The organism is Flavobacterium sp. (genome assembly GCF_034111225.1).
GTDB lineage: Bacteria > Bacteroidota > Bacteroidia > Flavobacteriales > Flavobacteriaceae > Flavobacterium.
In genome coordinates this window covers 57,672-114,223 of sequence record NZ_JAWUXR010000008.1, presented here as the reverse complement: position 1 = coordinate 114,223, position 56,552 = coordinate 57,672, and the positions used below count along the sequence as shown (strand labels likewise).

Annotated in this window: 66 protein-coding genes (2 of these 66 cut by a window edge); 32 read left to right on the top strand and 34 right to left on the bottom strand. The window is 29.6% G+C overall.

Annotated features, from left to right (window positions below; translation table 11 throughout):
* Both hisF and hisIE read left to right on the top strand, forming a co-directional pair.
* Positions 1–9, top strand: partial view of an imidazole glycerol phosphate synthase subunit HisF gene (hisF, locus tag UXY25_RS04425; protein WP_320814795.1) — the final stretch only. It extends 747 nt beyond the left edge of the window; only the last 9 of its 756 coding nucleotides appear in the window; its start codon lies off the left edge, out of view; its stop codon occupies positions 7–9.
* Between the two features lie 27 nt (positions 10–36).
* Positions 37–636: a bifunctional phosphoribosyl-AMP cyclohydrolase/phosphoribosyl-ATP diphosphatase HisIE gene (gene hisIE / locus UXY25_RS04420; RefSeq protein WP_320814794.1), complete on the top strand. Its 600-nt coding sequence runs from the start codon at positions 37–39 to the stop codon at positions 634–636.
* Between the two features lie 24 nt (positions 637–660).
* On the opposite strand, the gene UXY25_RS04415 is transcribed toward hisIE, so the two are convergent.
* The gene (locus UXY25_RS04415) at positions 661–1,686 is read right to left on the bottom strand and encodes a T9SS type A sorting domain-containing protein (RefSeq protein ID WP_320814793.1); all 1,026 of its coding nucleotides are present in this window, start codon (positions 1,684–1,686) and stop codon (positions 661–663) included.
* A gap of 301 nt (positions 1,687–1,987) precedes the next feature.
* Between UXY25_RS04415 and UXY25_RS04410 the strand changes: the two genes are divergently transcribed.
* Both UXY25_RS04410 and UXY25_RS04405 read left to right on the top strand, forming a co-directional pair.
* Complete coding sequence (locus UXY25_RS04410) at positions 1,988–2,377, top strand: acyl-CoA thioesterase (protein WP_320814792.1); 390 nt, start codon at positions 1,988–1,990, stop codon at positions 2,375–2,377.
* Position 2,378: 1 nt separating this feature from the next.
* A complete protein-coding gene (locus UXY25_RS04405; protein WP_320814791.1) occupies positions 2,379–3,044 on the top strand; it encodes a DUF2461 domain-containing protein in 666 nt (221 codons plus the stop codon).
* Here the strand turns inward: UXY25_RS04405 and UXY25_RS04400 are convergent.
* The 5 genes from UXY25_RS04400 to UXY25_RS04380 all read right to left on the bottom strand — a co-directional run bounded on the left by UXY25_RS04400 (position 3,041) and on the right by UXY25_RS04380 (position 6,133).
* Positions 3,041–3,433, bottom strand: coding sequence for a glyoxalase (locus tag UXY25_RS04400; RefSeq protein WP_320814790.1), 393 nt, complete (start codon positions 3,431–3,433; stop codon positions 3,041–3,043). The two genes, UXY25_RS04405 and UXY25_RS04400, sit on opposite strands and share 4 nt — an antisense overlap.
* 88 nt (positions 3,434–3,521) lie before the next feature.
* Positions 3,522–4,763 (bottom strand): mechanosensitive ion channel family protein, encoded by a 1,242-nt coding sequence (locus tag UXY25_RS04395; protein ID WP_320814789.1) that lies wholly within the window; start codon positions 4,761–4,763, stop codon positions 3,522–3,524.
* A 3-nt stretch (positions 4,764–4,766) separates the two neighbouring features.
* A complete protein-coding gene (locus tag UXY25_RS04390) occupies positions 4,767–5,051 on the bottom strand; it encodes a DUF3817 domain-containing protein (RefSeq protein WP_320814788.1) in 285 nt (94 codons plus the stop codon).
* Complete coding sequence (locus UXY25_RS04385) at positions 5,048–5,656, bottom strand: YqaA family protein (protein ID WP_320814787.1); 609 nt, start codon at positions 5,654–5,656, stop codon at positions 5,048–5,050. The genes UXY25_RS04390 and UXY25_RS04385 overlap by 4 nt, the downstream gene beginning before the upstream one ends.
* Before the next feature lie 111 nt (positions 5,657–5,767).
* Positions 5,768–6,133, bottom strand: a complete 366-nt coding sequence (locus UXY25_RS04380) for a hypothetical protein (protein WP_320814786.1) — start codon at positions 6,131–6,133, stop codon at positions 5,768–5,770.
* Positions 6,134–6,304: 171 nt separating this feature from the next.
* On the opposite strand from UXY25_RS04380, the gene UXY25_RS04375 reads away from it, so the two are divergent.
* On the top strand, positions 6,305–8,224 hold the full coding sequence (locus UXY25_RS04375; protein WP_320814785.1) for a DUF294 nucleotidyltransferase-like domain-containing protein: 1,920 nt from the start codon (positions 6,305–6,307) through the stop codon (positions 8,222–8,224).
* A gap of 1 nt (position 8,225) precedes the next feature.
* Positions 8,226–8,834, top strand: a complete 609-nt coding sequence (locus tag UXY25_RS04370; RefSeq protein ID WP_320814784.1) for a 3'-5' exonuclease — start codon at positions 8,226–8,228, stop codon at positions 8,832–8,834.
* Between the two features lie 6 nt (positions 8,835–8,840).
* Here the strand turns inward: UXY25_RS04370 and UXY25_RS04365 are convergent, their stop codons facing one another.
* Genes UXY25_RS04365 through UXY25_RS04335 form a run of 7 tightly spaced genes read right to left on the bottom strand, consistent with a single transcriptional unit; the run spans position 8,841 to position 14,210 of the window.
* Complete coding sequence (locus tag UXY25_RS04365) at positions 8,841–9,320, bottom strand: 4'-phosphopantetheinyl transferase superfamily protein (RefSeq protein ID WP_320814783.1); 480 nt, start codon at positions 9,318–9,320, stop codon at positions 8,841–8,843.
* A complete protein-coding gene (locus UXY25_RS04360) occupies positions 9,317–9,571 on the bottom strand; it encodes an acyl carrier protein (protein WP_320814782.1) in 255 nt (84 codons plus the stop codon). Before UXY25_RS04360 ends, UXY25_RS04365 begins: the two co-directional genes overlap by 4 nt.
* Before the next feature lie 16 nt (positions 9,572–9,587).
* A complete protein-coding gene (locus UXY25_RS04355; RefSeq protein ID WP_320814781.1) occupies positions 9,588–10,856 on the bottom strand; it encodes a beta-ketoacyl-[acyl-carrier-protein] synthase family protein in 1,269 nt (422 codons plus the stop codon).
* A 52-nt stretch (positions 10,857–10,908) separates the two neighbouring features.
* A complete protein-coding gene (locus UXY25_RS04350) occupies positions 10,909–11,331 on the bottom strand; it encodes a hydroxymyristoyl-ACP dehydratase (RefSeq protein ID WP_320814780.1) in 423 nt (140 codons plus the stop codon).
* Between the two features lies 1 nt (position 11,332).
* Positions 11,333–12,385, bottom strand: a complete 1,053-nt coding sequence (locus UXY25_RS04345; protein WP_320814779.1) for a type III polyketide synthase — start codon at positions 12,383–12,385, stop codon at positions 11,333–11,335.
* A 5-nt stretch (positions 12,386–12,390) separates the two neighbouring features.
* Positions 12,391–13,092 carry a methyltransferase domain-containing protein gene (locus UXY25_RS04340; protein ID WP_320814778.1) on the bottom strand — a complete coding sequence of 234 codons (702 nt, stop codon included), beginning with the start codon at positions 13,090–13,092 and terminating at the stop codon, positions 12,391–12,393.
* Positions 13,092–14,210 (bottom strand): NAD(P)/FAD-dependent oxidoreductase, encoded by a 1,119-nt coding sequence (locus tag UXY25_RS04335; RefSeq protein WP_320814777.1) that lies wholly within the window; start codon positions 14,208–14,210, stop codon positions 13,092–13,094. The genes UXY25_RS04340 and UXY25_RS04335 overlap by 1 nt, the downstream gene beginning before the upstream one ends.
* A gap of 262 nt (positions 14,211–14,472) precedes the next feature.
* Here UXY25_RS04335 and UXY25_RS04330 point away from each other — a divergent pair, with 262 nt between their 5' ends.
* Positions 14,473–15,186 (top strand): hypothetical protein, encoded by a 714-nt coding sequence (locus UXY25_RS04330; protein WP_320814776.1) that lies wholly within the window; start codon positions 14,473–14,475, stop codon positions 15,184–15,186.
* Between the two features lie 269 nt (positions 15,187–15,455).
* On the opposite strand, the gene UXY25_RS04325 is transcribed toward UXY25_RS04330, so the two are convergent.
* Positions 15,456–17,942, bottom strand: coding sequence for a zinc-dependent metalloprotease (locus UXY25_RS04325; RefSeq protein ID WP_320814775.1), 2,487 nt, complete (start codon positions 17,940–17,942; stop codon positions 15,456–15,458).
* Between the two features lie 113 nt (positions 17,943–18,055).
* Positions 18,056–19,963, bottom strand: a complete 1,908-nt coding sequence (gene acs / locus UXY25_RS04320; protein WP_320814774.1) for an acetate--CoA ligase — start codon at positions 19,961–19,963, stop codon at positions 18,056–18,058.
* 125 nt (positions 19,964–20,088) lie between these two features.
* Here acs and UXY25_RS04315 point away from each other — a divergent pair, with 125 nt between their 5' ends.
* From UXY25_RS04315 to UXY25_RS04265, 11 genes are all read left to right on the top strand, one after another.
* Positions 20,089–20,694 (top strand): flavin reductase family protein, encoded by a 606-nt coding sequence (locus UXY25_RS04315; RefSeq protein WP_320814773.1) that lies wholly within the window; start codon positions 20,089–20,091, stop codon positions 20,692–20,694.
* Position 20,695: 1 nt separating this feature from the next.
* Complete coding sequence (locus tag UXY25_RS04310) at positions 20,696–21,166, top strand: SRPBCC domain-containing protein (RefSeq protein WP_320814772.1); 471 nt, start codon at positions 20,696–20,698, stop codon at positions 21,164–21,166.
* Between the two features lie 10 nt (positions 21,167–21,176).
* On the top strand, positions 21,177–23,468 hold the full coding sequence (locus UXY25_RS04305) for an FAD-dependent monooxygenase (protein WP_320814771.1): 2,292 nt from the start codon (positions 21,177–21,179) through the stop codon (positions 23,466–23,468).
* A gap of 2 nt (positions 23,469–23,470) precedes the next feature.
* A complete protein-coding gene (locus tag UXY25_RS04300) occupies positions 23,471–25,060 on the top strand; it encodes an AMP-binding protein (protein ID WP_320814770.1) in 1,590 nt (529 codons plus the stop codon).
* Positions 25,053–25,478, top strand: coding sequence for a thioesterase family protein (locus UXY25_RS04295; RefSeq protein ID WP_320814769.1), 426 nt, complete (start codon positions 25,053–25,055; stop codon positions 25,476–25,478). Before UXY25_RS04300 ends, UXY25_RS04295 begins: the two co-directional genes overlap by 8 nt.
* Before the next feature lie 2 nt (positions 25,479–25,480).
* Positions 25,481–26,461: a carbon-nitrogen hydrolase family protein gene (locus UXY25_RS04290; protein ID WP_320814768.1), complete on the top strand. Its 981-nt coding sequence runs from the start codon at positions 25,481–25,483 to the stop codon at positions 26,459–26,461.
* A 2-nt stretch (positions 26,462–26,463) separates the two neighbouring features.
* The gene (locus tag UXY25_RS04285; RefSeq protein ID WP_320814767.1) at positions 26,464–27,573 is read left to right on the top strand and encodes a cupin domain-containing protein; all 1,110 of its coding nucleotides are present in this window, start codon (positions 26,464–26,466) and stop codon (positions 27,571–27,573) included.
* Between the two features lie 49 nt (positions 27,574–27,622).
* Entirely contained in the window at positions 27,623–28,531 is a 909-nt protein-coding gene (locus UXY25_RS04280) for a fumarylacetoacetate hydrolase family protein (RefSeq protein ID WP_320814766.1), read from the top strand.
* A gap of 1 nt (position 28,532) precedes the next feature.
* A complete protein-coding gene (locus tag UXY25_RS04275; RefSeq protein ID WP_320814765.1) occupies positions 28,533–29,282 on the top strand; it encodes an Asp/Glu racemase in 750 nt (249 codons plus the stop codon).
* Between the two features lie 147 nt (positions 29,283–29,429).
* Positions 29,430–30,332, top strand: a complete 903-nt coding sequence (locus UXY25_RS04270) for a J domain-containing protein (RefSeq protein WP_320814764.1) — start codon at positions 29,430–29,432, stop codon at positions 30,330–30,332.
* A gap of 5 nt (positions 30,333–30,337) precedes the next feature.
* Positions 30,338–30,631, top strand: coding sequence for a chaperone modulator CbpM (locus UXY25_RS04265; protein WP_320814763.1), 294 nt, complete (start codon positions 30,338–30,340; stop codon positions 30,629–30,631).
* A 123-nt stretch (positions 30,632–30,754) separates the two neighbouring features.
* Here the strand turns inward: UXY25_RS04265 and UXY25_RS04260 are convergent, their stop codons facing one another.
* On the bottom strand, positions 30,755–31,261 hold the full coding sequence (locus UXY25_RS04260) for a VOC family protein (protein ID WP_320814762.1): 507 nt from the start codon (positions 31,259–31,261) through the stop codon (positions 30,755–30,757).
* Between the two features lie 130 nt (positions 31,262–31,391).
* On the opposite strand from UXY25_RS04260, the gene UXY25_RS04255 reads away from it, so the two are divergent.
* The gene (locus UXY25_RS04255) at positions 31,392–31,718 is read left to right on the top strand and encodes a helix-turn-helix domain-containing protein (protein WP_320814761.1); all 327 of its coding nucleotides are present in this window, start codon (positions 31,392–31,394) and stop codon (positions 31,716–31,718) included.
* Positions 31,719–31,833: 115 nt separating this feature from the next.
* Here the strand turns inward: UXY25_RS04255 and UXY25_RS04250 are convergent, their stop codons facing one another.
* The 11 genes from UXY25_RS04250 to UXY25_RS04200 all read right to left on the bottom strand — a co-directional run bounded on the left by UXY25_RS04250 (position 31,834) and on the right by UXY25_RS04200 (position 39,849).
* A complete protein-coding gene (locus UXY25_RS04250; RefSeq protein WP_320814760.1) occupies positions 31,834–32,469 on the bottom strand; it encodes an NAD(P)H-dependent oxidoreductase in 636 nt (211 codons plus the stop codon).
* Between the two features lie 21 nt (positions 32,470–32,490).
* Complete coding sequence (locus UXY25_RS04245; RefSeq protein WP_320814759.1) at positions 32,491–32,913, bottom strand: organic hydroperoxide resistance protein; 423 nt, start codon at positions 32,911–32,913, stop codon at positions 32,491–32,493.
* A 2-nt stretch (positions 32,914–32,915) separates the two neighbouring features.
* A complete protein-coding gene (locus UXY25_RS04240) occupies positions 32,916–33,335 on the bottom strand; it encodes a MarR family transcriptional regulator (RefSeq protein ID WP_320814758.1) in 420 nt (139 codons plus the stop codon).
* 392 nt (positions 33,336–33,727) lie between these two features.
* The gene (locus tag UXY25_RS04235) at positions 33,728–34,387 is read right to left on the bottom strand and encodes a hypothetical protein (protein WP_320814757.1); all 660 of its coding nucleotides are present in this window, start codon (positions 34,385–34,387) and stop codon (positions 33,728–33,730) included.
* 3 nt (positions 34,388–34,390) lie between these two features.
* Complete coding sequence (locus UXY25_RS04230; RefSeq protein WP_320814756.1) at positions 34,391–34,582, bottom strand: hypothetical protein; 192 nt, start codon at positions 34,580–34,582, stop codon at positions 34,391–34,393.
* A 387-nt stretch (positions 34,583–34,969) separates the two neighbouring features.
* Positions 34,970–35,347 (bottom strand): hypothetical protein, encoded by a 378-nt coding sequence (locus UXY25_RS04225; protein ID WP_320814755.1) that lies wholly within the window; start codon positions 35,345–35,347, stop codon positions 34,970–34,972.
* 14 nt (positions 35,348–35,361) lie between these two features.
* Entirely contained in the window at positions 35,362–35,826 is a 465-nt protein-coding gene (locus UXY25_RS04220) for an OsmC family protein (protein WP_320814754.1), read from the bottom strand.
* A gap of 110 nt (positions 35,827–35,936) precedes the next feature.
* A complete protein-coding gene (locus tag UXY25_RS04215) occupies positions 35,937–36,155 on the bottom strand; it encodes an SHOCT domain-containing protein (RefSeq protein WP_320814753.1) in 219 nt (72 codons plus the stop codon).
* Positions 36,156–36,187: 32 nt separating this feature from the next.
* On the bottom strand, positions 36,188–36,706 hold the full coding sequence (locus tag UXY25_RS04210) for a hypothetical protein (protein WP_320814752.1): 519 nt from the start codon (positions 36,704–36,706) through the stop codon (positions 36,188–36,190).
* A 483-nt stretch (positions 36,707–37,189) separates the two neighbouring features.
* Complete coding sequence (locus tag UXY25_RS04205) at positions 37,190–37,807, bottom strand: matrixin family metalloprotease (protein ID WP_320814751.1); 618 nt, start codon at positions 37,805–37,807, stop codon at positions 37,190–37,192.
* A gap of 65 nt (positions 37,808–37,872) precedes the next feature.
* The gene (locus UXY25_RS04200) at positions 37,873–39,849 is read right to left on the bottom strand and encodes a dehydrogenase E1 component subunit alpha/beta (protein WP_320814750.1); all 1,977 of its coding nucleotides are present in this window, start codon (positions 39,847–39,849) and stop codon (positions 37,873–37,875) included.
* Positions 39,850–40,059: 210 nt separating this feature from the next.
* Here UXY25_RS04200 and UXY25_RS04195 point away from each other — a divergent pair, with 210 nt between their 5' ends.
* The 9 genes from UXY25_RS04195 to UXY25_RS04155 all read left to right on the top strand — a co-directional run bounded on the left by UXY25_RS04195 (position 40,060) and on the right by UXY25_RS04155 (position 46,489).
* Positions 40,060–41,013, top strand: a complete 954-nt coding sequence (locus tag UXY25_RS04195) for an isopenicillin N synthase family dioxygenase (RefSeq protein WP_320814749.1) — start codon at positions 40,060–40,062, stop codon at positions 41,011–41,013.
* Positions 41,014–41,175: 162 nt separating this feature from the next.
* Positions 41,176–41,571 (top strand): GxxExxY protein, encoded by a 396-nt coding sequence (locus tag UXY25_RS04190; protein WP_320814748.1) that lies wholly within the window; start codon positions 41,176–41,178, stop codon positions 41,569–41,571.
* Positions 41,572–41,616: 45 nt separating this feature from the next.
* Entirely contained in the window at positions 41,617–41,949 is a 333-nt protein-coding gene (locus tag UXY25_RS04185) for a translation initiation factor (protein ID WP_320814747.1), read from the top strand.
* A gap of 21 nt (positions 41,950–41,970) precedes the next feature.
* A complete protein-coding gene (locus UXY25_RS04180; protein ID WP_320814746.1) occupies positions 41,971–42,837 on the top strand; it encodes a nucleoside phosphorylase in 867 nt (288 codons plus the stop codon).
* 24 nt (positions 42,838–42,861) lie between these two features.
* Positions 42,862–43,401, top strand: a complete 540-nt coding sequence (locus tag UXY25_RS04175) for a DUF1003 domain-containing protein (protein WP_320814745.1) — start codon at positions 42,862–42,864, stop codon at positions 43,399–43,401.
* Positions 43,402–43,935 (top strand): GNAT family N-acetyltransferase, encoded by a 534-nt coding sequence (locus UXY25_RS04170; protein WP_320814744.1) that lies wholly within the window; start codon positions 43,402–43,404, stop codon positions 43,933–43,935.
* 159 nt (positions 43,936–44,094) lie between these two features.
* Positions 44,095–44,631: a GNAT family N-acetyltransferase gene (locus tag UXY25_RS04165; RefSeq protein ID WP_320814743.1), complete on the top strand. Its 537-nt coding sequence runs from the start codon at positions 44,095–44,097 to the stop codon at positions 44,629–44,631.
* Between the two features lie 52 nt (positions 44,632–44,683).
* Positions 44,684–45,529, top strand: a complete 846-nt coding sequence (locus tag UXY25_RS04160; RefSeq protein ID WP_320814742.1) for a substrate-binding domain-containing protein — start codon at positions 44,684–44,686, stop codon at positions 45,527–45,529.
* 27 nt (positions 45,530–45,556) lie between these two features.
* On the top strand, positions 45,557–46,489 hold the full coding sequence (locus UXY25_RS04155) for a transglutaminase (protein ID WP_320814741.1): 933 nt from the start codon (positions 45,557–45,559) through the stop codon (positions 46,487–46,489).
* A gap of 6 nt (positions 46,490–46,495) precedes the next feature.
* Here UXY25_RS04155 and UXY25_RS04150 read toward each other — a convergent pair whose 3' ends face one another.
* Positions 46,496–47,164 carry a uracil-DNA glycosylase gene (locus UXY25_RS04150; protein WP_320814740.1) on the bottom strand — a complete coding sequence of 223 codons (669 nt, stop codon included), beginning with the start codon at positions 47,162–47,164 and terminating at the stop codon, positions 46,496–46,498.
* A gap of 83 nt (positions 47,165–47,247) precedes the next feature.
* Between UXY25_RS04150 and UXY25_RS04145 the strand changes: the two genes are divergently transcribed.
* On the top strand, positions 47,248–49,416 hold the full coding sequence (locus UXY25_RS04145; RefSeq protein WP_320814739.1) for an endonuclease MutS2: 2,169 nt from the start codon (positions 47,248–47,250) through the stop codon (positions 49,414–49,416).
* Between the two features lie 13 nt (positions 49,417–49,429).
* A complete protein-coding gene (locus UXY25_RS04140; RefSeq protein WP_320814738.1) occupies positions 49,430–49,852 on the top strand; it encodes a thiol-disulfide oxidoreductase DCC family protein in 423 nt (140 codons plus the stop codon).
* A gap of 48 nt (positions 49,853–49,900) precedes the next feature.
* Here UXY25_RS04140 and UXY25_RS04135 read toward each other — a convergent pair whose 3' ends face one another.
* Entirely contained in the window at positions 49,901–51,580 is a 1,680-nt protein-coding gene (locus UXY25_RS04135) for a T9SS type A sorting domain-containing protein (RefSeq protein ID WP_320814737.1), read from the bottom strand.
* A 205-nt stretch (positions 51,581–51,785) separates the two neighbouring features.
* Positions 51,786–52,841: a chorismate synthase gene (aroC, locus tag UXY25_RS04130; protein WP_320814736.1), complete on the bottom strand. Its 1,056-nt coding sequence runs from the start codon at positions 52,839–52,841 to the stop codon at positions 51,786–51,788.
* 118 nt (positions 52,842–52,959) lie between these two features.
* On the opposite strand from aroC, the gene UXY25_RS04125 reads away from it, so the two are divergent.
* Positions 52,960–53,742 carry a hypothetical protein gene (locus UXY25_RS04125; RefSeq protein WP_320814735.1) on the top strand — a complete coding sequence of 261 codons (783 nt, stop codon included), beginning with the start codon at positions 52,960–52,962 and terminating at the stop codon, positions 53,740–53,742.
* A gap of 50 nt (positions 53,743–53,792) precedes the next feature.
* Complete coding sequence (locus UXY25_RS04120; RefSeq protein ID WP_320814734.1) at positions 53,793–54,290, top strand: hypothetical protein; 498 nt, start codon at positions 53,793–53,795, stop codon at positions 54,288–54,290.
* 47 nt (positions 54,291–54,337) lie between these two features.
* Here UXY25_RS04120 and UXY25_RS04115 read toward each other — a convergent pair whose 3' ends face one another.
* The 4 genes from UXY25_RS04115 to UXY25_RS04100 all read right to left on the bottom strand — a co-directional run.
* Complete coding sequence (locus UXY25_RS04115) at positions 54,338–54,766, bottom strand: protease complex subunit PrcB family protein (RefSeq protein WP_320814733.1); 429 nt, start codon at positions 54,764–54,766, stop codon at positions 54,338–54,340.
* Positions 54,766–55,899 (bottom strand): N-acetyl-alpha-D-glucosaminyl L-malate synthase BshA, encoded by a 1,134-nt coding sequence (gene bshA / locus UXY25_RS04110; protein ID WP_320814732.1) that lies wholly within the window; start codon positions 55,897–55,899, stop codon positions 54,766–54,768. Before bshA ends, UXY25_RS04115 begins: the two co-directional genes overlap by 1 nt.
* A gap of 65 nt (positions 55,900–55,964) precedes the next feature.
* Positions 55,965–56,420 carry a DUF1801 domain-containing protein gene (locus UXY25_RS04105; protein WP_320814731.1) on the bottom strand — a complete coding sequence of 152 codons (456 nt, stop codon included), beginning with the start codon at positions 56,418–56,420 and terminating at the stop codon, positions 55,965–55,967.
* A gap of 26 nt (positions 56,421–56,446) precedes the next feature.
* A protein-coding gene (locus tag UXY25_RS04100) for a glycoside hydrolase family 3 N-terminal domain-containing protein (RefSeq protein WP_320814730.1) crosses the window boundary here: on the bottom strand, positions 56,447–56,552 show its final stretch. It continues 2,777 nt past the right edge of the window; the window shows 106 of its 2,883 coding nt (coding positions 2,778–2,883); the start codon falls outside the window, past its right edge — the gene reads right to left on this strand; its stop codon occupies positions 56,447–56,449.

Here is a 56,552-nt window from a genome sequence, read left to right as displayed (position 1 = left end):
AGAGTTTAAGCTCTTCAAAATATTAAACAAAAAAAGATGAAAATAGATTTTACAAAAAATACAGATAACTTAATCCCAGCAATTATCCAAGACAACGAAACGAAAAACGTTTTAATGTTGGGTTATATGAATCAGGAAGCAGTTGATAAAACATTAGAAACAAATAAAGTAACTTTTTTCAGTCGTTCAAAAAATAGATTATGGACAAAAGGCGAGGAGAGTGGTAACTTTTTAGAATTGGTTTCTATAAAAAATGATTGTGATAACGATACACTTTTAATTCAAGTAAAGCCTTTTGGTCCAACTTGTCATACAGGTTTAGATACATGTTGGCAAGAGGCTAACAATCAATCATTTGGTTTTGTTTCAAAATTAGAAAACACTATTACAGATCGTAAAGAAAATGCAGACTCTGAAAAAAGCTATGTAGCAGATTTATTCAAAAAAGGAATGAATAAAATTGCTCAAAAAGTAGGAGAAGAGGCTGTAGAAGTAGTAATTGAAGCAAAAGATAACAATGATGATTTATTCTTGTCTGAAAGTGCCGACTTATTGTTTCACTACTTAATTTTATTACAAGCAAAAGGGTTTAAATTGAATGATGTAGTGAGTGTTTTAAAAAGTAGAGAGAAATAAAACACTCACAAATATTAATTCACATTATTCTTTAATAAAAGTTTTAGAATGATTGTCTAAAAACAAAGTATAAACTCCCGTTGAAAGGCTTGATATATTAATCTCATTATTGGAAATACCAGAATTTTGCACAATAATTCCTTTATTATTAAATATCGTATAGTTTGTATGATTATGATTTGATTTTATATTAATTAGATCTGTTGCTGGATTTGGGTAAATTACAATTGATTGATTTGCAGTGTTATTATAAGAATTATTGTTTAAACTTGAATTTAAAGGGATTTTTGAAATTTTACCGGCACTTGTTTGTATAAAGTATAAATTGTCGTTTACAATTATGTTCCCATTAGGCCATGAATTTGGAGCTAATTGTACAAGGTTACCTAATTGATATTCAGGTTGTGTATAAAATGAAATAGAATTACTCATACTTTCACATATATAAAGCAGATTATCCTTAAAAACTATTCCAGACACATAATTTAAATTAGAAAGTATTACTTCTGCAGTATTATTATTAGAATCAAATTTATACAGTTGATTAGTATAATTTGAAGTGAAATAAATTTCATTGTTATTCAAGGTGAAAAAATTGGGTTTTATACCCAATAAAACATCTGTTATAGTATTTGAGCCTAAATTTAATTTTGAAATTTTCCCCGCTACATATTGGCCTATAAATAAATCATTACCTATTTGTGCCATAGGACCCGCAATATTAGCTATTTGAAGAGGTAGTGAGGAGTTGCTTAATAAATCAATTTTATATGTTTTATATGGACTTTCAACTCCAACATATAGAATGTTATCATTTACATACATGAAATTAGGATTTTCATTGAATGTATAAACCAATTCAACGATAGGACTTAAATGAGTATGATTAAATCGATAGACTTTCTTTTCAACAAATGAGTTAAAATAAACATACTCACCATTTGAAGTAAGATTAGAAACACCAGCAGCACTTAAATTAGTAATAACATCAGCTACTTGAGCAGATATAATGTTACTCATAAACAGTAAAAAAAATAATTTTGACTTCATAAAACATCTATTTAAATTATTATAAAAATGTTTTGGTAATAGCTTCAAGTCAAACCTAATCTTTTTTCGAAGTCACACATTACTGATATTCTGTATATTTTGATAAAATTTTAAAAATAATTAATTTTAAATGTTAAAATTTGAAAAAATAAACTAAAAAAAACACACTTAAAGCTATTTTTTAGTTAATAGAAAAATTTCTTGAGATATATTGTCAAACGCTTCATATTCCATGTCTTTAAAGTCATAATTTAATCAAATACATCCAACTTTTCTTAAACTTTTGTATCTTTAAATAAAAATGAAATTTCACACAAGGAAATGGGTTAAACCCGAAGATTTGAATCCGAATGGCTCTTTATTTGGAGGAAAATTATTAGCCTGGATAGATGAAGAAGCTGCTTTATATTCTATTGTACAATTAGAAAGTCCTAAAGTTGTAACTAAATTTATGAGTGAAATAAATTTCATGAGTGCTGCTAAACAAGGGGATATTATAGAAATTGGAATAGAAGTTATAAGTTTTGGAAAATCTTCTTTAAACTTAAAATGTGAAGTGAGAAATATGATGACACGCGAAACTATTGTTACTATTGAAAACATTACAATGGTGAATTTAGGTGATGATAATAAACCAAAAGTACACCGAAAAACTAAAATTGAATTTATTGATAATCGATTAAATAAATAATATGTTGCCAAAAACTACATTAGATTTTCTTCAAAAATTACAAGAAAACAACAATAGAGAATGGTTTGCAGAAAACAAAAAAACTTTTGATGACGAACAAAAAAAAGTAAAAGTATTTTTTAATAAAGTTGGAGAATCACTTGGGAAAAGTGACGGAATTGAACGTATCCAAATTTTTAGAATTTATAGAGATGTACGTTTTTCTAAAAATAAAACACCTTACAAAAATCATTTTAGCGCTGGGTTTACAAGAACAAAACCAATGCTTCGTGGTGGATATTATTTACATATTGAACCTGGTGCAAGTTTTGTAGGTGGCGGTTTTTGGGAGCCAAATAAAGATGATTTATTACGTATAAGGAAAGAAATTGCACTAGATGCAACTGAATTACGTACTATTATTAATCAACCTACTTTTAAAAAATATTTTGAAACACTTGAAGGCGAAGAATTAAAGACCGCCCCAAGAGATTTTGAAAAAACGCATCCAAATATTGATTTAATCCGTAAAAAACAATTTTTAGTTGTTAGGAAATTTACAGATAAAGAAGTTTTAGATTCTAACTTCGAAGAAGAAATACTAAACTCTTTTAAAGCAATGCGGCCATTTTTTAATTATATGAGTGATGTTTTAACAACTAACCTAAATGGTGAGAGTATTTACTAATCTTCAAATAATTGAATTTGACTTTTTAATCGTTCTATCAATAAATTCATCATTCTTTTATTAATGTTTGAAGAATTTTGAATGTAATCTTTGTATTCAGTAATCGTAAAAAGTCCCACAACAATGCCTTTTAAAGAGTTTCTGAACTTAATATCTCTTTGAATAGCATTCTCAATATAATTCATTTTTTTCTCTGGAGAGAGTGTGAAAAAAACTCCTTTTTGTTTAGTTGCATAATTTCTAAATACTTCAATAAACAAATCATTTTGAAATTTTAGAATAGGGCGTAAGGTTTGATTTTGAAATTTTTCTTCAGAACTGGAGTTTTCTGTAATTGTACCGATAGATTCTCCTCTGATTTGTAAAATAGATTCGTCTTTAGTTTTCATCGTTACAGTTTTAAGTTACTTAAAGGTAAAAAAAATAACCTCCAATTTGTTGAAGGTTAGCTATAAGTTATTAAGAATGAAGTGTTAATTACTTCTCATCCAACGTAGAATTTGCCAATTCAAACACTTCTAAATCAAAATATTTAACTGATGCAAGCACATGATCAAAAATGTCAGCCATTATATGCTCATAATTTTCCCATTCTTTATCTTTAGAAAAACAATAAATTTCTAAAGGGACACCTTTTTCTGTAGGTTGTAAGTGACGAACCATAAGTAACATCTCATTATTAATTCCTGTGTGAAATTGGATATATTGAGTAATATACTTTCTAAATAAACCTAAATTGGTTAAGTTTCTTCCGTTTAGTATATTTGATTTATCAAATTCATTAACTTCATTAAAATGATCTATTTCAGATTTTCTATGGTCTATATAAGAGGTTAAAAATTGAATATTTTTATAATTTAATAACTCATCATCTTGAATAAAACGAACCGAACTTGCTTTAAGTAAAATATGCCTTTTAATCCTTCTCCCGTCAGAAATTTGCATTCCTTGCCAGTTTTTAAAAGAATCAGAAATCAAACTGTATGTTGGAATTGTTGTAGTTGTATTGTCAAAATTTCTAACCTTTACAGTTGCTAAATTTATTTCAATTACATCACCATCAGCACCAAATTTATCCATGGTTATCCAATCCCCAATACGAACCATGTCATTAACAGATACTGATATACTTGCTACAAATCCAAGAATAGTGTCTCTAAAAATCAATATAATAATCGCTGATATAGAACCAAAAGTAGCTAAAAATGCCGTTTTACTAATATCAAATAAAATAGTAATAAAGGATACAACACCAAGTATCCATAAAATTATCATAATTACTTGAATGTAACTATCGATTGGTTTATCGCTGAATCTAGGTTTGTGTTTTAAATAATCTCTTAAGGCATTAAAAACACTACGTATTACCCAAAGTGTTAATAATATAATATAAATTTTAATTCCTTTTTCAAAAAAGCCTTCCCAATACGTAAATTGTTTTAAAATTACTGGAACTGTTTTATAAACAAACAAAAGAGGTATTAAGTGGGCTACATATTTTGCTGTTTTATTAGATACTAAAAAATCATCAAACGATGTTTTTGTTCTAGCGGCAACAATTGCAAGAATAACAATCAATATTTTTTTACAAATAATATCTAAAGCATAAGCCAATAGAACTAATAGGACAATATTTATAGATAAATTTATATAGGATGATGTATCATCACTAAAATTTAAATCTTTTAAAATAGAATATGCCCAATTAAATATTTTCATTTATTATAATTTATTTAAATATTTTTTTTCGATATAAAAAGTTCCAAAAGGAATAAAAGAAGCTAAACTGATTATAAAAAAGGTTTTAAAACTGTACTTATTTTCAAATTTAAATAAAACAGCTAAAGCAATATAAGCTATGAATAATATTCCGTGAGACATTCCTATTGGAAACAATAATGATTTGTAAAGATCAAAATTAGATGGCTTTATAAACAACATATTAGAAAATAAAGCTAAAAGCGACACACCTTCTAATAAGGCAATAATTTTAAAAAATTTTATCATGATAAAGCTGAATAAATTGCAAACCCATATATCACAAAACGAAATATACGAAGCGATGCAAATAAGAAAAAGTGTTTTTTAGAAAAGTTAATCATTCCTGCGGCTAAACAAGCCATTGCAAAAGGTAATGGAAGTAAAGCTCCTACAGCTATTAAAAATCCTCCCCATTTTTGCATATTTTTAATATGCTTAGACATTTTACCTTCAAAATACTCATTAATTAAAGGAATCAATAATAAACTTCTTCCCATAAAATAAGCAATTACACCACCTAAATATGACAAAATAGCAAGAATTGATAAATAGAGTAGAGGTGTGGTTGTACTTTTAGTCCAAGCTATAAAAATATCAGGTGGTAATAAACCTAGAAAGCTTTCTGAAATAAAAAAGACTGAAAAAATAGAAATATCACTAAAGTTTTGAGTAATGTAAACCATCATTTCATTGATACTTATTACTTTATAATTTACGTAAAGTAAAACAGCTATCACAATTACCAAAGGTAAAATTGCTTTCTTAGTATTAGACCAAATAAAACGATAGAAACCTGTGTATTTATAATACTGGTGTAAAAGTTTAAATCTTGATTTTTTAGGTTTTTCCATTTGGGTTAATTTGCAGTACAAAATTAATAGGTAAATTTTATAAATACGTTAAAGTATATATAAAAAAATCGGTACATGGTACCGATTTATATTATGTAAAATAGAATATTATTAAAATGCTAAGAAAGCATTATTATATTCTTTTAAATCTAATAAATTATTCTTCTTTGTTAAGTCTGTTAATAAAGATAAGAAGTATTCAAAACTTTCTAAATCATTTTCCTTAGAGATAACTGTAATTGTTTCAGTTTCTTCATCTAATGGTTCATCATCAGGAATTCCAATAAAAAAAGCATTATTGTTCTCTAAATGTTGATATGCTAAACGAAGAGCTTTAGTAACAACAGGATTTTGTTCTTCTAAAGAATATTCTCTAACTTTCTTTAAATCAATAACAATTGATTCTACTTCAAATTTATTCTTGATTAAATCTTTTTGAATCTTTTCAATCAATTTTAATGCATATCTATTTTCCATAAGGCTTTATTTATAAGGATTACAAAATTAGAGCTAAATACTTTTTTACACAACCTTTTTTTAACCTATTTTCAATATCTTCTTTTTGAACCATAATATATATTATGTAAAATAGAATATATTTAGTTATCTAAAAAAGAAATCGTAATTTCGTACTATATTTATTTACCTATGAAAAACCCTATTGCTGAACGAATAACCGATTTTTTAAAACAGTTTCATCCTTTTTCAAGTATTGAATATGTTGATTTATTAAATATTGCCAAAAATGCTAGAGTTATATATTTAGAAAAAAAGGAAGTTCTGTTTAAAATAAACGATTCAACTCATGATTGTTTTTATGTAGTTGCTAATGGTGCTGTTGGTTTATCATTAACATCTGATTCAGATGAAATTTTAATTGATAAATGTGATGAAGGAGATATTTTAGGTTTACGCCCATTTTTTGCTAAGGATAATTACTTAATGACTGCAAAAGCTCGAGAAGAATCAATTTTGTATGCAATTCCAATTGAAATTTTTAAACCTATTGTAGCGAGTAATGTATCTGTATTGAATTTTGTTTTACAAAGTTTTGCTTCAAATACTAGAAATCCTTATGATAAAAGTCATAAAGGTAAATTACTTTCTGAAAACATTATTCATGATGAAAGTACAACAGAAATTCAGCATTTTCAACCAATAAAATATACTTTAAACCCTATTACAGCTTCACCAAATGATATTGTTAAATTTGTAGCTCAAACAATGTCTAGTAGAAAAATTGGTAGTATTATTATTCAAGAAAATCGCTTACCAATAGGTATTGTTACCGATAAAGACTTACGTTCTAAAATTGCTACGGGGCTTCATTCTATTGATGTTTCAATCGATAAAATCATGTCATCGCCTGTAATTACAGTTTCGGAGAATTTATCAATTGCAGAAGCTCAAATAATGATGCTAAAGTATAATGTAGGTCATTTATGTGTAACTAAAGATGGAACTGTTCATTCTGAAATTACTGGAATTATATCTGAGCATGATATTGTTGTAGCACAAGCAAATAACCCAGGAGTTTTATTGAAAGAAGCAAAAAGGGCTAAAAAAGTATATGAACTGAAGGTTATAAGGGAGAAAGTAATTGATTTAATTCAGAACTCTATTGATAAAAATATCCCAATAAATCATATTAGCTCTATCGTTGCAGAAATTAATATTGCAATTACTCGAAAAGCAATCGAACTTTCTATTGAAAAAATGGAAACTCCTCCTCCAGCCCGTTTTGCTTGGATAAATATTGGTAGTCAAGGACGAAAAGAACAGTTATTACTGACTGATCAAGACAATGCTTTAGTTTTTGAAGATGTTTCTGATGATAAATATGATGATGTAAAAAAATATTTTCTTGAAATTGGTGAAAAAGTTACTAAAAAACTTAATAAAATAGGATATAGTTATTGTGAAGCCCAAATGATGGCTAATAACTCTATGTGGTGTAAATCATTAACCGACTGGAAAAGTCAATTCAAAGGTTGGATTAATACACCTGGTGATAAAGGGATACTTATAAATACTATCTTTTTTGATTATGACTTTGTTTATGGAGACGTAAAGTTAATTGATGCACTAACTGAAACAATTTTTAAAGAATCTAGTGATAATCAAATTTTCTTTGCCTTTTTAGGTACAGACGCTTTAAAAAACCCTCCACCTTTAGGCTTTTTTAGACAATTTTTAGTAGAAAGTGATGGTGAACACAAAGATACGTTCGATATTAAAAGTAGAGCAATACTATCTCTCGTTGACGCTGCTCGTTTACTTACTATAAGTTATAATGTAAGAAATATTAATAATACAGCCAACCGATTTTTAAAACTTGCTGAACTAGATTCAAAAAATGCAATTATTTATGAAGCTTGTGCAGAAGCATTTTTAATTTTATTAAAATTTAGAACAGAAGAAGGTCTTAAAAACAGTAGCGACGGAAGGTATTTAGATTTAAATGAACTTTCAAAATTAGATAAATTAAAACTAAAAAATACTTTTGCCCCTATTAATGAAGTTCAGGATATTATAAAGAATAAATTTCAATTAACTTACTTTACATAATATGAATTGGGATTGGTTTAAAACTTTTTCGAAAGAAAATCCGAAATTTTGGGAAAATTATATTTCATCATTTGAAACTCCATTAAATGATGAAACAAAATATATTGTTTTCGATTGTGAAACAACTGGCTTAAATTTAGAAACGGATAGAATATTATCAATTGGAGCTGTAGCAATTGAGAACAATCAAGTTATCGTAAATAATTTTATAGAAATTTTTCTTCAACAAGACATTTTTAAATCAGATTCTGTAGAATTCCATGGGATTTTAAAAGAAGGAAATGAAGAAAAATTTGTTGAAGCTGAAGCTATTATACGTTTTTTAAAATTTGTTGAAAATGCAATTCTTGTTGGTCATAATATTAATTTCGATATTGAAATGATTAATGAATCTTTGAATAGACTAAACCTTGGAACAATCAAAAATCAATATATGGATATTGGTTTAATGCATCAAAAATTTATTGATGAAATTTCTGATGAAACTATAAGTTTAGACGAACTATGCAAACTTTACAAAATTAAAAAAAATGGCCGCCATACAGCATCTGGTGATGCTTTCATAATTGCACTACTCTTTTTAAAATTGAAGAAGAAGTTAAAGATTTAAAATAAATTAAAAGAATCCAACTATTTCTCTAATTCTTCCATGATGACTTATAGAAATTGGTTTTTTTGAATGTAACTCTATTGGTAGACCTTTTTCGTTTTTTATATAATTTGAAGTATTTAAATATTGAATCTGATTAAAATCTGATTTATTTAATACTACAATTGTCTTTATAAAATCCTTGTCAATAGTAGTTTTTCCGTAAAATACACTGTCAAATAACTTAATAATGGATTCATTTTTGGAATTTATTTGTATTACTTCTATTTTGATGGGATAAAAACCTTCATTATAATAAATTCTCTGATAAGCCTTGTAAACACTTTCCTTGATACTCCAAAGCATCCAAACCATTTCGTCTTGATTTGTAGCATTAAAAATTAATTCTTGTTCAAATGATGTAAATAGTTTATTTAGAAACCCTTTTCGTTTCCAATTGCTTTCTTTTTTGGCTAAAACTAAATCTACAACATCGTTTCCAATCATTTTGCAGCTAATTTGGTTTGAATTATAGAAATAGTGTTTTCTAAATCCAACATTTTTTCCATGGATTCATTATCTATTTCTATAGCAAATGCTTCTTCAACATCTAGAACAATATCTACTAAATTAGCTGAATTAATATTCAAATCTGTTATAAAATGTGTTTTTTCGTTTATGGAATTAAAAGCAACTTCATCATTAACAAATGGTTTCACAATTGGTTTTAGTTTTTCAATAATTTCTTCTTTATTCATGTTTCTTTTCTTGATTTTAATACTTTTTAAAAATAATACATCCATTCACATCACCAAAACCAAAACTAGCTTTTGCAACGATATTTAGTTTTTTATTTATTAGTTGTTGTGGAATTTTTTCTTCCGAAATTATATCTTTTATTACCTCATTTAAATCTTCACAATTTATGTTTGGGAAAATGAAATTATTATATATTTGAAGTACCGTTGCAACTGATTCAACACTTCCTGCACCAGATAAACAATGCCCAACCATTGATTTTAATGAATTTATATAAGGAAAATCAGTTCCTTTTCGACCTAAAGCTTCGCTCCAATTTTTAATTTCTAAAGCATCTTTTGATGTTGCAGTTAAATGTCCGTTTATAGCATCAATTTCGTTTGAATTTACATTTGCATCTATCAAAGCATCGGTAATACATTTTTGAACAGCAACCGAATTTGGAGCGGTCATTGTTCCTTCACCTCTTTGTCCTCCAGAATTTATATTTCCACCTAAAATTTCAGCATAAATTCGAGCTCCTCTAGCTAAAGCTGATTCTAAATCTTCAATAACTAAAGCTCCTGCTCCACTGCTTGGTACAAATCCTGAAGCACTTGTACTCATTGGTCTTGAACCTTTTTCTGGTGAATCATTGTGTTTGAAGGTACAAACTTTCATTGCATCAAATCCGCCCCAAATGTAGGGTCCAGAATCGCTTGTGCTTCCCACTAACATTCTTTTGGCTTTTCCTTGTTGGATTCGTTCAAAACCCATTAAAATGCTTTCGGTTCCTGTTGTACAAGCTGATGAATTGGTTGTAACTTGATTTCCTAAACCTAATTTTCCTCCTAAATATGCAGAAATTCCACTGTTCATGGTTTGAGCAACTGCTGTGCTTCCTAATCTTCTGGTTTGAAAATCATCAATTTTATAAATAGATTCTCTAAATTTATCAATTCCGGATGTTCCTGTGCCAAAAATTGTTCCACTTTCCCAATCAGGATTTTCGTTATTATCGATTGATAATCCAGCATCTTTCCAAGCATCTAAACCAGCAATAACACCATATAAAATACCGGTTGAATTAAAATTTCTTAATTCTAAATCTGTAAAGTGCTGACTTTTTAGTTCGTCTGAAATAATAGGTGTTCCTGAAATTTGACAAGAGAATTTTAATCGTTCTAATTCAGCATCAAACTTAATTCCTGAAACTCCTTTTTTTATGGCATTTGTAAACGCTTCAAGTCCTACTCCATTTGGAGCAACAATTCCTAACCCTGTTATGACGACTCTTTTTTTCAAAATTCAATTAAATATTTACAATACTTTTTAAACCTATAAATCTTTTATTCTTTTAAAGAATCATTCCTGCTAAAGTTCCTCTACAAACTTCTTCATTCTTATCATTTAGCATTTTGACTTTACATTTAAGTTTTCCAAATCGGTAATATATTTTTTCTGAAATAACTGTTACTTTTTCATTTGGATATACAGGTTTCAGAAACTCAACCTCAGAAGAAGTAAATCCTATATTTTTAACCTCTTTTCCTTCATTCAAATAAATTCCTAAACTAACTAAACCTATTTGAGCCATTGTTTCAGTTAAAATAACACCTGGTGTAATTGGGTTGTCTTTAAAATGACCTTTGTAAAAATCTAATTTTTCATTAAAAGTAAATATACCTTCTACTCTATTTTCATCGATTGACAAAATTTCATCTACAAATAGAAAAGGTTTAGAATATGGCAATTTTAATATGATTTCTTGTTTTGTCATTTTACCATTCTAATAAAACACGTTGTGCTGTAAAACCTGGACCAAAACTCAACATTACTCCTTTATCACCAGCTTTTGGCTTATTGTTCATAATTCGTTCTAAAACAAATAAAACAGTTGCGCTAGACATATTACCATATAAACGTAGTACTTCTTTTGTGTCATCTATATTTTTTCCTAAATCAGAAAATAAACTTTCAACTAAGTTAACAATTTTTTTTCCACCTGGATGAAAAATCAAATGATCTATATCTTTTATTTCCAATTGATTTCTTTCTAAAAAAGGGTGAATTATCGCCGGGAAATGTTCTTCAATGGTGTCAGGAACTTCAATATCTAGAATCATTTTTAATCCTTTATTCGTCAATTCAAAACCCATCATATTTTCTTTGTCGTAGAAATGATACATCGATTCATCTACTATTGTTGGCCCAACTTCATTATCATGAGAAGATAATAAAACACAAGCAGCACCATCACCAAAAATAGCAGCACTAACAATGTTTGCCATCGAATAATCATCTAATTGAAACGTTGCAGTTGGACTTTCCACGGTAATTACAACAGCTCTTTTGTTTGGATTTGCTTTTAGAAAGTTTTTGGCATAAATTATTCCGGAAACTCCACCAACACAACCCATTTCGGTTACTGGCAAACGAACCACATCTTGACGAAGATTTAATTTATTAATTAAATAAGCATCTAAAGACGGAATCATAATTCCTGTACAACTAACAGTGATGATAAAATCAATAGTTTCTGGTTGCCAATTGGCTTTATCTAATGCTTTTCTAAGTACTTTTTCGCCTAAAACAATCATTTCACGTGCATAAACAGCATTTCGTTCTTCAAAAGAATGTAAAGAAAATACTTCTTCTGGATCCATTATAGAATAACGTTTATCTACGTTTGCTCCTTCAAAAATTTTCTTGACTTTTCGTTTAAAACGATCGTCTTGGTTGGCTAACCAAATGTCTAGAAAAGGTAGAATATCCACAGTTTCTCTAGAGAATTCAGGTAATTGAGTAGCAACATTAATTATTTTAACTGCCATTTATTTTATTTTTTAATTATCCATTGGTAACGAAATGCCCATTTCCATTGAATAAAATAATTTTTTAATTTATTTCTTTCTGAAAATTCAATTAATTCTTGTTTTTTAAAACCTCTTAAAATAGAAACTAAACCATCTTCTCTTGACATTCTATTCAATCTAAAAACAAAGCAAATAACTTGAAAAGCTCTGTAAGCAATTATATTTCGATGCAAATCATTTATTACTATTCCAATTTTTGATTGCTTATTAAAGAGTTGGATTAAATAATCAATTTGGTTATTTTTAAAATGATGTAACGTTAAGGTACACAAAACAATATCATATTCTAATTGACTAAAAACTTCACTAAAAATATCTTCACATTTATAACTAATATTTGGATATTCTTTTGAAAGTTTAATAGCATAATTAATAGTAAAAGTATTGGCGTCAATTCCAATTAAATTGAATTTAAAATTGTTTTTTATTCCAAAATCAGCTAAAGCTCTTAACATATCACCATTTCCACAACCTACGTCTACGATTGTTATTTCATTCTTTGATTTGATTAACTTTTTTACTCCTTGTAAAGTTAATTTGTTCCCTCCTAAAAACTGATTTATAGAAGCAATCTTGTCAAGAGCTTCTCTAAGTTCTTCACCTCCTAATGTGAAATCATCCATGATTTCTTCCTCTTCTGTTCTATATTTGGTATTGATTGCCATTACAAAGGTTTTCCGTGCGTTTTTTTAATAATAATTGGTAACAAAAAAGGGAACAATAACAAAAACTTCATTGTTATTTTAGAAAGATACGAATTCAATAAGAGTTTAGATAAGAATTTTCCGAATTGAAGTCTTTTTTTAAAATTTTTGTTCCAAATAGAAATATAACACGACTCCATAGTTGCTCTTGAAATCTTATTTTGAAGGAAATCAGCAACCAAAATACTTGAAATTTTGGCACTATGAATAGCCATTGCCATTCCGTTTCCGCACAAAGGATGGATTAAACCCGCTGCATCACCAAGCATTAAGATATGGTTTTCAATTTTAGGTTTGTCTTCAAACGAAATTTGACTTATAGTTAATGGCTTTTCAAAAAGCATTTTACTGTCTTTAAAAATTAATTCAAGATTTTTGTTTTTATACATCACATTTTCTTGAAAATCATTTATGTTTTTATACTCTTTAAAAGATTCAAATTGAACTAAATAACAAATATTAATAATATCATTTTCAATTTTTGAAACACCACAATAACCACCTTTAAAATTATGTAAACCGACTAGATCATTTGGGAAATTTCCATAATAATGTGCTTTAACGGCTAACCAAGGTGATTTTTGTTTAATGAATTTGCGTTTTAACTCAATGTCTAGATTAGATCGTTTTCCAAAAGCTGCTAAAACAATTTTAGAAGTAAATACTTCATTTGATTGCGTTGAAATAGTGAAAATATTATCTGAAAAATTAATTGAAGTAACTGTGTTTTTCACAACCTTTCCTCCTAACGCTATTACTTTTTCATATAAGTAATTATCTAAAATATAGCGACTTAAACCAAAGCCACCTAAAGGTAATTCTGCGTTAATAGTTTTTCCTGAATGAGTTGACAATTGGGTTTTATAGATATGAGTTGGCTGAAGAAACTCAATGTTTAATCCTAATTCTTTTAAATAAGGCAAAACTTCGTTAGAAATGAATTCACCACAAACTTTGTGTTTTGGGTATTCATTTTTTTCAAAAACTATAACATCAAAATTTCTATTTAATAAATCAATAGCAGCTACTAATCCAGATAAACCACCACCAATAATAGAAACTTCATTAGTTAAATTCATTTTACTAATGTATGAATTATTTTACTAAAATTATTTACTAAAAACTAATTATAATACTTGTTTAATAAAAAACCTATTTAGAATCTAAAATTGAATTAATTGTACTCTTACTAATGCTCAAATATCTAATTATGAAATGACTCCCATAATTACTAAAAGATCAAGCTTATAAAAACACTCTACTCACCTTTTATGAATAATTTAAAAACAAAAAGAATTTTATTAAAATATATTAATATATTAGCCATTACATTAGTAGAAAATGAATTATAAAAAAATAATATTATTTGTACCGATCGCTATTTTGATAGTATATTTTGGTGCAGATATGTTTTATAATCCAAAATATTTAATTTATATAAAACCTTTCATAATTCCAACTTTTATGGTTTATGCGATGGTTTCTAATTTTAAAAAGCTTTCTATAAATTATTATTTATTTGTGTTCTTCTTTTTTGTGAGTGAGTTTCTCTTGCTTTTTTATATTGAAAATATAATTTTTTACAGACTATCCTTATTATTTTCTTTTTTTAGTTATTTAGCTTTAATAAATTTAGCAATAAGGTATGTTAAAAAAAGCGACAGCTATGTTCCATTAGGTTTCACATTACTTGTGTTAATTTTAAATATTTTTCTTATTTCTATAATCTTATATATATTAATAACAGCAATAGATGATTTGTTTTTGAATATAATTATATTTTTCAACGCGTCATCTTCTATCCTTTTGGTGATTACGGCTGTAACTTATTTAAGTAAAAGTGATAAAAAGAAGGCTTATTTGTATTTTTTTGGAGTTATTTCAATTTTTCTTTCAGACATTTTGATTGCAGTTGTGGAATATTATTTAGACAATTTTTTATTAAACCAAATTTCTAGAGTTTTACATTTTGCTGGGTTTGTGCTGATTTATTTATTTGCAATTCAAGCGACAACTAAAAGTGACTCTGAAAAAAAATCCGAATATCTTACTTAGAAATTACAGTTTTCCTACTTTAATTTCTTCAACTCACTCAGGATTTAATAATGTAGATATATCACCAAAATTTCTATTTAATAAATCAATAGCAGCTACTAATCCAGATAAACCACCACCAACAATAGAAACTTCATTAGTTAAATTCATTTACTAATGTATGAATTATTTTACTAAAATTATTTACTAAAAACTAATTATAACACTTGTTTAATAAAAAAACTGCTTCATTACTGAAACAGTTTTTTTATTAAAATTGAATATTAAACCTATTTTGGGTCTAAAACAGCATTAATCCTATACAAACAGTCATCATAATGATATTTAGAAACAGTTGAACTGGAGTTAGCTTTAGCAGAATTTAAGGTGTTTTTTAAAGCCGTTAATTCACCTCTAACTACAGCTCTAACGTCAGATTGAGAAACATTATATGCAAATCCAGAAGAATTGTTTTTAAATTCTTCTTTCATTAAATACTCCATTCTTTCAATATATGCTCGTTGTAAGTTTCTTCTAAAAACAGTTACTTTTTCATTTGTATTTGTTTCTTTCCAAATTCCATTGCGTAGATCGGATAAAAAAGCTAATAGTGTATAATTATTTGAATTTAGTAATTCACCATCTAATAAACGTCCAATTCTGTCTAAACTTAATAATGAATTTAAATGACGAACTTGTTGGCTACTGAATTTTTCAATATATCCTGTATGATTTATATTTTGAAGGATTTTTTTATCGACTATCCATGTTGGAGTATTAAAAGCATTTTCATGTAACCAAATTAAAGCAGCTTTTTGTTTTTCTTTAGCAACAACAGAATATACTACTCCGTCTTGGTTTGGATTTTTATAGTCTTCATAAACTCCTCCAACATTAGTTACAACATGACCAATATAACGACTCCATGTACTTAATAACTCACCATACAACTCTTCTAAATCGTCATAATTATTTGTTTTGTCACTTGTCCAAATAGGCAAATTTTGAGCTACAATTTTTAAATTTTTTAATGCATAACTACTTGCTAATAGTGAATTATTACCTATATCTTCAGTTTGCGAACGAGGATCAAATCGACTTCCTTGATTACCAAATCGGTATAAAGGATCGTTTGCTTTTTCAATAATTAATTTATCTAAAATTACTTTTTCACTTTCAGGAGTTGTAGCTTGTGGTATAACACGATATCCCCAATTAACAGCATAATAATCATATGGACCCATTTGTCTAATATAACGAACACCCTTATCTCCAGGTTGTGCAATATAATTGTAACGAGCATAATCCATTATACTAGAAGATATTCCAAATTGTTTCGTGAAGGGTGCTTTTCTATAATTTTCTACATCATAAGCACAACTTGCACCCATATTATGTGGAAAACCGAGAGCGTGTCCTACTTCGTGAGCAATAACCATTTGCATCATTTCTCCCATAGCTTCATCACTTGTCTCTAAAGTACGAGCATCAGGATTTGCAGCACCTGTTTCTAAAAGATAACGATTACGATAAGAACGTAAATGATTATGATACCAAATTATGTCACTTTCAATAATTTCTCCAGTTCTTGGATCAGAAACACTTGGTCCAACAGCATTTCTTGTTGTACTTGCAACATAACGAATTACAGAGTAACGAATATCTTCTGGACTAAAATCAGGATCCTCTTCTTTGGTTGGAGCATCTTTACAAATGATAGCATTTTTAAAACCTGCAGCTTCAAATGGTTTTTGCCATTCTTCTACTCCAGCTTTTATATATTTTCTTAATTTTTCAGGAGTAGCTGGATCTAAATAATAAACAATTTGCTTAACAGGTTCAACTAGTTCTCCTTTATCATAAGCTTCAGGGTCTTTAGGCTCTAAACGCCAACGACGTATGTACGTCTTTTCATCTGATTTTAAGGCATCACTACTATAATCAACTTGATTTACAGTAAACCAACCCACTCTTCTATCAAAATAACGAGGTTTCATAGGTGTTTCAGGAAGAAGAATCATAGATTGATTCATTTGAATACTAATACTTTCTGAATCTTCTAATGTACTGGGTTTTGAAGCAACGTAAGTGAAATCTTGAATTACTTCTATATTCTTGGGAAATGATTTTACAGAAGTAATAAAACTTCTTGATGCGTCTAAATTTTTAACTTTATAAGTTTCTCGCATTGGTGAAGATAATCCACTTAATGCTTTAATATCTGAATTATAAAATTTTGTAACATCAATAACAACTGCAGATGAATCTTTTGAAAAGGCTGCAATATCAAATGCAAATAAAGTAGGCTCATAATTATTTGATTTTACAGAAATACTTATAGGTAAAGTATCATTGGCAACTGCATTATAAGACTTTACTTTTATTAATATTTTGTCTTGAAAACGTTGCCAAACAATGAGTTGTTCGTTTGCAGAAGAACCCGCATTAACATAACCTCCACCAAGTCCTGCGGGTATTTTTGAAATTCTACTAACTAATAACATTTCTTTATTTAGAAGTTGAGAAGGAATTTCAAAATAATAATTATCATCGACTTTATGAGTACTAAAAAGCCCAACACTAGAAATTGCTTTATTCGTAATTACTTTATCATAAGGTTTAATCTTAGAGTCAGACTTTTTATCTGCCGAATCTTTTAATGCTTTTGCTTTAGAAGCTGCAGCTTCAATCTCTTTTTTCTTTTTTCTTGATTGTGCTTCAATATTTGGCGAATACATGCATAAGAATGCTGAAAAGAGTAAAATATATTTTTTCATTTATGGGGTTTTGATCTTTCTCAAAAATAAACTAATACCTTAATATTGAAAATAATTTAAGTTCAATTTAACGAACGATTAACAAAAATAAACTACTAGTTGGTCATTTAATATTATAATTTATCTTCTTTAATTTTATCGACTATTTCTGGGTTCAATAATGTAGAAATATCTCCGAAATTGCTAAAATCACCTTCAGCTATTTTTCGTAAAATTCTTCGCATAATTTTACCCGAACGCGTTTTTGGTAATCCTTCTACAAATTGAATTTTATCTAATTTTGCAATTGGTCCAATTTGATTTGAAATCATTTCGTTAATTTCTTTTGCTAAATTTTCTCTGTCTCTACTTTCCCCCGATTCTTTTAAAATCACATAGCCATATAATGCATTTCCTTTCACATCGTGTGGAAAACCTACAATAGCGCTTTCTGCAACTGCTGGATGTTCATTTATAGCATCTTCAATGGGCGCAGTTCCTAAATTATGACCTGAAACAATAACTACATCATCTACTCTACCTGTAATTCTATAATACCCTACTTCATCACGTAAAGCACCGTCTCCAGTGAAATATTTACCAGGAAAAGTAGTAAAATAAGTTTCTTTATATCGTTGGTGATCTCCCCAAATAGTTCTTGCCATACTTGGCCAAGGAAATTTAATACACAAACTTCCTGTAGTTTGATTTCCTTCTATTTCATTACGTAATTCATCCATTAAAGCAGGCTGAATTCCTGGTAATGGCAAAGATGCATAAGTAGGTTTTGTAGGAGTAATAAATGGAATTGGAGAAATCATAATTCCACCGGTTTCTGTTTGCCACCAAGTATCAACAAGTGGACAACGCTTACCTCCTACATGATCATTATACCAATGCCAAGCTTCTTCGTTTATTGGTTCACCTACAGAGCCTATAACTTTTAAGGAGTCTAATTTGTACTTTTGAACAAAGTCTAATTTTTCTTTAGCCAATGCTCTAATTGCTGTTGGTGCTGTATAAAATTGATTTATTTTATGTTTTTGAATCACTTGCCAAAATCTACTAAAATCTGGGTAAGATGGAATTCCCTCAAACATTACTGTTGTAGCTCCATTTAAAAGGGGGCCATATAAAATATAAGAATGTCCGGTTATCCAACCAATATCAGCAGTACACCAATAAACATCATTTTCTTCGTAATTGAATACATTTTTAAACGTATAAGCAGTATAAACCATGTAACCAGCAGTTGTATGTACCATTCCTTTAGGTTTACCTGTAGATCCAGATGTATACAATATAAATAAAGGGTCTTCTGCATCCATTATTTCTGCAACATGATTACTAAGTGCATTATCTAATAAAGGTTGAAGATAAATATCTCTACCTTCTACCATAGTTATTATTTCATTAGTACGTTTAACAACTAAAACACTTTCAACACAAGTACAATTTTGTAGAGCTTCGTCTACTATTCCCTTTAAGTTTATTGTTTTATTACCTCTAAAACCACCATCAGAAGTAATAACCATTTTACATTCACTATCATTTATTCTAGATGTTAATGCCGAAGCTGAAAAACCTGCGAAAACTACTGAATGTATTGCCCCAATTCTCGCACAAGCTAAAACAGCAACTGCAAGTTCTGGAATCATTGGCAAATAAATACAAACTCTATCTCCTTTTTTAATTCCTTGTTCTTGCAAAACATTAGCCATTTTAGCAACTTTTACATATAGATCATTATAGGTAATATGTTGTGCATCTTCATCAGGATTATTAGGTTCAAATATAATAGCGGTTTTTTCTCCTCTTTTGGCTAAATGTCTGTCAATACAATTTTTAGTAATATTAACTTTAGCATTAATAAACCATTTAAATTGAGCTTCCTCCATATCAAAATCAAAAACTTTATCCCATTTTTGATACCAAGAAAAATTTTCAAATGCTATTTTATCCCAAAACTTTTTTGGTTCACGAACCGATTTTTTATAATGCTTAAAGTATTGTTCTAAACTTGGAATTTTATAGTAACTCATTTAAAAGTGGTTTTTTATTATGAATTGTAAATTTAGTATTTGTATTGGTAATCTTCTAAATTTTTCGAATTTTTTAAAAACTAAATGGTATTTTTTTTGTTAATTTATAGGATTAAAACTTAAAAATGCAATTTGATAGCCTAACAACTGAAGGGTCCGTTTTATATAAACTTCTTACAGGAACGATAATTCCAAGACCAATTGGCTGGGTATCAACTGTTGATGAAAACGGAATTAATAACCTTGCTCCTTTTTCATTTTTTAATGCTGTTGGAGAAGATCCTCCTCACCTAATGTTCTCAACTGTTCGAACAGGAAATAGAAACAAAGACACTTTAAATAATATACTCGCAAATAAGCAGTTTGTTGTTAATTTGGTAACAGAAGAAACTGTTGAACAGATGAACATGACTTCGCAAAGTGTAGATTCTGAAATTGATGAATTTGAATTGGCTAATCTTACACCTATTGATTCTGTTTTTATCAAACCAAAAAGAGTAAAAGAAAGCTTCGTGCATTTTGAATGCCAAATGGTGCATCATTATTTCTTAGAAGACCATAAAAATGGTGGTGCTTGTATTGTAATTGGTAAAATTATTACTATGCATATCAACGATGAAATTTTAATGGAAGGAAATCGAATTAATTTAGATAAATACAAGCCTGTCGCACGTTTAGCAGGATCAAATTATAGTAAAATAGGAGAAATATTCTCTATAAAAAGAAATTAAGATGGTGACAGATAGATTAGAAATAAATGTTGCTTTACAAATTTCAAAACCTATTGAAGTTGTATTTGAAGCAATTGTAAATCCTGAGAAAATGACCAATTACTTTATTTCAAAAAGTTCTGGGTTAATGGAAGAAGGAAAGGAATTAATTTGGAATTTTCCTGAATTTAATATGGATTATCCAATTCGTGTTGGTAAAATTGAAAACAATAAGTACATTTCTTATTATTGGAAAGTAAACGAAGAAGAATTATTCGTCGAAATCTCATTAGAATCACAAAAAAATAGCACTACTCTAGTTTCAATTTCTGAGAAAAGCATGCTTAATAATGAAGAAGGTTTAAAATGGCTATCTGGAAATTCTTTTGGATGGTCTAACTTCTTAGCATGTTTAAAAGCTTATTTAGAATATAATATTAATTTACGTAAAGGAGCATTTGATTTCATGCGAACTGAAAATCAATGTTCTTAAAATATATAAAATGAAGATAACAGTAATTGGTGGTGGTCCAGGAGGTTTATACTTTTCAATATTGACAAAAAAAGCAATGCCACATTGTGAAATAAACGTTTACGAACAAAACAAACCAGATGATAGTTTTGGCTTTGGTGTCGTTTTTTCTGATGAAACTTTAGGGGAATTCCTAACTCGTGATACTCAATCTTATGAACTTATACGCAGTAAATTTGCTTATTGGGATGATATTGTTGTAGCTCGTGATGGAGAATCTGTTAGTGTTGCTGGAAACGGTTTTTGTGGATGTTCTCGTAAAACACTTTTACAATTGCTTCACCAACGTTGTAAGGAAGAAGGTGTAAACTTGCATTTTGAAGCAAATGTTGACGATTTAAGCCAATTTAAAGATAGCGATCTAATTGTTGCTTGCGATGGAATTGGAAGCGGTATAAGAACACAGTTTGAGACAGATTTTGAAACAAAAGTGGAATTGAAGAAAAATAAATTCGTTTGGATGGGTTCTACAAAACCATTAGATGCATTTACTTACTTCTTTAGATCTACTCCAAAAGGTTCATTCGTAGCACATACCTATCAATACGAGGAAGGAATGAGTACTTGGATTTTTGAATGTAGCCCACAAACATGGGAAAACTTTGGTTTTGAAACCTATGATGAAGAAGATACAACTCAAAAATTAAAAGAAATATTCAAGGAAGAATTAGACGGACATGGTTTAATTACTAATAAATCACATTGGCGTCAATTTCCGCATGTTACAAACGGTAAATGGCACAAAGACAATATTGTTTTATTAGGAGATGCTAAAGCAACTGCCCACTACTCTATTGGTTCTGGAACTAAATTGGCAATGGAATGTGCAATTGCGCTTTCAGATGCTATTGTAGAAAATCCAAATAATATTCCTGTAGCTTTTGAAAACTATGAAAAAGCGAGAAGAAATCGTGTTGAAATGATTCAATATGCTGCAAATGTATCATTAGATTGGTTTGAAAACATGGACAGGCACATGCAGCATCCATTTTACCAACTATCATTTGGTTGCATGACGCGTTCTAAAAAAGTTACTTTTGAAAACTTAAGTATTCGGGATAAATCATATCCAGCTAAAGTCTTGAAAGAATTCAACGAGTTAAACAATGAAAAAGAAAATACACCCGCTGCTTTTTCAAAATTTAAACTGCGTGATTTAGAATTATCCAATAGAATTGTCATGAGTGCCATGGGACAATATTCTGCAGAAAACGGACTAGTGAATGATTGGCATTTAATGCATTATGGAAATAGAGCGATTGGTGGTGTAGGTTTAATAATTACCGAAATGACTGCTGTTTCAGAAACTGGAAGAATAACTTTAGGATGTACAGGTATATATTCTAATAATCAAGTGCTTGAGTGGAAAAGAATAACTGATTTTATTCATCAAAATTCATCTTCAAAAATAGGAATACAAGTAGGTCATTCAGGACGAAAAGGTGCTACTAAAAAGCCATGGGAAACTGAAGATTTAAAAGATAAATGGAATTTACTTTCTGCATCTCCAATTCCTTTTAATGAAAATACTCCAATTCCAAAAGAAATGACTTTGGAAGACATGAATACCATTACAGAACAATTCGTTCAAGCAACCATAAATGCAAATGAAGCTGGTTTTGATATGATTGAATTACAAGCACATCATGGTTTCTTATTAGCTTCTTTCTTATCTCCATTGACCAATATTCGTACAGATGAATTTGGTGGAAATATTGAAAACCGTTTAAAATTCCCTATGCGAGTTTTTAAAGCGATGCGAAATACATTTCCAAAAGAAAAACCAATGTCCGTTAGAATATCCGCTACAGATTGGGCTGAAAACGGAATTTCAGAGGAAGATGTATTTAAAATTGCAGAAGCTTTTAAAGAAGCTGGAGCAGACATTATCAATGTTTCAACAGGAAATACGGTTTCTCATCAAAAACCACAAGTGGGAAGAATGTGGCAAACACCATTTTCTGATGCCGTTCGAAACACTGTTCATATTCCAACGATTACAACAGGGTACATTCAAGATATTGATCAAATAAATACTATTATCCTTAACGGAAGAGCTGATTTAGTAGCTTTAGGTCGACCTTTATTACTAGATTCTAATTTTGTAAGAAATGCTCAAGCATACGAAGATTATAGAACACAAGATATTCCTAAACAATACATTACAGGAACTTCCCATTTATATCCTTTAAAAGGAAGTGAAAGGAAAATGATAGAAGGAATGAAAAAGGCGTTAAAGCCTGAAAGTCATGAAATTAAATAATTATGTATAAAGATAATTTTACATATAAACATTTACCAAATAAGGAGCTACAACCTGAATATTTACTAGAGTTGCCTCAATTTCAGCATCCAGAAATGCTTAATTGTGTAGAACGTTTGTTAGACTCTCATATTGAAAACGGTAATGGTGATGCAGTTTGTCTTAGAACTTTCGAAGCAACATGGACTTATAATGATTTGTATGAAAAAGCCAATCAAATTGCACATGTATTAGTGGATGATTTAGGTTTAGTAAGTGGAAACCGTGTATTATTACGTTCTGCAAATAACCCAATGATGGTTGCGTGTTGGTTTGCTATAATTAAAGCTGGAGGAATAGTCGTGGCAACTATGCCGCTACTTCGTACCAAAGAATTGACTACTATTATAGATTGTGCTAAAATTTCAATTGCTTTATGCGATAGTGACTTAGCAGAAGAAATGAATCTAGTAGAATCAGATTATTTAAAACACAAAAGTTTCTACAGAAATAGTGATTTAGAAGATAAAATGGCCTCAAAACCAACTTCTTTTACTAATTATAACTCAAAATCGGATGATGTTGCATTAATTGGATTTACTTCTGGCACAACCGGAATTCCGAAGATGACAGCACATTTTCATAGCGATATTTTAAACATTTGCGAAGCATTTCCAAATTATTCTTTACAACCAACACCTAAAGACATATTCATTGGAAGTCCACCATTAGCTTTCACCTTTGGTTTAGGAGGTTTAGTATTATTTCCCATGTATTATGGTGCTTCTTCATTTTTATTAGAAAAACCAAGTCCCGATTTATTATTAAAAGCTATTCAAGATTATAAAATAACTATTTGTCTAACTGCTCCTACAGCTTGGCGTGTTTTAACTAGCAAATTAAATGAATACAATGTTTCTAGTTTAAGAAAATGTGTTTCTGCCGGAGAAACACTACCATTAGTTGTTTGGGAAGATTGGTATAATGCAACTGGCTTAAAAATCATAGACGGAATTGGAGCAACCGAATTATTACACATTTTTATTTCTTCAAACGAAGAAAATATGAAGCCTGGAGCAACTGGTTTACCAATAACCGGCTATGAAGCAAAAATAGTAGATGATAAAGGCAAAGAATTATTGAGAAATACTCCTGGAAAACTTGCTGTTAAAGGAATTACAGGATGTAAATACTTAAATCGAGAAGAAAAACAAAAAGAATACGTACAAAAAGGATGGAATATTACTGGTGATATTTTTAAACAAGACGATGATGGCTATTTTTGGTTTGTAGCTCGTGGAGATGACATGATTATTTCTTCAGGCTATAATATTGCAGCAATTGAAGTTGAATCTGTACTTTTGACACATGAAGATATTTTAGAATGTGCTGTAGTTGGTCTTCCAGATGAAAACAGAGGAATGTTAGTATGTGCAAATATTGTTTTAAAAGATAAATCTAAAGCTGCTGATGAGTTAAAACTTGAAATTCAAAATTGGTTTAAAGAAACTGCTGCTCCTTATAAATATCCTAGAATAATTAACTTTTTAGAATCTTTGCCAAAAACAGAAACTGGTAAAATTCAACGATTTAAATTAAAAGAAAATGAGTAATTACTTTATAAAACAAGAAAAAATACGATTCCAACATGTAGATTATGCTGGAATTGTTTTCTATCCACGATTTTTAGAAATGCTAAATTGTTTAGTCGAAGATTGGTTTGAAGAAGCCTTAGATAGACCCTTCTCTAAAATGCATGAAACTAATGGTATTCCAACGGTAGATTTAAAAGTACAATTTAAAAAAGCAGCTCGTTTAGGTGATATACTTACTAAAAAACTTTGGGTTAAGAATCTTGGAGGTACTTCTATACTTTGCGGTTTTCAATTTGAAGATGAAAATGGAAAAACTTGTTTAGAAGGAGAAGTTACTTTGGTCAACGTTGCTTTCGTTGAAGATAGAAACAACATTAAAGCGGAACCTTTTAATCAAGAAATGAAACAAAAAATAGAAAAATTCATAATTAAATAAATATGGAATTTAAAAAATTTAAAGCAGCAACCGTACAAACTTCACCTGTTTTCTTAAATGTTGAAAAAACAATCGATAAGGCTATTACTTTTGTAAAAGAAGCAGCAAATAATGGAGCAAAACTTATTGCTTTTCCAGAAGTGTTTGTAGCCGGTTACCCTTATTGGAATTGGATTATGACACCAGTTCAAGGAAGTAAATGGTATGAAGAATTGTATAAGGCTTCAGTTGATATTACTGGTCCAGATATTAAAAGGCTTTGCTTGGCTGCAAAAGACAATGATATTCAAATTGTAATTGGAATTAACGAACGTGGTAAAAGTTACGGTGAAATTTACAATACCAATTTAATTATTGACAATAAAGGTATTATCATTGGGAAACATAGAAAATTAGTACCCACTTGGGCTGAAAAACTAACTTGGTCTTCTGGAGATGGTTCTTCTTTAAAAGTGTACGATACAGAAGTTGGTCCAATTGGAACATTAGCTTGTGGAGAAAACACAAATACTTTAGCACGTTATACTTTATTAACGCAAGGTGAATTGATTCATATTGCCAATTATATTTCACTTCCTGTTGCTCCGGCTGATTATAATATGGCGGAAGCTATTAAAATTCGAGCTGCTGCGCATTCTTTTGAAGGAAAATTGTTTACCATAGTTTCTTGTTCTACCATTTCTCAAGAAATTATGGATGCATTAAAACCAGATGTTTCCAATGTAGAAGAATTACTAACACGAAAAAACTCTGCTTTTTCTGGGTTTATTGGTCCAAATGGTGCTGTAATTGGCGAACCGTTAATTGATGAAGAAGGAATGATTTATGCAGATATTGATTTAGCTAAATGCATACAACCAAAGCAAATGCACGATATTTTAGGACATTATAATCGTTTTGACATTTTCGATTTACGTGTAAATATTGCTCCTACAAAAAATATTACCTTTGTTAATAGTCACGAAGAATTCAATAAAAGATAATCATGAACGAAAATCAATCTGACGATCAATACGGAAGAGCTCGAGTAAAAACCACACCTGAACTAGAAGCGTATTATAAAGAATTAGAAAATTTAGGTGCTGGTGCACTTTGGACAGTTGCCAATGATATTGAACCTTGGGAACCAAAACCTTCTTCTATTCCAATGCTTTGGAAATATGATGATTTACGACCTTTAGTTTTAAAATCTTCTGAATTAGTTACTCCAGAACAAGCTGGTAGACGTGTTGTGTATTTGGTAAACGATAAACGTAAAGACGTTTCAGCTGCTGTAGGTTGGTTATATACTGGAATTCAAGTTACACGTCCAGGCGAATTTACTTCTGCTCACAGACACAAAGCTTCTGCCCTACGTTTCATAATGGAAGGTTCTGGCGGATATACCGTTGTAGACGGAAATAAAATAATGCTTGAAGTCAATGATTTCGTAATTACACCCAATTCTACTTGGCACGAACATGGCGTTGAAGAAAGTGGAAAAACATGTATTTGGCAAGATGGATTAGATATTCCATTAATAAACGCATTAGAAGCGAATGATTATGCTGTTTTTAATGGCACACAACCATTGGTTAAACCAATAAATTATTCTCCTTTATCTTATGGAGGTGCTGGTGTTGTTCCAGCAGATGTTGTTTGGGACAAACCCTACTCGCCTCTTTTTAAATATTCTTGGTCTAAAGTTTATCCTGCATTATTAGAAGCTACAAAAGTAAACGAAGGTTCTCCTTTTGATGGAATTATCATGCAATATTCTAATCCGCTTTCAGGTGGACATGTAATGCAAACTATGGGTGCTTCTATTCAATTATTACGACCAAGCGAACATACAAAAGCACATAAACATACTGGTTCATTCGTGTACCAATGTGCGAAAGGAAAAGGATATTCTATTATTGACGGAAAACGTTTTGATTGGAAAGAACGCGATATCTTTTGTGTTCCATCTTGGATGAATCATGAACATGTAAATCTTTCAGATACGGAAGATGCAGTTTTATTCTCGTTCAACGATTTACCAGTAATGGAAAAACTAGGTTTATACCAAGAGCAAGCTTACACTGAAACTAACGGTCATCAAATTATTAAATAATATTAAAAACTTTGCAACTTTGTTGCTTTGCAAAACATAAACTTTACAAATGAAACTACTTACGTATAAAACAGAAACTTCAGAACCGAGATTAGGGTTCATTCACAACAAGCAAGTCATTGATATGGAAGACTTTGGAGATGTATCCAATTTTCCTTTACCAAATGACATGTTAGAATTAATTGACATGGGGTTTGAAGTTATTGCTGAAATAACCGATTTAATTGAAGAAACTACCGATAAGCAATTGGCTCAAATTAGCTATGCAATGGATGCTATTACCATTTTAGCTCCTATTCCTTATCCTAGAAAAAACATCATTGGAATTGGTTTAAATTATACAGAACACGTTGCCGAAAGTGCTAGAACTTTAGATACTTCTAACGATTTACCACAACAACCGGTAATTTTTTCAAAACCACCAACAACAGTTACGGCTACAAATACTGAAATCTTATTAAACAGAAAATTAACCAACCAATTAGATTGGGAAGTAGAATTAGCGGTTGTAATGGGAAAAAGAGGTAAATATGTACCAAAAGAAGATGCAATGGATTACGTTTTTGGTTATACCGTAATTAATGATGTTTCTGCACGTGATTGTCGTCGTTCTGGTCAATGGATTGTTTCTAAAGGGCAAGATACTTTTGCACCAATGGGACCAATTTTAGTAACGAAAGACGAAATCGAAAATCCGCATAACTTGAATTTATCTTTAAAAGTAAATGGTGTAGAAAAACAAAACTCAAATACGCAGTTCATGTTGTTTAATATTAATGATTTAGTAGAAGATTTAAGTACAGTTTTCACATTAGAAGCTGGAGATATTATTGCAACAGGAACACCTGCTGGTGTTGGTGCTGGTAGAAATCCGCAAGAATGGTTAAAAGATGGAGATGTGGTTGAATGTACGGTTCAAAATATTGGAACAATTGTAAATACGGTTAAAGAAATTTAAAATGAAAAAATATAGAATAGGTCAAATAGTTCCATCTTCGAATGTGACTATGGAAACTGAAATTCCAGCAATATTCCGTTCAAGAGAAGCAATACTTCCAGAACGCTTTACTTTTCACAGCAGTAGAATGCGCATGAAAAAAGTTACTAAAGAAGAGTTAAAAGCAATGGATGCTATGAGTTTAAAATGTGCTCAAGAATTATCTGATGCACATGTAGACGTAATGGGTTATGCTTGTTTGGTTGCTATTATGAGTATGGGACGCGGTTATCATTGTGTTTCGGAAGTGAATTTACACCAAGAAACGGTTGCAAACGACTTCCCTACTCCTATTGTAACTTCAGCTGGAGCGTTAATTAACGGTTTAAAAGTATTAGGTGCTAAAAAAATATCTATTATTACGCCTTACATGCGTCCGTTAACGGATATGGTTGTAGATTATATTGAACACCAAGGAATTGAAGTAAAAGAAAGTATTGCGCTTGAAATTCCGGATAATTTAGAAGTTGCAGCTCAAGATCCTTTGAATTTATTAGAAATATACAAACAATTAGATTTAACTGGAATTGATGTTTTAGTAGTTTCTGCTTGTGTTCAAATGCCTTCATTAGAAGCTATAGATTTAATCCAGAAGGAAATTGGAATTCCGGTTACATCAGCAGCTGTTTGTACTACTTATGAAATGATGAAGAAACTTGGTATTGAAGCCAAATCAGGTATTGGAGGTGAATTACTAAATGGAAAATATTAAAGTATTATGTTTTTAATAATTTTTAAATAAATCATTAATATTGAAAGTAACTATTTAAAGTTATAACTGTCATTCACATGATAGTTATAACTTTTTTCGTAAATTTATAAGAGCAATTTAACGCTAAAATGTTAAATACAATCGTCTATGGAATTTATTGATTACTACAAAATTATAGGAGTTGCCAAAACGGCTACTAGCGATGAAATTAAAAAAGCCTATCGAAAACAAGCTAGAAAATTACATCCTGATATTAACCCAAATGATAAAGATGCACAAGCAAAATTTCAACAGCTCAATGAAGCTAATGAAGTGCTGAGCAATCCCGAAAAAAGAAAAAAATACGACAAATACGGTAAAGATTGGGAACACGGTGAAGAGCATGAAAAACACCAACAACAAAGACAACATGCAAATGCTGGTCAGCAACAATCGTATTCAGGTAGTAATTTTAGTGAAGAAGATTTTTCAGATTATTTTTCTTCTATGTTTGGCAATCAAGGTGGTGGAAGTCGAAGAAGTCAGGTAAAATATCGCGGACAAGATATTCAAGCGCAATTGCAAATTGATATTAAAGAAGCATCTTTAACTCACAAAAAAGAATTTTCGGTAAACGGAAAAAGTATTCGAATAACTGTTCCTGCTGGAATTGAAGATCAACAAACCATTAAAATTAGTGATTATGGTGGACCAGGAGCTAATAAAGGTCCGAATGGTGATTTGTACATCACTTTTTCTATTCTTAATAATACTGAATTTAAACGTGTTGGAAATGATTTATTTTTCACACATGATTTAGATTTATATACTGCAGTTTTAGGTGGTGATATAACTATTTCCGATTTTAACCAATCTAAATTGAAATTAAAAGTGGCTGCTGGAACTCAAAATGGAACTAAAGTTCGTTTAAAAGGCAAAGGATTTCCTGTTTACAAAAAAGATGGTCAATTTGGTGATTTGTATGTGACCTATAATATTGCCATTCCAACGAACCTTTCCGAAAAAGAAACAGCATTATTCAATGAATTAGCTAAAGGTACCAAAAAATAATAAATATGGAGACGCAAGAATTAATCATAGTAGACGTGTTTTGTCAGGAATATCAAATTGAAATTAATTTTATTCAGGATTTAGAAGAGTTTGGTTTAATTCAAACTGTTGTGCATCAAGAACAAAAATATTTAGATAAAAACCAATTAGTATATATTGAAAAAATAATTCGTTTACACAACGATTTAAACATCAATAAAGAAGGTATTGAGATTATTTTAAATCTTCAAGAAAAAGAAAATCAATTACTTACTGAAATAAAACACCTTAGAAGCCGCTTAGGTTTGTATGAAAAATAAAAAAAGTGTTTAATTTTAACTATTGTTAATTAAAATTAAGCACTTTTAAATATACTTTTTCTCATTCTTCCTTTAAAGGCAATAAAACTTTACTCAAGGTAAAAATAATTAATAAAACATATCTTATTTAGCATAAGCACCTGATGAATATGTAAGTTCATAACTGTGTGTGTACACTTCGAATACTATTCCAAATGGATCTTCTACATAACACATTTGATACGGCTTATCGTTTGGATAATAAGAACGGATTGGCATGCGTTGTTTTCCTCCATAAGCAACAATTTTAGCAACTAGAGCTTCTATGTTTGGATCTTGTATACAAAAATGAAATAAACCTGTGTTAAACGGGTTAAAAGCAGGTGCTTCTTTTACACCATGAGGAAAAGAAAACAGCTCTATCCCTATTCCGTCTGATGTAGATAAATGTGCAATTTCAAATGTTTCCCATTCGTCACCAAAAACATCTATACACATTTGACCAATGGCAGTTTCTGCTTCTTTTTTAACGGTGGAAGGTTCCATAATAACATACCAACCCATTACTTCAGAATAAAATTTTACAGCTTCTTTTATATTGGGAACGGTTAAACCAATATGGGAAAACGATTTTGGAAATGTATTATTCATAATTAGGTTGTTTTAAATTAATAATGCAAAATTAAACTATATTTGCCACTATGACAATAACTTACTAAAAAGTACTATAGTTACCAAAAGGGGTTATTTATTGATTTACAGATAATTAAACTTAAAAATAATGCTCAAAAATATTGATTGTCCTCTAAATCATACCATGCTTTTGATTGGAAACAAATGGAAACCTCTTTTATTGTTTCATTTATTAGAAGGCGAATTGCGTTCTGGTGAGCTGCAAAAGAGTGTCGTGGGAATTTCTAATAAAATGTTTACGCAAACCATAAGAGAACTTGAAAAGGATAACTTAGTAGAACGTAAAATCTTCCCTGTTGTTCCTCCAAAAGTAGAATACAAATTAAGCGAAAGAGGAAAATCATTAGAGCCTATTCTAAGAAGCCTAGACCATTGGGGTTTAGATGATTTAAAGCGCGATGCTTCCAAAAAATAAGTTCCTTTTATAACTAAATGATTTATATCTAAATAAAAATCCTGAATCAAAACTAAGTTTTAATTCAGGATTTTTTTATAAAATGCAGCTTGGTGCTACTTATTTTATTGAAAGATTATTTAAATTCAATTACAAATTCTTCTTTTGGAGTTCTCACTTTTTTCATTGGAGCAATCCAATCGTTTGGTGTGTCCGCGTAACCTACATACATTAAAGAAACACTTTTTAATCCTAATTTATCTAGTTCTAAGATTTCATCCACAACACTGTTGTCAAATCCTTCCACTGGAGTACTATCAACTTTTAATTCAGCAGCTTGACCTAAAGCTAATCCTAAAGAAATATACGTTTGTCTTGCAATGTGTGCAAAGTTTTCTTCAGCAGGTTGTGCCAAATAAATTTTCTTTAACATATCTGTATAACTACTAAAACGGCCTTTTTCTAAACCACGTTCTTGTGTAGTAAAGTCATACACTTTGTCAATTCGTTCTGCAGTGTAGCGATCCCAACCAGCAAAAATAATAACATGAGTACAGTCTCTCATACAATCTGGATTTAAAGCTCCTTGTACCAATTTCTCTTTTAATTCTTGATTCTCTACAACAATTACGTTGAAAGGTTGCAATCCAGAAGAACTAGGCGCTAAACGAGCTGCTTCTACAATTTTATCTATATTTTCTTTACTTACTTTTTTGCTTGAATCGTATGCTTTTACAGCATGTCTCCAATTTAAACCTTCAATTAAAGCCATTTTTTTATTTTTATTTTTTAATTATTCGTTTGAAACCGTCAATTTTACAGGCATGTTTCCTCTTGTTGCGTTAGAATAAGGACAAACTTGGTGTGCTTTTTCAATCAACGATTGCGCTTCTTCTAGCGATACTCCTGGAATTGTAGCGTGTAATTCTGCTTCAAGCCCAAAACCTCCTGCATCATTAGAACCAATACTTACTTTTGCTGTTACTGTAGTTGTTCCGGTTGTAATACCTTCTTTTTTAATTACCAAGTTAAGAGCGCTATCAAAACAAGCCGAATAACCTGCTGCAAAAAGCATTTCTGGATTAGCATAATCGTCATTAGCGCCGCCTAAACCTTTAGGATGTCTTACTTGAAAATCAACAATTCCGTTTTCGCTTTTTACATGTCCGTTTCTACCACCAGTTGCAGTAGCTTTTGTTGTATACAATGTTTTCATAATTATTTTTTTAAAATTTTAGTAATAATGTTTTTTAATGTTGTTAAATCTTCCATTGAAACTTGCATCGATTCCATTAATTGCGTTGGTATACACGAGGCTTTTTCTTTTAAGACTTTTCCTTTTTCGGTTAAGGAAATGTTTACGATACGTTCATCCACCGTACTTCTATCTCTAGAAATAAACGCTTTAAGTTCCATTCGTTTTAATAATGGTGTAAGAGTTCCGCTGTCTAGTTTTAGTTTTTCGCCTAATTGATTTACCGTTTGTGCTTCTTGTTCCCACAAAACCATCATTACCAAATATTGTGGATAAGTAAGGTCTAACGTTTCTAATAAAGGACGATATTGGTTAATAATTTCCTTTGCAAAAACGTACACTGGGAAGCAGACTTGCTCGCTTAGATGTAACTGATCTTTCATGTTTTCAATTTGATGAGACAAATGTAAAACATAAATAGATTGCGCACAATTTAATTGCACAACATTAATAATACTTTAACAAAAATTAGACTGAGGTATTTGTTTTATTATTAGTTAAAAAAACATTAATCACATGCTGATTTCTATAAGTGATTAAATTACAACAACTTAAAAAAACATCACTAACTTATTAAAATGACAAGTTAGTCTATAAGTTTTGAATAAATTACGTCTAATTAAATAGTTTAGTATTCGATACATTAGTAATATTAACAAATTATAAATTTTAACTATTTATACTTATAAAAGTAAGAAACTAGCAGATAAAAAGTTTTACCTGCTAGTTTTATTAATGTTATTTGAATTCCAATTTATTAAAAAAAATAACTGCTTTATAAATTAATATTTATGTTCAAACCAGCTCTACGTTCTTCAAGTACTTCAACTCTATTTACATAGGTGTCATATTGTACAGCTGTAATTTGATTGGCTTCTCTTTTTTGAATAAGACGTGTTCTTAAAAGATTTATTTTATAATCTGTTTCACCAACCAAAAAGACGTTTCGTTTGTTAATTAACCCAAATCCTTCAATAGCTTCATATTCATATTTTGGACGGTAATTTTTATGTTTTTTTCTTGCTTGTTCAGAACGCCATTGGCCATAATTTTTATGAGAATAATATCCATGATCATTAACAAAAACATAATTGAAATTAGGATGACCTTTTTCATAATGTTTCATTTTATGTTTACCTTTATTATTTGAATTATGTTTTTGGTTACCTTTTTTTGAAACACTATAATTTCCCTTAGCTTTTTTATTGAAATTCTGATGATTTTTAGAATTCGATTTATTGTTGCCTTTATCTGATTTTTTTTCTTGATGTTTTTGATCAAAAATTGTATTGTTTTTTGAGGAATTTTTTTCTTTTAATACAGAAGTATTTTTAGAATTTGAATTCTTATCAGTATTTCCAGATTTATCTTTATTAGGCTGATTGAAAGCCATTATACCAAGAGCTAGTACGATTGTAAGTGATAATTTATACATGGTTTATTCTGTTATGGTTAATAATGAGTCTAATTCTCCATCAATTTCTTCTAATTCAGTATTTAAATCTTGAGCTTCTTCAACGCTTTTAGATGTTTCTGAAGTCACTTCCAAATTTTCATCATCCACTTTGTCAGTAGAAGGTCCACATGCTGTTAATAATGCTACAGCAAAAATCAGTAGTATTTGTTTCATTTTTCTTTATTTTAATTTCCCATAATTGAATGGGAAAAGGGTGAATAAATTTATAGTACAAATTTGATGTAATTAACTTTAGTAAGTATTACACAATAATAGGATTAAGTTACATGTTTCACATGTTTCTATAAGAAAAAAATATATAATACACTTATAGACAATTAATTAACACCTTAAATAATCGCATCAGAAGAACAATTAATCTCTCCTTTTAATATATCGGTTGCAGTTATAGAAAGATGGATTTTTAAATCGGTAAAAGAATTGCTCTCAAAATAAATTTTATAAAGTGAGGAATAATAGTTTTACAAAGTAATAAAAGCAGAATCAAATTATTAAACTAAACATATTCTATAAAATTTACATGTGGAATATAAAAACAGATTAATTTTCAAAATAGCTTTTTACGAAAGCATCTTTTTCATTATCTGTCATTTTATCAGCTGCTTCAATGTCAATTTGTATACCTTTAAAATGTAAATCTTCATTCAAGTAATTAAACAGTTCGGTTTTAGCATTTGTAGGGCCAAATAATAGTACACGATCATATTTTAAAATTGTATTAGCAATTTCTTTATAATAGGCTTCATGCATTTGTTGTTGCTTGTTGTGCATAACGTTTTCACTTCTACTTAAAGCTTCTTCTTTAGTTTCAAAAGTAAATTTTGACGCTATAACTTGACTCTTTTTGTCAGAGTTTAAATCTATCAATTCTGCATTTGCATGATCCATCCAAATACCTAAGTTTTTTTGTGTTTCCATGATTTAATTTTTTATTAGTTTTCAATTAAAAGAGGTTGTACCAAAACATTGATTTCAGTAATAACTTTTGACTTAATGGAGCGACTTATCAAACAAGAATCTTCTGCTTTTTTAATAATTCGAATGGCTTTATTTTTATGTACCTCTTCATGAATTACTACAGTAGGTTTAAGTACTATTTCAGTCATCAATAGTTTGCCGTCAACCATTTCTAGTTTTCCTTTTGCCTCACAGCTAAATTTTACAAAATCCAATGTAGAGTTTTCGGCTATAGCTAAAAAAGTAGTCATTAAACAACCACTAACAGCAGCTACAAACAAATGCTCAGGAGTCCAAATACCTTCTATTCCTTTTGGAAATTCAGGAGGTGTAGCAACTTCAATGCAAATACCATTTTTATTTCTCAATTCTGGGGAACACATAATCCCTTTACGACTGTTTTCCCAATTTACATCTACATTATAATAGTGTGATTCCATATTTGTATTTTTAGAGTGTGTTTGTAATTTTCTAACATTTCTTAATAAGAACTTTTTAAAGTAGCGTATGGAGGATATTAATATATTAGGCTCTTTTCGAACTAATAAAATTATTCTTCAAGTAGTTTTTTCTTTTCCAAAAATTCTTCCTTATTAATTTCTCCTTGAGCAAAACGTTTTTTTAATATATCAAGTGGTGTGTCTTTTTTCGATCTTTGACCAGGAATATTATAAGGAACAGCAAAAATCCAATAAAGTAGAACTAACCAAACAACCCACCATAATAAATGCATTCCCCAAAAACTTAAATGTGCGCTATTGTCCATCATGATATTATTTTTTAAGTGTGTATTTTTTGCTTTTAACCCTTATCTTCGTCTAAATCATTGTGATTATCTCCACCAATACTATAATAGTTATTTTCTTCATCTTCACTACCAACACTTTCTTGTTGATCATCTAATTCTGATCCAGGAACATCTAAATCACTACCAGACCTATATGTTTTAAAATCTTTTTCGTTTAGCGAAGCTTCTTTCTCATTTAGTTTTTTCTTTTTCGAAATATCCTCAGGATTCAAATCTTTTTCTTCCTTAAATTTCACATAAATATCTTCAGATGCTGGATAAACCTGCAAGTCTGCATACTCAGTTGATCTAGGCTTTTCTTTGGTTCTTACTTTATCATGCGTTTTGGCATATTTATTTAAAATATTTTTTAAAGAATTGTAATAACCCTCAAGACTTTTGAAGTTTACTTCTTCATTTTCAGAATTGTTCATTGGCATTTCAACAATGAATTTTGATAGTTCAGGATATTCTTGTTTAATTGTTGTCGTAATCTTTATAATACTTTGTTGTAATGTTGCTATAGTTCTCATTTTATTTTTTATTTTTTAGATTCTTCTATTTTAATAAACAAATATTTAAGCTCTACTCTAATTCATCATTGCTTTAAATGTGTTATAACTAATTTTCTTATTTATGAAAGTTTAGTAAAAACTTAAACTATTACTATAAAGTTATCTATTTGATAATTAAACATGTTACACAATTATTATTTTTTAAATTGTATAATTATAAGAAAAGGAAGGTAGTTCCTTTTAGAAAGGGACTTAACATTCTATTTCTCGTCTTTAATTTACCAAAGCTAGATAAATTACAAATAAATTTCAGGGACGGGGACTTTATCTGAATCAAAATACACAATCTAAAAATAATAGTTTAGTTATTAAATATAGATTATCTATTAAAGTTACAACATTTAAAAAGAAAACATCTACAAAATGTAAAAAACTTATTATCAATAAGTTAATTCTTAAAAAAGTTACCCTTGGAAGGCAATTGTGGAGTGGAAATATTAATTAGTTTAATTTTGATTTACACTTCGAGCATAAATTCAATTCTGCATTATCTATAGTTTTAATGCTTTCAACAGCATCAGTCATCACACATTTTTTATCAGGACAATGTGGTAAGCCTAAATTATGTCCAAATTCATGAACTGTAACTTTCTTTAATCTGTTAAAATATTTTGCTTCATCTTTATGTTTTAAACGAAAAGAAGAAATGATACAACTGTTACCAGGACAATAAGCAAGTCCCATTATTCCCCAATCTTGGTATTTGTATTTGGGTTCTTTTACAGCTCCATTCTTGTCTCTTTTTGTGGTAGAAATATCTTTATTGGTCAAACCAAGTATAAAATCATATTTTTCTAAATCTCTACGCTGAAATTTAATAATACTATCTGCTCTATATCGAGGAGATTTGGTATTGATAAATGCTGACTTATTTATTTGTTTTACTTCTAAAACTTCAACTGAAACATTATAAAAATCTTCAACCAATTTAGCCAAAGAATCTGTTTTAACTTTTGAAAAACCTGTATAGGGTTGTATGGCAACTTTAGTATCTCTTGATACTTTCTTTTGGCAAGAAAAACAAATTCCTAAGCAAATTATATAATAATAAATTTTCATAGTCTTAAAACAAAAAAGGTACAAAGAAAACTTCATACCTTTTAAAATTAATTATTGTTATTTAATTAATAAGCCAATAAAGCTTTTAAATCTTCTTCAAATCTTACTTTCGGTAAATATTGATCTTCTAATGCTTTTACAAATGGAATAGCTGATTCTATGCTTCCTACTCTTCTAACTGGAGCATCTAAATATTCAAAGCAATTTTCCATAATCATTGCCGAAATGTCACTTGCAACACCGCCAAATAAAGTATCTTCTGTTAAAATGATTACTTTACTTGTTTTCTTTACTGAAGCATAAATTGCATCAATATCTAAAGGTTGTAAGGTTCTCAAATCAAGTAAATCAGCTGAAATCTCAGGGTTTTTATTTAAAGTGTCTAAAGCCCAATGAACACCTGCACCGAATGAAATAACGGTAACGTCATTTCCTTCTTTAATTAAAGATGCTTTTCCAAAAGGAATCGTATAATAATCTACAGGAACATCTTGGTAAACACTTCTGTACAATTGTTTGTGTTCAAAAAACATAACCGGATTAGGGTCGTTAATTGCAGTATTCAACAAACCTTTTACATCATAAGGAAAGGCAGGATACACTACTTTTAAACCTGGCGTTTTAGTAAACCAAGCTTCATTTGTTTGTGAATGAAATGGTCCTGCTTGAGTCCCACCTCCACAAGGCATTCGCACTACAACATCGGCTTTTTCATTCCAACGGTAATGTTGTTTTGCTAATAAATTTACAATTGGATTAAATCCTGTAGAAACAAAATCTCCAAATTGCATTTCCATAATAGCTTTATGTCCGTTTATAGACAAACCATTTGCAGCGGAAACTACAGCACTTTCACAAATAGGCGTATTACGAACTCTTTCTTTTCCAAAAGCATCTACAAAACCATCTGTAATTTTAAACGCTCCACCATATTCTGCAATATCTTGTCCCATAATAACCAAGTTATCATGACGTTCCATTGATTGTCTTAAAGCGTTAGAAATAGCATCTACAACTCTTATATTTTCAACTTCTTTAGAATGTGTAAACTCTTCAAAATCATAAGGTTCGTACATATCATTTAACTCTTCAGTTAAATCAGCAACAACATCTGGTTCACCTTGAGTAATTGCCCAATGTTCGTCTATTTCAGCTTTAATTTCAGCTCTGTATTGTGTATCTATTTCTTCATTTAAAACATTTGTTCTAAGTAAGAATTCTTTAAAGTTTTCAATTGGGTCTTTTTCTGCCCACATGTCCATTAACTCTTGCGGTACATATTTAGTTCCACTCGCCTCTTCATGTCCACGCATTCTGAATGTTTTGAACTCTAGTAAAACCGGACGAGGATTTTCAACCATAGAAGCTTTTAATTTACTAATTAAATGAACCACTTCTAATATGTTGTTTCCGTCTACAATATGACTTTCCATACCAAACCCAACTCCTTTATCAGCAAGGTTTTCACAACGGTACTGTTCGTTAGTTGGAGTTGATAATCCGTAACCATTGTTTTCAATTACAAACAATACAGGTAAATCCCATACTGCAGCAATATTTAACGCCTCATGGAAATCTCCTTCTGAAGTTGCACCTTCACCAGTAAATACTGCGGTTACTTTTCCGTTTTTCTTTAATTTATTGGCCAATGCAATTCCATCGGCAACACCTAATTGCGGTCCAAGATGTGATATCATCCCAACAAGCTTAAACTCTTGTGTACCAAAGTGAAAACTTCTGTCTCTACCTTTAGTAAAACCAGTCTTTTTACCTTGCCATTGAGAAAATAAACGATGTAAAGGAATGTTTCTTGAGGTAAATACACCTAAATTACGATGCATTGGTAAAATGTACTCATCCTTGTCTAAAACCGACGTTAAACCGACCGATATAGCTTCTTGCCCTATTCCAGAAAACCATTTTGAAACCTTTCCTTGACGAAGAAGAATCAACATTTTTTCTTCAATAAGCCTAGGCTTTAGTAACTGTTTATATAAATCTAGTAACTGTTCGTTTGTTAAATCTTGTCTGTCAAAATTCATAAAATGAGTGCTTTTAATTTGGTACCAAATGTATGAAAAATAACATTTTCAAACGGTATTGTTATAAAAAATTTATTAATTATTCTAAACCCCTAAAAATTACATTTTTACAATGTTAACAACTTTCATATTTTCAATTAAAAATATTTAATTACTTTTGTTGTAAGTAGGTACTAAACCTATTGTAAGTTAAAAACAAAATGTAATATAATGCAAAAAATTCCTAGTGTTGACTTACGTGATTTCCTGTCGGATGATCCGGCACGTAAACAAAAATTTGTAAATGAAATCGGAAAAGCCTACGAAGAAATTGGTTTCGTAGCACTAAAAGGTCATTTCTTAGATGACAAATTAGTTGAAAACCTGTATAGTGAAGTTAGAAATTTCTTCAATTTACCTTTAGAAACTAAAGAGAGTTATGAAATTCCTGGTATTGGAGGACAAAGAGGCTATGTTTCTTTTGGTAAAGAACATGCTAAAGGTCGTTCTGCTGGAGATTTAAAAGAGTTTTGGCACTTTGGACAATATGTTTCTGAGGGTTCAAAACATATTGGTGAATATCCAGATAATGTAAATGTTAAAGAATTACCTAATTTCAATTCTGTTGGTAAAGAAGCATATCAATTAATTGAGAAAACGGGTGTATATGTTTTAAGAGCTTTAGCAATCCACATTGGATTAGACGAGTTTTATTTTGACAAATACATAAAAGACGGGAACAGTATTTTACGCCCTATTCATTATCCACCTATCACAAGTGAACCAAAAGAAGGAGCTGTAAGAGCTGCTGCACATGGAGACATTAACTTGATTACTTTACTAATGGGTGCACAAGGAAAAGGTTTACAAGTTCAAAATCATAACGGTGATTGGATTGATGCAATGGCAGAACCTGAAGAACTTGTTATTAATGTTGGAGACATGTTAGCAAGACATACCAATAACAAATTAAAATCTACTATTCATCAAGTAGTAAATCCACCAAGAGAATTATGGGGAACTTCTCGTTTTTCAATTCCTTTTTTCATGCATCCAGTTAGTGAAATGTCACTAAACTGTTTACCAGAATGTATTGATGAAAACAATCCTAAAGGATTTGAAGACATTACAGCTGGAGAATTTTTACATGAAAGATTGGTAGAATTAGGATTGATTAAAAAATAATTTTAATTTTATAATATAAAGAAAAGGCATTGAGTTCATCTTGATGTCTTTTTGTTTTTTAGTTCTGAACACAGATTGAATAAATAATATACGCCAGATAGGACGCGGATAAAACGGATTTACTTCGTAAAACGCAGATTTAAAAGATTTTAATAAAAATATATGCACTTATTACATAATGAATTAACATCGTTAATTTTAAAAACATTCTACGATGTTTATAATGAACTAGGATATGGTTTCCTAGAAAAGGTTTACCAAAACGCTCTAATTATTGAATTGAAAAACAAAGGATTAGAAGTTAATTCTAATGAAAAAATTAAAGTTTATTATAAAGGCGAGAGTGTTGGTGATTATTATGCTGATATTATTGTAAATAACACTGTCATATTAGAGTTAAAAGCAGCTGAGCACATAGTAGAAGCATTCGAAAATCAACTTCTTAATTATTTAAGAGGAACTGATTGTGAAGTAGGATTGTTATTGAATTTTGGAAAAAAGCCTGAATTCAGAAGGAAAATTTTTGAAAATAAAAGAAAACAAAGAAAAAATCTGTAAACCAGGATTCGCATTTGCGAATCCGTATAATCAGCGTACAAAAAAATGGATTTAAGTGAACAATTAAAAAACCTCTTTCCAGATCATGAACCTTCAAATGAACATGAAGTTGATGGTGAATCTGAACATGAATTATTCGTTCAAAATGAGCCTATGATTTGTAAATATGAAAAGAGAAAAGGAAAAGCAACTACTATAATAGAAGGTTATGAAGGCGCTGATGAAGATTTTAAAGTTTTAGCCAAAGAAATTAAAACTAAATTAAGCGTGGGTGGAAGTTTTAAAGACGGAGCCATCATTATTCAAGGAGATTATAGAGACAAAATAATGAAGATTCTTCAAGAAAAAGGTTTTAAAACCAAGCGTGTTGGAGGATAAAATAATTTAAAGAATAACAAAATGATTAAATCATCTGAATTAATATTAAACCCTGATGGAAGTGTTTATCACTTAAATCTAAAGCCAGAAAATATTGCTCACGACATTATATTTGTTGGAGATCAAGACCGTGTTGAAAAAATTACAAATAGATTTGATTCGGTAGAATTTACAACACAAAAACGTGAATTTAAAACTCAAACCGGAATTTATAAAGGAAAACGAATTTCTGTTATTTCAACGGGAATTGGACCTGACAATATTGACATCGTAATGAACGAATTAGATGCTATAGTCAATATTGATTTAGTAACCAAAACTCCTAAAAAAGAGCTTACTTCATTAAATATTGTTCGTATTGGAACTTCTGGTTCGTTACAAAAAGATATTCCTGTAGATGGTTTTGTAATGAGTGAATATGCTATAGGTTTGGATAATATGCTTCGCTCCTATTTAATTGATAGCATTTCAGAACAAGATATAGAAGCTGCATTTATTGAACAAACCAACTGGGATTTAAGAAAAGGTAGACCTTATGTAATTAAAGGGAGTCAAAAATTAGCTACTAAGATTTTTAGCGATAAAATGCATAAAGGTTTTACAGGAACTGCTGGAGGTTTTTACGGGCCACAAGGACGAGTTTTACGTTTAGAAATACAAGACCAAAATTTAAACTCTAAAATGGATAATTTTAGCTTTAAAGGCATTAGAATGACAAACCTTGAAATGGAAACTGCTGCAATTTATGGCTTAGGTAAACTATTAGGTCATGAATGCTTGTCTTTAAATGCAATTATTGCAAATAGAGCAACTGGCGATTTTAGTAAAAACCCGTACCAAGTAGTTGAAGATTTGATTGATTATACTTTAGAAAAATTAGTAAAGTAATTAACAAAGTTTAAAACTAAAAAAATGGACAAATCTTCAAAAAACATACTCAATTCAGAAAAAGAACAATTGGCTAAACTTCAAAAAATTGTTGAGAAAACAATTGAAGAAGAAAAACTAATGGCTGACAATTTACTTCATGAGCCAGAAGAAATTATGTCAAGAGGTCAAAAAATATCTGATAAAGTTGCTAGTTTTGGAGGAAGTTGGAAGTTTATTATTCTTTTTGGAGTTATTTTATTTCTTTGGATATTATTCAATACGCTAGCCTTAAAAAATTTAGAATTTGATCCATATCCTTTTATATTGATGAACTTGATTTTATCATGTATTGCTGCGCTACAGGCTCCAATAATTATGATGAGTCAAAACAGACAAGAAGAAAAAGACCGAAAAAGAAACGAAAATGATTATCTAATTAATTTAAAATCCGAATTAGAGTTAAGAAGTTTACATCAAAAAGTAGATTTATTATTAGAAGAACAAATTCAAATTTTAATTAAAAGTCAATCTGAACAACTAGAAATGTTGAAAAAATTGCAAAAAAAATTAGATCATAAATAAATGGATTTAATACTTGAAACAGAAAGGCTCATAATGAGAGAAATGCGTCATGATGATGCTGAAGCCTTATTTGAAATGGATAAAAACCCAAATGTACACATTTACCTTTGGCAAAAACCATTTACAAATATTGATGAAATTCATAATTATATTGATATGGTAAGAAATCAATATAAAACGAATGGAATTGGTCGTTTTTGTACAATAATTAAAGAAACTAATGAATTAATTGGCTGGACAGGAATAAAATTCATCAATGATCATGTTGAAAACGGAAATACAAACTTTTACGATTATGGTTACCGTTTAAATGAGGTGTTTTGGAACAAAGGGTTCGCCACAGAAGCTTCAAAAGCTTGGTTAGATCATGGTTTTAACCAAATGAAAATTGACAAAATGAATGCATATACTCATGCTGAAAATGGAGCTTCAAATCATATTCTTGAAAAAGTAGGAATGAAATTCATGGAAAATTACCCTGATGAAGAAGGTGTAATTTGGAAATGGTGGCAAATGAACAATCCAAACAAGTAATTATTGTTTACACGTGCTTTTATAAAAATAGAATTTTAGGCCCAAAATAGTAACTTTTAATTCCTCGAGCATTAAATTCTTCGTGTAATTCAACTTATTTATACCTAACTTTGTAAAATAAGTATTTTTTGATACTAAAACCACGCAATTAACACACCCATGAAATTAAAAATCGAAACTAAAAGACTCGTTTTAAGAGAATTACTTTTTTCAGATGCCGAAGCAATGTTTAAAATGGATAGCAATCCAAATGTACATACTTTTCTTGGCAGTACTCCTGTAAAAACTATTGATGATGTAAATGATTTTATTAGTGACGTAAGAACACAATATGTAGTAAATAAAATTGGTCGTTTTGCAATAATTCATAAAGATACTAATGAATTTATTGGTTGGGCAGGTTTAAGATTTGTTATAGAACCAGAAAATGAATTAGTCAATTTTTTTGATTTAAGTTATCGCTTACAAGAAGAACATTGGGGAAAAGGTTATGCAAAAGAAGCTGCACAAGCTTGGTTAAGTTACGGTTTTAGTAAAATGAAAAAACATAATATTTATGCTTCTATTCATATCGATAATCGCATTTCAAAACGTATTCTTGAAAAAATTGGAATGACTCAAAAATCAGAATATAAATGGAATGATATTCCTTGTGCCTGGTTTGAGATTACTAAAGAAGAATATTCTAAATCTTAGTTAATAAAATCGAATACTAAAATATACCTTTTAAAATAAATAGTGTCTTGGAATGAAAACAATAAAAATAGCTGGTGTACCAGAACATTTTAATTTGCCTTGGCACATGTGTATTGAAGATGGTGCATTTGAAGAAGTTGGTATTGATTTACAATGGGCAGATGTACCTGAAGGAACTGGTAAAATGTGCCAAATGCTTCGTGATAAAGAAACTGATATAGCTGTTATTCTAACAGAAGGAATAGTAAAAGATATAATTGCTGGTAATAATTCTAAAATTGTACAAGTTTATGTAAAAAGCCCTCTTATATGGGGAATTCATGTAGCAGCAAATTCTAGTTATAAATCAATTTCAGATTTAGAAAATAAAAAAGCAGCTATTTCTCGTTTTGGCTCAGGTTCACACTTAATGGGTTATGTAAATGCTCAAAACAATAATTGGAATACAACTGATTTAGAGTTTGAAATTGTCAATACTATTGATGGTGCTGTTGAAGCACTAACAAATGAAAAAGCTGATTATTTTATGTGGGAACGTTTTATGACTAAACCTTTAGTAGACAATGGTACATTTAGAAAAATTGCCGACTGCCCTACTCCTTGGCCTTGTTTTGTAATTGCAGTTAGTGACGAAATATTGAAAAAGGAACCTCATGTTATCGAGCAAATATTAGAAATTATAAATACTACAACTGCTGAATTTAAAATAATTCCTAGTATAGATAGAATGTTAGCTTCTAAATACAATCAAAAAATTGAAGACATACAAGAATGGTTGTCATTAACACATTGGTCACAAAAACAAATCGATAAAAAAACACTTGACAAAGTTCAAGAACAACTGCATACGTTAAATATTATTGAAAAAAGAGTTCCGTTTGAAGCTATAGCTAAATAAATACTTATTTTTATCGTTTTAAACACAATGATTAAAATCAAACCCATTTCTTTTATAACACTTAAAGAAAAGCTTTCTCTACCAAAGCCTTGGGATAATATTGTTGTTTTTTTATTGAATATTCTTATTGCTATTCCTGCCTTTATAATTGTTCACCATAATCTTATTGAATTTAATTGGCCTTTAAACCTGGATAGAATTATCCTTTTTGTTGGAATTTTAATCATTATACAACTTATTTTAAGGACTTTAAAAACAATAATTGTAATTTTCATCTTCTTATATTTAATTTCACTTATTTATGGAACACTCTTCGGAGAATATGGGTTTCAACGTGTATTTGAAGATTATCGTTCTATGATATTTTCAATGCAAGAAGATCCGCATCCAGAAGATTTAATCATTTCTAAGCTTTTACCATTCCCCAATAAGTCAAAAATTATTGATGCTGTTGATTTTTCCAATCCAAAAGTTAGAAATTTTGCACTATATGCAACAACCAAACATTTTAAGGATATTAAAGGATATTCAAAAGACAGAAAGCTAATTCAATACTTTGCAGTATTCAAAGAAATTAAGCAACGTTGGAATTATGTAAACGATCCAAAAGGACGTGAATATATTGCGGCTGCATCTGAAAGTTTACAACACTTTTCTGGCGATTGCGATGATCATGCTATATTAATGTCAGCAACTATAAAAGCTATCGGTGGAACACCCAGAATCATTCACACTGGTGGACATTTGTATCCTGAAATTCTTATTGGTGATAAAAATGATTTAGAAACGGCTGTTTACTTAATTAAAGAGGTTTTATTTGTCGAAGAAAGTAAAAATCAAGAAATACATTATCATATTGATGAGCGTGGAAAAATATGGCTAAATCTTGACTATACTGCAACTTTTCCTGGTGGCCCATTTATGAAAGAAGAGATTTTAGGAGAGCTGACTTTTAATTAATGAAAACTACCAATTAATACCATTTAAGCCTTTACTTATTAAATAATCATTCGTTTTACTAAAGTGTTTATTACCAAACCAAAAACCTCTATTTGCACTTAAAGGAGATGGATGACCTGACTGTAAAACAAAGTGTTTCCTTTCATCAATAAATTTTATTTTTTTATGTGCAAATCCGCCCCAAAGTAAAAAAACAACATTCTCTTTTTCATCTGAAATAGTTTGAATAACAGCATTAGTAAATTGTTGCCAATCTAAATGTTTATGACTGTTAGCTTGGTCTTTTCTAACACTTAACGTCGCATTAAGTAATAAAACTCCTTGTTTTGCCCAATGTTCTAAATTTCCTGAAATAGGTAACATAATACGTTCTAAATCCGTATTAATTTCGGCGTAAATATTTCTCAACGAAGGTGGGATTTTTACATTATCATTTACAGAAAAACATAAACCATTTGCTTCTCCTGTTCCATGATAAGGATCTTGGCCAATAATTACTACTTTCAAATCATCAAAAGAACATAAATTAAAAGCATTAAAGATTAAGTCTTTTGGTGGAAAACATTTATAATCAGTATATTCCTTTTTCAGAGAAAATTCTAAATCTTTAAAATAAGGCTTTTCAAATTCTAAAGTGAATATATTTCTCCAATCGTTAGTAATTTTATCAAACATTGGTTAAAATTTCCTCAAAAATATAAAAATCTATAGGAATAAAAGTGATAAGGTTCGTAACTTTGAATCTTATTAATAAACGAATGATTTCAGTTACCGATAAAACCTTACAAGATTTAGAATTTCATACTATTTTGGAAACCATTTCGAATAGATGCAATACCGAAATGGGAAAAGAAAAAGCCCTAAAAATAATTCCTTTTTCAAATAAAGAGGACTTGATGGCTAACTTAATTCAAACTTCAGAATATGTGGCTTCTTTCGATAATAACAATGCTATTCCAAACCACGGTTTTGAAACTATATCTAACGAATTAAAATTTCTGGGTTTAGAAGAAAGTTATTTAGAAGTAACAGGTTTTAAAAAAATTGCTCACGTAGCAGAAACAGCAATTATTTTGTTACAGTTTCTAAAAAAATTCCATGATTATTATCCTGAATTACATACAAAAGCCGGACAAATAGAAATTAGTAAAGAAATTACTAAAGCAATTGAAAATGTTTTTGATAAATATGGCGAAATAAAAAACAATGCTTCTCCTGATTTAGTAGAAATTAGACGGAACATGCAATTAGTTCGTGGAAAAATCAATCAAAGTTTTGGAAGTGCTTTAACCCAATACAATAGTTCGGGTTATTTAGATGATATTCGAGAATCTGTAGTAGACAACCGAAGAGTTCTTGCCGTTCTTGCTATGTATCGAAAAAAAGTAAAAGGGAGTGTAATGGGTACTTCAAAAACTGGAAGTATTGCATACATTCAACCAGAAGCAACTCTTCGTTATTCTAGAGAATTAAGTGAATTAGAATATGAAGAGAAAGAAGAAATTATTCGTATTTTAAAACTTTTAACAGCTATTATTCGCCCTTTTAAACCAAATTTAGAAGCTTATCAAGGTTTTTTAAGCGACATGGATGTTATTGCTGCTAAAGCAAAATATGCTAATCAAATTAAAGGAATACTACCTGCAATTACAGACCAAAAAAAGTTAATTTTTAAAGAAGCCTTCCACCCTATTTTATTAGTAAATAATAAAGCAAAACAACTACCTGTATATCCTCAAACCATTGAACTCGATCAAGACAATCGAATCATTGTAATTTCTGGGCCTAATGCAGGTGGAAAAACAATTTCGTTAAAAACAGTTGGTCTGTTGCAATTGATGCTGCAATCGGGTATTTTAATTCCAGTACATGAGCGTAGTGAAACTTTTTTATTCGATAGAATTTTAACTGATATTGGAGATAATCAATCAATTGAAAACCAATTGAGTACTTATAGTTACCGATTAAAAAACATGAATTATTTTTTGAAAAAATGTAATTCAAAAACCTTATTTTTAATTGATGAATTTGGAACAGGTTCAGACCCAGAATTAGGTGGAGCACTTGCAGAAATATTTTTAGAAGAGTTTTACGCTCGTGAAGCTTTCGGAATTATTACTACACATTATACCAATTTAAAAATATTGGCAAACGAATTACCTTTTGCTACAAATGCAAACATGCTTTTTGATACACATTCATTAGAGCCTATGTATAAATTACATTTAGGACAGGCAGGAAGTTCATTTACCTTTGAAGTAGCTCAAAAAAACGGAATTCCTTTTGGACTAATAAACCGTGCTAAAAAGAAAATAGAACGTAGTAAAGTTCGTTTTGATAAAACTATTGCAAACCTACAAAAAGAGCGTTCGCAGCTTGAAAAAACTTCGGTAAATTTAAAAGAAGAAGAAAGCAAAGCACGAGAAGAAAGCAAAAAGATGGAAAGTATTAACGCAAAAATTAAAGAAAAATTAGAGCGTTACCAAGAATTATATGATTCAAACCAACGTATTATTGCTATTGGACAAAAAATTGATACACTTTCTGAAATTTATTTTAATAATAAAAATAAAAAAGTCCTAATGGGAGAATTTTTGAAAATGATAGAAATTGAAAATTCAAAACGTAAAAAAATATCGGCTAAAGAATCCAAAAAAATAAAAGTAGAAGAGAAAAAAGTGATTGAAGAAGTTGAAGTTCAAGTTGAAACAATCAGGAAAGAGAAAAAAGAAAAGAAAATTAAAGCTAAACAAATAGAAGAAAACAAACCTCAAGTAGTTTTAAAAGTTGGTGATAGAGTTCGAATGAGTGATGGTAAAGCTGTTGGGACAATTGATAAAATTGAAAAGAAAAAAGTTACTGTAAATTATGGTGTTTTCACTTCAAAAGTTAGCTTAGATGAACTCGAATATGTACAACCCAAATAATTGATTTTGTATTATGGAAATTCAAGATTTACCAATTGATAAAAAAATAATTCTGTTTGATGGCGTTTGTAATTTGTGTGATACTTCCGTTCAATTTATTATAAAACACGATAAAAAAGATTTATTTCGTTTTGTTACACTTCAATCTGAATTAGGGCAAAAAATAGTCAAGCATATTAAAATTGATATTTCAAAAACTGATTCTATAATTCTTTATGAACCTGGTTTATCTTATCATTATAAAGCCGAAGCGGCTCTTTTAATTGCCAGTGACTTATCTGGAATATATTCTTTATTAGGCTATTTAAACTTCATTCCTAATGTTATAAAAAATACTGTTTACGATTACATTGCTAAAAATCGCTATAAATGGTACGGTAAAAAAGAAGCTTGTATGATTCCAACACCTGAATTAAAAGCTAAATTTTTAGAATAAAAAAACGACCAATTTCTTGGTCGTTTTTAATTTAAGATTAAATTAGTCTTAATTTTTTATAATTTTTTTAGTTGCTTTACCCTCGTTTGTTTCTATGTTTACGAAATAAATTCCTGAATTTAAGTCTGAAACATTTATTGATGTTAATGATGAATTTGAAGAAAATTGTTTTACAATTCTTCCATTAACATCTACAATTGTCAATTTAGTATCAGAAGATAATTCATTTTCAATCGTTAAAATATCTATTACTGGATTTGGATAAATTCTAAATTTAGATTCTACAAAACTGTTTGATGATAACAGCTGATCAACTGTGAAATTATCAATAACAATTGCATGAGTTCCTGTTGCAACTAAAGGCGTAAAATTTCTTAGTCCAAAATAATAAACTCCTGTACTTGACGGTGTGAAATTATATGTTTTTAAGGTAAAAGCAGCGCCTGTAACTCCTGTTTCATTTGCAAGAACAGTAGTTTGAGCTGCAGAATTTTGTGCATTTCCAACAGTTAATTGATAACTTCCTGTTGCAGTTGTACCATTTTGATAATTACTTAAATAATAAGTTATTGTTGCTTGTTGTCCAGCTACTAAATTTACACCTCTAGAAAACATCCAGTTATTTGCTGCTGCTGCTGCTGGAGTTACTGAAACTACAGATGAATTTCCGTTTTGAACTAAAGCACCCGGTCCATAATATCCTATCGCCCAATCTCCGGCAAGAGGAGTTACATTTGGGGTAGTCCAACCAATAAAAGGTAAAATTTCTTGTTCGAAACTTGTATTATAAGGAACATTTGTTGCGTTAAATAAAGTTGCAAATGCATAAGGGCCATTCCAAACACTATATCCACTTCCACAATTAGTTCTTACATAAAAATCATATACTGTATTAGCTGATAAGCCAGTTAAATTATATGGTGAAGCTACATTTGTAAAAGTTGTTCCTGTACCTCTTGTGTATCCATACGCACCATATTCAAAATCTACATTTGCGCCACCAGATGGAATCCAAGACAATGTTGAACTTGTTAAAGTATTTCCTCCTTGAACATATTTAACACTTGTTGGTCTTGCACACGAAACAGGTAAACCTAATCTTGTTTCTGGTCTAAAACTAGAAGCTGCAATAGTTGTTGGTGCAACTGTACTTCCAGCAGCTGACATTGCTCCTTTTAAACCATTTGTTAAAGCTGTATTACAATAAGATGTATTAAGACTAGAAACAGGATTAGATAAGTTTTGATAATCATATGCAATGTAAATTGCACCTCCAGTATAAACAAAAGGAGATCCACCTGAGAATGAATAGTTAAATTCACCTGTAGAATTAGGAATAGTAATTGATGCATTACTTACAGTTGTCATTCCAGTGATTGCAGTTGCCCAAGTTGTACTTTTTGTATTTGTTGCATCTGCAGTATTTTGCATATAAAATAATGCATTACCTGTTGTTGTAATATCTTGACCAATTGAATAGGTAAAACCAATACCTGAAATTGACATTCCATTTGTAAAGCCAGCCGCGGTCATTTCAGCTGCTGTAATTATCCAAATACTTCTTGTAACATTTCTTCCTCCTTGAGGTGCTCTTCCGTTTTGTGAATTACCTAGTCCGGTTATAGCAGAGTAATAATCATTTTGAGCATAAAATGATAAGCTGCTTAGAAAACAAATAGATAGAATAACAAACTTTTTGAAATTCTTTTTCAAAGTAATTTTTTTCATATTTTGATGTTTAAAGTTTAATCAAAATTAGATTGAAAAATGACATAAAAAACTACTAATTAGAGAATTACATTAAAATCAAAAAAAGTTATCATAATGTTTTAAAAAAAACATTATTCATTATTTAAAATTAATATTAGTGATTTTAATATTTTTTTAATGACAAAACAGATAAACTCTTTTTATGAAAAAAGAAATCTTTTTCTTACTTTTTATTTAAAATAAATGCATCAGCAATTACCAAAGCCGCCATTGCTTCAACTATAGGAACTGCTCTAGGTAAAACACATGGATCGTGTCTTCCTTTACCTTGTTGCTCTATGAGTTTTCCTTTGTTATCTAATACTTCTTGTTTTTGGATTAAAGTAGCTACTGGCTTAAAAGCAACTCTAAAATAAATATCCATTCCATTACTAATTCCTCCTTGTATTCCACCAGATAAGTTAGTTTTGGTTGTACCGTCTGAGTTATATAAATCATTGTGTTTGCTTCCAATCATTTTAGCACCACAAAATCCACTACCATATTCAAATCCTTTTACTGCATTAATAGAAAGCATTGCTTTTCCTAAATCAGCATGTAACTTATCAAAGACTGGTTCTCCTAGGCCAATTGGTACATTTTCAATTACACATGTTATTGTTCCACCTACTGAATCTCCTTGTTTTTTAATTTCTTTAATAAAATTTTCCATTTTTAAAGCTGTAGCATCATCAGGACAACGAACTGCATTGTTTTCTATTTTAGAAAAGTCTAAATCTTGGTAAGGCTTATCAATAAATATTTCTCCAACAGAAGAAACAAATGCTGTAATTTTAATTTCTGAAATAATTTGTTTTGCTATAGCCCCACCAACTACTCTACATGCTGTTTCTCTTGCAGAACTTCTTCCTCCTCCTCTATAATCTCTTATTCCGTATTTTTTTTCATAAACATAGTCGGCATGACTCGGTCTATAAGTATCTTTAATATCTGAATAATCTTGAGATTTCTGATTTGTGTTTAAAATAGAAAAACCAATAGGCGTACCAGTTGTAATACCTTCAAAAATACCAGAATGAAAAATCACTTCATCTTCTTCTTTTCTTTGGGTAACAATGGTTGACTGGCCGGGCTTTCTTCTTTGCATTTCTTTTTGAATTGCATCAAAATCAATTTTTAAACCAGAAGGACAACCATCAATTATTCCTCCAATAGTATCACCGTGTGACTCTCCAAAAGTTGTTAATTTAAATAGTTTTCCAAAAGTGTTTCCTGACATTTTTAATAATGATTTAATGGTTAAAACAAAAGTACTTAAATAAATTTACTAAATAATTGAATTTATGATCCATCATTATAATTTAAAATAATAGTTATATTAGCTAAAATTATAAATTATGAAAAAAATATACTTGTTAACTATTTTTAGTTTCGCATTATTGTCTTGCACTGTAGACAATGATGATAATTTAGATACTCCGTCAAATTTCCAATTACCAATTACAATAGGAAATTACTGGGTTTATGATGTTGAGGGAGAAGGTGTAATAACAAAAGATTCTTTATTTATATCAAAAGACACATTAATTGGTTCAACAACTTATAAAAAGTTTGAAACTGAAGCTAATTTAGCGACTGGTTTTTATTCTTCGTCATTAAAAAACAACGGAGTAAGAGAATCTCAAAATAAATTATTACTCACAGGTAACTTATCAATAGGAAACGGTCAACTTCCTATAGGATTAGACTTAAGTTTAGTTGATTTTATCATTTTTAAAGCAAATGCTTCTGTGAATGAAACTCTTTCTACTAAGACAGGAGTTCTAAATGAAACTGTTAATGGGTTTCCTTTAATTATTAATTATACTTTAAGATCAAAAGCTGGTGAAAGTTTAACTGTCTTTACTTCTCCAAATACTGATGTTTATAATAATGTAAAGATTACTAAAGTTGTTTTAAATGCTACAATATCAACTACGGTTAGTGGTATTAACATACCTATTATAACTAATCAAGATGTTTTAACATCTTTACAGTATGTAGCAGATGGTATTGGTGTAGTTCATACTAATACAACTATAACTTATACAATTTCACAACTTATTGCAGATCAATTAGGTGTACCTGCAACATCAACACAAGTACAGAACGAGTTTTTAACAAATTATTTAGTACAATAATTTGGTTCTATTGTCGTTTTAAATGTCTAAATTTGTAAAAATAAACTATTATGAAAACAAAAATTTTATCAGCTTTTTTACTACTAGGTTTAGTATTTAGCGTAAACGCACAGGAGATTTCAAAAAATGCACTTGGTTTAAGATTAGGTGATAATGATGGTTTTGGAGGAGAGATTTCTTACCAAAGAGCACTTTCAACTAATAATCGTTTAGAACTTGATTTAGGCTGGAGAAACAGCAAGCATGTTGACGCTTTTAAGTTGACTGGTTTATACCAATGGGTTTGGAATATTGAAGGAGGCTTTAACTGGTACGCTGGTGTAGGTGGAGGACTTGGTTCATGGAGTGTTGATAAAGAATATGGAGATGCAAGTGGTACTTTCTTTTTTGCAGCAGGTGATTTAGGAATTGAATATTTATTTGATTTCCCTCTTCAATTATCTTTGGATATTAGACCTGAATTGTATTTAAATAACAATGGAGACAATCAATTTAGAGAAAATAGTTTCGGTCCAGATATCGCATTAGGAATTAGATACAGATTCTAATTAAATTAGATATATAAAATAAAAAAAGTCCCAAAATGGGACTTTTTTTATTTTATAATAATCTTTTTATATTTAGGTATTGCGACTATACAATAAGGGTTTGTAATTGCTGTTATAACATTTGAATGTTTTTCAGGAGTTAATTCTTTTGCTTTTATATATAATGTCTTTTGCTTTTTCTTTATATAGTCAACATCTATAGAATAGCCTCCAGTGCTACGTTGGCCTAAAAAAAGTATACATACATTATTTGATTTAAAATCTACGTTTAGTAAATTATCAAAATCCGATTCATCAATATTTAATTTTTCAATAGCCGAAATATAATCTTCATTATTTTCAATTAAAAGAAACTCTTTATTTTCAATTAAAGTGTTTTGACCTGAATGCAAAACTTTATAGATAACATTAGATTTATCCATTCCTGATGAACAGCTAAAAAGTGTTATTGATAAAAAGACAAAAAAACATTTCATTATACTTTTTCTTTAATTGCTTTAAAATATAAATCTTCATAAATTGGTAATATATTTTTAATATCAAATTTAGAAGCTTCGTTTAAAGCGTTTTGTTTAAACTTTAATAATTTATCATCATCCGACAAAATTGAAATAGCATTTTTACTCATTTCTTGAACATCACCAACATTACTTAAATAACCTGTAATGCCTTCTCTATTTACTTCTGGCAAACCACCTGAATTACTAGAAATAACAGGAACTCCACAAGACATTGCTTCTAAAGCGGCTAATCCAAAACTTTCTGTTTCTGATGGTAGTAAAAACAAATCAGAATAACATAGTATTTTATCAATTTCATTACTATTACCAAAAAAGATAACTTTACTAATAATACCTAATTCTTCACATAATTTTTCTGCGGCTTCTTTCTCTGGACCTTCTCCTACCATCATTAGTTTTGAAGGAATAGTCTTTTGAATTTCAAAAAATATTTTCACAACATCATCAATCCTTTTTACTTTTCTAAAATTAGAAATATGCGTAATAATTTTTTCGTCTTCGGTTGCCATTAATGATCTATCACAAGGTGATGTTTCATCAATACCTTCTTTGTTGATTTCAATAAAATTATGAATTACTTGTATTTCCTTTTTAATATCTAATAACCTGTAAGTATCTTCTTTTAAACTTTCTGATACACTTGTTACATAATCAGATTTATTTATACTAAAAGTAACTGCGGGCTTATAAAAAGGGTGATTTCCTACCAATGTGATATCGGTACCGTGCAAAGTAGTAATCATAGGTAAATGTATTCCTTCTTCTGCAAGCATTTGTTTAGCCATATATCCTGCATATGCATGAGGAATTGCATAGTGTACATGCAAAACATCAATAGAGTGTAATTTAACCATATCAACCAATTTGCTTGATAGTGCTAATTCATAAGGTTGATAATGAAACAAGGGATATTCGGGCACATTTACTTCGTGATAAAATATATTTTTATTCAATAAAGCTAAACGTACTGGCTGACTGTAAGTTATAAAATGAATTTCGTGTCCTCTTTTCGCTAATTCAGAACCTAATTCTGTAGCTACTACTCCACTTCCGCCAAATGTTGGATAACAAACAATTGCAATTTTCATTTTTATACTATTTTTCTTTAAAATTAAGATTTTAAAATATGCTTTGCCTTTAAATAATAGTTAAATTATTTTTTAAATGCAGTTTCATACGTTTTAATCCAATCTTGAACACTTATTTTTTTAACTAGTTCACCAATTAATTGAAAAGGAATATCTTCTGCTTTTTTAAAACGCATACAACTTTTACCTATATCTAATTTCTTCTTAGAATATTTTGGATATTCCAATACAAACCAATCATAAAGCTCTTTATTAGCATAAATGCCCATATGATAAAAGTTTATACTGTTTTTTTGAGAAGCAAAACTCATAAATGGCAAAGGTAATTTCGTGTCGCAATGATATCCTTTTGGATAAATACTATGTGGAACGTAATAGCCAATCATACCATAACTCACTCCCTCTTCAAACCCATTTGGTAAATTATCCAAAATGGTTTTTCTTAACAAGTTTAATGCTGATTTTCTCTCTTCGGGAACTTCAATTAAATATTCAGTTGGAGATTGAGCTGTTGATGTCATAATTCATTTCTTATAAAGTTAAAAAATTATTCAATAATAGCTTCATAAATCACTTTTTGAATTTTTTCCCTTATGTTGTTTTTTGATAGATTATTTGTCTTAGCCTCAGGATATGTTCTATTCGATAAAAAT

Bases quoted from the DNA above. Each gene is read 5' to 3' on its own strand.
- UXY25_RS04150 (WP_320814740.1), bottom strand. From the start codon at position 47,164: ATGTTTGATAAAATTACTAACGATTGGAGAAATATATTCACTTTAGAA.
- UXY25_RS04325 (WP_320814775.1), bottom strand. From the start codon at position 17,942: ATGAAAAAATATATTTTACTCTTTTCAGCATTCTTATGCATGTATTCG.
- UXY25_RS04280 (WP_320814766.1), top strand. From the start codon at position 27,623: ATGAAACTACTTACGTATAAAACAGAAACTTCAGAACCGAGATTAGGG.
- UXY25_RS04160 (WP_320814742.1), top strand. From the start codon at position 44,684: ATGAAAACAATAAAAATAGCTGGTGTACCAGAACATTTTAATTTGCCT.
- UXY25_RS04175 (WP_320814745.1), top strand. From the start codon at position 42,862: ATGGACAAATCTTCAAAAAACATACTCAATTCAGAAAAAGAACAATTG.
- UXY25_RS04125 (WP_320814735.1), top strand. From the start codon at position 52,960: ATGAAAAAAATATACTTGTTAACTATTTTTAGTTTCGCATTATTGTCT.
- UXY25_RS04285 (WP_320814767.1), top strand. From the start codon at position 26,464: ATGAACGAAAATCAATCTGACGATCAATACGGAAGAGCTCGAGTAAAA.
- UXY25_RS04170 (WP_320814744.1), top strand. From the start codon at position 43,402: ATGGATTTAATACTTGAAACAGAAAGGCTCATAATGAGAGAAATGCGT.
- UXY25_RS04400 (WP_320814790.1), bottom strand. From the start codon at position 3,433: ATGAAAACTAAAGACGAATCTATTTTACAAATCAGAGGAGAATCTATC.
- UXY25_RS04295 (WP_320814769.1), top strand. From the start codon at position 25,053: ATGAGTAATTACTTTATAAAACAAGAAAAAATACGATTCCAACATGTA.
- UXY25_RS04235 (WP_320814757.1), bottom strand. From the start codon at position 34,387: ATGTATAAATTATCACTTACAATCGTACTAGCTCTTGGTATAATGGCT.
- UXY25_RS04245 (WP_320814759.1), bottom strand. From the start codon at position 32,913: ATGAAAACATTGTATACAACAAAAGCTACTGCAACTGGTGGTAGAAAC.
- UXY25_RS04185 (WP_320814747.1), top strand. From the start codon at position 41,617: ATGGATTTAAGTGAACAATTAAAAAACCTCTTTCCAGATCATGAACCT.
- UXY25_RS04210 (WP_320814752.1), bottom strand. From the start codon at position 36,706: ATGAGAACTATAGCAACATTACAACAAAGTATTATAAAGATTACGACA.
- hisIE (WP_320814794.1), top strand. From the start codon at position 37: ATGAAAATAGATTTTACAAAAAATACAGATAACTTAATCCCAGCAATT.
- acs (WP_320814774.1), bottom strand. From the start codon at position 19,963: ATGAGTTACTATAAAATTCCAAGTTTAGAACAATACTTTAAGCATTAT.
- UXY25_RS04200 (WP_320814750.1), bottom strand. From the start codon at position 39,849: ATGAATTTTGACAGACAAGATTTAACAAACGAACAGTTACTAGATTTA.
- UXY25_RS04195 (WP_320814749.1), top strand. From the start codon at position 40,060: ATGCAAAAAATTCCTAGTGTTGACTTACGTGATTTCCTGTCGGATGAT.
- UXY25_RS04215 (WP_320814753.1), bottom strand. From the start codon at position 36,155: ATGATGGACAATAGCGCACATTTAAGTTTTTGGGGAATGCATTTATTA.
- UXY25_RS04315 (WP_320814773.1), top strand. From the start codon at position 20,089: ATGCAATTTGATAGCCTAACAACTGAAGGGTCCGTTTTATATAAACTT.
- UXY25_RS04265 (WP_320814763.1), top strand. From the start codon at position 30,338: ATGGAGACGCAAGAATTAATCATAGTAGACGTGTTTTGTCAGGAATAT.
- UXY25_RS04140 (WP_320814738.1), top strand. From the start codon at position 49,430: ATGGAAATTCAAGATTTACCAATTGATAAAAAAATAATTCTGTTTGAT.
- UXY25_RS04335 (WP_320814777.1), bottom strand. From the start codon at position 14,210: ATGAATTTAACTAATGAAGTTTCTATTATTGGTGGTGGTTTATCTGGA.
- UXY25_RS04120 (WP_320814734.1), top strand. From the start codon at position 53,793: ATGAAAACAAAAATTTTATCAGCTTTTTTACTACTAGGTTTAGTATTT.
- UXY25_RS04340 (WP_320814778.1), bottom strand. From the start codon at position 13,092: ATGGCAATCAATACCAAATATAGAACAGAAGAGGAAGAAATCATGGAT.
- UXY25_RS04190 (WP_320814748.1), top strand. From the start codon at position 41,176: ATGCACTTATTACATAATGAATTAACATCGTTAATTTTAAAAACATTC.
- UXY25_RS04330 (WP_320814776.1), top strand. From the start codon at position 14,473: ATGAATTATAAAAAAATAATATTATTTGTACCGATCGCTATTTTGATA.
- UXY25_RS04395 (WP_320814789.1), bottom strand. From the start codon at position 4,763: ATGAAAATATTTAATTGGGCATATTCTATTTTAAAAGATTTAAATTTT.
- UXY25_RS04225 (WP_320814755.1), bottom strand. From the start codon at position 35,347: ATGGAAACACAAAAAAACTTAGGTATTTGGATGGATCATGCAAATGCA.
- bshA (WP_320814732.1), bottom strand. From the start codon at position 55,899: ATGAAAATTGCAATTGTTTGTTATCCAACATTTGGCGGAAGTGGAGTA.
- UXY25_RS04370 (WP_320814784.1), top strand. From the start codon at position 8,226: ATGAATTGGGATTGGTTTAAAACTTTTTCGAAAGAAAATCCGAAATTT.
- UXY25_RS04405 (WP_320814791.1), top strand. From the start codon at position 2,379: ATGTTGCCAAAAACTACATTAGATTTTCTTCAAAAATTACAAGAAAAC.
- UXY25_RS04290 (WP_320814768.1), top strand. From the start codon at position 25,481: ATGGAATTTAAAAAATTTAAAGCAGCAACCGTACAAACTTCACCTGTT.
- UXY25_RS04260 (WP_320814762.1), bottom strand. From the start codon at position 31,261: ATGAATAATACATTTCCAAAATCGTTTTCCCATATTGGTTTAACCGTT.
- UXY25_RS04240 (WP_320814758.1), bottom strand. From the start codon at position 33,335: ATGAAAGATCAGTTACATCTAAGCGAGCAAGTCTGCTTCCCAGTGTAC.
- UXY25_RS04180 (WP_320814746.1), top strand. From the start codon at position 41,971: ATGATTAAATCATCTGAATTAATATTAAACCCTGATGGAAGTGTTTAT.
- UXY25_RS04135 (WP_320814737.1), bottom strand. From the start codon at position 51,580: ATGAAAAAAATTACTTTGAAAAAGAATTTCAAAAAGTTTGTTATTCTA.
- UXY25_RS04115 (WP_320814733.1), bottom strand. From the start codon at position 54,766: ATGAAATGTTTTTTTGTCTTTTTATCAATAACACTTTTTAGCTGTTCA.
- UXY25_RS04390 (WP_320814788.1), bottom strand. From the start codon at position 5,051: ATGATAAAATTTTTTAAAATTATTGCCTTATTAGAAGGTGTGTCGCTT.
- UXY25_RS04345 (WP_320814779.1), bottom strand. From the start codon at position 12,385: ATGGCAGTTAAAATAATTAATGTTGCTACTCAATTACCTGAATTCTCT.
- UXY25_RS04410 (WP_320814792.1), top strand. From the start codon at position 1,988: ATGAAATTTCACACAAGGAAATGGGTTAAACCCGAAGATTTGAATCCG.
- UXY25_RS04300 (WP_320814770.1), top strand. From the start codon at position 23,471: ATGTATAAAGATAATTTTACATATAAACATTTACCAAATAAGGAGCTA.
- UXY25_RS04380 (WP_320814786.1), bottom strand. From the start codon at position 6,133: ATGGAAAATAGATATGCATTAAAATTGATTGAAAAGATTCAAAAAGAT.
- UXY25_RS04310 (WP_320814772.1), top strand. From the start codon at position 20,696: ATGGTGACAGATAGATTAGAAATAAATGTTGCTTTACAAATTTCAAAA.
- UXY25_RS04230 (WP_320814756.1), bottom strand. From the start codon at position 34,582: ATGAAACAAATACTACTGATTTTTGCTGTAGCATTATTAACAGCATGT.
- UXY25_RS04270 (WP_320814764.1), top strand. From the start codon at position 29,430: ATGGAATTTATTGATTACTACAAAATTATAGGAGTTGCCAAAACGGCT.
- UXY25_RS04255 (WP_320814761.1), top strand. From the start codon at position 31,392: ATGCTCAAAAATATTGATTGTCCTCTAAATCATACCATGCTTTTGATT.
- UXY25_RS04250 (WP_320814760.1), bottom strand. From the start codon at position 32,469: ATGGCTTTAATTGAAGGTTTAAATTGGAGACATGCTGTAAAAGCATAC.
- UXY25_RS04305 (WP_320814771.1), top strand. From the start codon at position 21,177: ATGAAGATAACAGTAATTGGTGGTGGTCCAGGAGGTTTATACTTTTCA.
- UXY25_RS04155 (WP_320814741.1), top strand. From the start codon at position 45,557: ATGATTAAAATCAAACCCATTTCTTTTATAACACTTAAAGAAAAGCTT.
- UXY25_RS04165 (WP_320814743.1), top strand. From the start codon at position 44,095: ATGAAATTAAAAATCGAAACTAAAAGACTCGTTTTAAGAGAATTACTT.
- UXY25_RS04415 (WP_320814793.1), bottom strand. From the start codon at position 1,686: ATGAAGTCAAAATTATTTTTTTTACTGTTTATGAGTAACATTATATCT.
- UXY25_RS04350 (WP_320814780.1), bottom strand. From the start codon at position 11,331: ATGACAAAACAAGAAATCATATTAAAATTGCCATATTCTAAACCTTTT.
- UXY25_RS04365 (WP_320814783.1), bottom strand. From the start codon at position 9,320: ATGATTGGAAACGATGTTGTAGATTTAGTTTTAGCCAAAAAAGAAAGC.
- UXY25_RS04375 (WP_320814785.1), top strand. From the start codon at position 6,305: ATGAAAAACCCTATTGCTGAACGAATAACCGATTTTTTAAAACAGTTT.
- UXY25_RS04275 (WP_320814765.1), top strand. From the start codon at position 28,533: ATGAAAAAATATAGAATAGGTCAAATAGTTCCATCTTCGAATGTGACT.
- UXY25_RS04205 (WP_320814751.1), bottom strand. From the start codon at position 37,807: ATGAAAATTTATTATTATATAATTTGCTTAGGAATTTGTTTTTCTTGC.
- UXY25_RS04220 (WP_320814754.1), bottom strand. From the start codon at position 35,826: ATGGAATCACACTATTATAATGTAGATGTAAATTGGGAAAACAGTCGT.
- UXY25_RS04145 (WP_320814739.1), top strand. From the start codon at position 47,248: ATGATTTCAGTTACCGATAAAACCTTACAAGATTTAGAATTTCATACT.
- UXY25_RS04360 (WP_320814782.1), bottom strand. From the start codon at position 9,571: ATGAATAAAGAAGAAATTATTGAAAAACTAAAACCAATTGTGAAACCA.
- UXY25_RS04385 (WP_320814787.1), bottom strand. From the start codon at position 5,656: ATGGAAAAACCTAAAAAATCAAGATTTAAACTTTTACACCAGTATTAT.
- UXY25_RS04105 (WP_320814731.1), bottom strand. From the start codon at position 56,420: ATGACATCAACAGCTCAATCTCCAACTGAATATTTAATTGAAGTTCCC.
- aroC (WP_320814736.1), bottom strand. From the start codon at position 52,841: ATGTCAGGAAACACTTTTGGAAAACTATTTAAATTAACAACTTTTGGA.